Origin of the sequence: Plantimonas leprariae (genome assembly GCF_008802405.1) — a bacterium.
Classification (GTDB): Bacteria; Pseudomonadota; Alphaproteobacteria; order Rhizobiales; family Rhizobiaceae; genus Plantimonas; species Plantimonas leprariae.
The window spans coordinates 57,138-114,808 of record NZ_VZDO01000002.1; the positions used below are offsets into that span (position 1 = coordinate 57,138).

The window sequence follows — 57,671 nt, forward strand, 5'->3', positions numbered from 1 at the left end:
TCGCGCGCTCGCCGCGCTGGAAAAGCTGATTGCCGCATCCAACCAGCCCGGAGGCATGGCCGCGTGACGGACATCCTGAGGAAAATCGAGGCCTACAAACGGGACGAGATCGCCAACGCCAAGCGCGAGCGCTCGCTCGCCGAGGTGGAAGCGGCGGCACGCGACGTTTCTCTCCCGCGCGGATTCGCCAAGGCCATCGGTGCGAAGCATGCCGCCGGCCAATACGCGCTGATCGCAGAGATCAAGAAGGCGAGCCCATCGAAGGGGCTGATCCGCGCCGACTTCGATCCGCCGTCGCTGGCGCAGGCCTACGAGCGCGGCGGTGCGGCCTGCCTCAGCATCCTCACCGACAAGCCGTCGTTCCAGGGCGATCCGGCGTTCCTCGCCGCGGGCCGCGACGCCACCGCCCTCCCCGCCCTGCGTAAGGATTTCATGTTCGACACCTATCAGGTCGCCGAGGCGCGGGCCTGGGGCGCGGACGCGATCCTGATCATCATGGCGGCCGTCGACGACGCGCTCGCCGCCGACCTCGAAGCGGCCGCGCTCGCCTACGGCATGGACGTGCTGATCGAAGTCCACGACGAAGCGGAGACGGAACGCGCGCTGCGACTCCGCTCGCCGCTGCTCGGGATCAACAACCGCAATCTCCGAACGTTCGAGACGGACCTCGCGACGTCCAGCCGGCTGGCGAAGCTGGCGCCGCCGGACCGCATCCTCGTCGGCGAGAGCGGCATCTTTACCGCGACGGACTGCGACCTTCTCGCCCGCGACGGCATCCGCACCTACCTCGTCGGCGAAAGCCTGATGCGGCAAGCCGATGTCGAAGCGGCCACCCGCGCGCTTCTCGCCCTCCCGGCGGCGGCGGAAGCCGCGGCATGAGCGAGGCGCGCCTCACGCATCTCGATCCCGGCGGCGCGGCCTCGATGGTCGATGTCGGCGGGAAGCAGGCGACGCGGCGGGTCGCGGTGGCGGAGGGCCGGGTCGCGATGGCGGCGGAAACGCTGCGCACCATCGAGGCCGGCAACCTGAAGAAAGGCGACGTCTTCGGAGCCGCGCGCATCGCGGGCATCATGGCGGCGAAGCGCACCTCGGAACTCGTACCGCTCTGTCATCCGCTGCTTCTCGAGAAGATCGACGTCTCGATCGAACCGGACCCTGCCCTGCCAGGCCTCCTGGTCACCGCGACCGTGAGCCTCACCGGCAAGACCGGCGTCGAGATGGAAGCGCTCACCGCCGCCTCGGTCGCCTGCCTCACGATCTACGACATGGCGAAGGCGGTCGACCGCGGCATGACGATCACCGGGGTCTGCGTCGTCGAAAAGTCCGGTGGCCGCTCCGGCGACTGGACCGCGCCGAGCGCAGCGGCCGCGACGTGATCTCCGTCGAGGAAGCCTTCGCTCGCATCGTCGGACGCGCCGAACCGCTGGCGGAAACCGAGACGGTGCCGCTGCGACAGGCGTTCGGGCGCGTCCTTGCGCGCGACCTTGTCGCGAACCGCACGCAGCCCGGCTTTCCGGCCTCGGCGATGGATGGCTATGCCGTTCGCGCGGCGGACTGCGCGGCCCCGTTTCGCGACCTTCGCGTGATCGGCGAATCGGCCGCAGGCCGCTCCTTCGATGGCACGATTGCCGCCGGCGAGTGCGTCCGCATCTTCACCGGCGCGCCGGTGCCAAAGGGCGCCGACGCGATCCTGATCCAGGAGAACGCCGAGCGCACGGAAACCGGAACGATCCGGCCGACCTCGGCCGTCGACACCGGCCGCCATATCCGGCGTGCCGGCGCGGATTTCGCGAGCGGCGACGTGCTCGTCTCCGGAGCGTCCCGCTTTTCCGCCGGACGGATCGCGCTCGCTGCGAGCGGCGGCCATCCGAGCGTCGAAGTCGTCCGCCGCCCGCGCGTCGCCATCCTCGCCACCGGGGACGAACTCGTTCTTCCCGGCGAACCGATCGGTCCTTCGCAGATCGTCGCCTCGAACACCTTCGGCATCGCCGCGATTGCGGAGAGGGCCGGAGCCGAGCTCTTCGACTACGGCATCGCCCGCGACGACGAGGGCGCGATAGGCGCGCTCGTCGACCGCGCGGCGGCGGAAGATATCGACATCCTCGTCACCATCGGCGGCGCTTCGGTCGGCGACCACGACCTCGTCGGCGAGGTCTTCGCGTCGCGCGGCGTGGCGCTCGACTTCTGGAAGGTCGCGATGCGGCCGGGCAAGCCGCTGATGGCCGGGCGGCTCGGGGCCATGCACGTGCTCGGGCTGCCCGGCAATCCGGCCTCCAGCATGGTCACGGCGACGCTGTTCCTGAAACCGCTCGTCCAGGCGCTCGGCGGCGTGCCGAATCCCATCGTCTACCGCGAGGGCGTTCTCGGGGCGGAGATGGCCGCGAACGACGAACGCGCCGACTACATCCGCGCGACGCTGGACGAAGCGTCCGCCGTAACCCCGATCGTCAACCCGTTCGGCCGGCAGGATTCCTCGCTCCTGTCGGTCTTTGCCGCGGCCGACGCGCTCCTCCTGCGCCCGCCCCATGCCCCTGCCGCTCAGCGTGGCGACCTCTGTCGGTACATCGCGCTGTCCTAAACGTTGAACGCTTGCGGAACACAACTAGAACATATACTCATTGTTCAGGTTTTGTTTTGGTGAGTCCACCGCCATGTTGACCCGCAAACAGCACGATCTCCTGCTCTTCATCCACCAGCGCCTGCAGGACGCCGGCGTCCCGCCGTCCTTCGACGAGATGAAGGACGCGCTCGACCTCAAGTCGAAGTCGGGCATCCATCGCCTGATCACCGCGCTGGAAGAACGCGGCTTCATCCGAAGGCTGCCGAACCGAGCCCGCGCGCTGGAGGTTCTCCGGCTGCCCGAATCGATCTCGCAGCGGGCGCAGAAATCCCGCACCGGCTTCACGCCGAGCGTCATCGACGGCTCCAAGGGCGTGCGCGCTCCGGCACCCGAGGCGTCCGAGAAGGTGGTTCGCGCTTTCCCATCGGCGAATCAGTCGATCGGCATTCCGGTCATGGGGCGCATCGCCGCCGGTGTGCCGATCGCCGCGATCCAGAACAATACGCACCACATCCAGATGCCGCCGGATATGCTGGGCGCGGGCGAGCACTACGCGCTGGAGGTGAAGGGCGACTCGATGATCGAGGCCGGCATCCTCGACGGCGACACGGTCATCATCCGCAAGTCCGAGGTCGCGACGCAGGGCGAGATCGTCGTGGCCCTCGTCGACGACGAGGAGGCGACCTTGAAGCGCTTCCGCAAGCGCGGCGACACGGTGGCGCTGGAAGCGGCGAACCCGGCCTACGAGACGCGCATCTTCGGCGCGGACCGCGTGAAGGTGCAGGGCAAGCTGGTCGGCCTCATCCGTCGGTACTGAGCCGGTAGCGATCAAGCTGCGGACACCCGCCGCGCTCGCTAGGGTGTCGCCGACGCATCGCCGTCCGTGGGTTTGCGCCATGCCTCCGGCCACGGAGCGGCGCGGTGGCGGTTCCATTCTTCCGAAGGCATGCGGATGGCCGAGGTGACGGCGATCCCGCCTGCTGTCGCTTCACGCGCTATCGAGAGTGAGCCTGTCGTTCGGAGCGTGCGCAGTGTGACGAGCCGCGCGGCGGAGCGGCAGACGGTCAGTCGAACCACTCGGGCGACGATCGCGACGTCGCTTTCGTCGCAGGCCTGGCCGAGCCGGCGGTAGTCGTCCGTCCAGACGACACGTATCCCGGTCCGTGTCGTGGCCCGGCAGTAGCGGCGCGGCGCGGCCCTCTTCACTTTCTCGCCCTTCGCTGGCGCGCCCGCGGCGGAGCTTTCAGGCTCTGCCGAACTGCTTTCTTCGATCGTTTCGCAAGCGAAGGCCGGGTTTTTCGCATCGGTGGCCCGCGTATCTGCCGGCCCGGGATAGGCGCGCTCCCACTGGCCGAAAACAAAGCCGTTCGGCCGGGCCTTCAACGGCGAGAGGCGGCCATCGGCGTCGATGATCGCGACCTCCCTTCCATCCTCGAAGACAAGGAGTTCCGGAGGCGCGGTGCGGTCGGGCACGAGCAGCAGACCGACCAGCGCCGTCGGGATCGCGACCAGACGCAACCGGCTCGCGAGAAAGCAGGCGGTGAGCAGCGCGAGCGTTAGGATAGCCAAGCCGATGTTCGTCAGGAGGCCGGTCGGAGCGTCGGGCAGCCGCTCGGCCAGGTAGCGGGCGATGGCGAAGACGAGCGTCAGCCCCTTCCCCAAGAGCCAGAACGGCGCGGCATCGAGCCCGAACGGCATGGCGACCATCGCGACGAGCGCCAGCGGCATGATCCAGAACGAGAAGATCGGCAGCGTCAGCATGTTCGCGACGAGGCCGAAGGGCGCCATCCGCTGGAAGTGATAGGCGGCATACGGCGCGGTCGCGATGCCAGCGACGGTCGAGGTCACGGCGATGCCGACGAAGAACAGCAGCAGCCGAACGACGAAACGCTCGCTCGTCCCGTCGGATCGCTTCCGGTGCCAGCGGGTCAGCGCTCCGTAGATCCCGACGATGGCCGCCGTCGCCCCGAACGACATCTGGAAGCTGGCCGTCAGGAGGGCATGCGGCGTCGTCAGGAAGATCACGATCGCGGCCAGCGCCACGTTGCGCAGCGTAAGCGCCGCCCGGTCGAACAGCGCCGCCGTCAGCATGATCGCGATCATCAGGAACGAGCGGGTCGTCGCGACGTCGAGGCCGGCCAGCGCAAGGTAGAAGGCCGACACTCCGAGCGCGACGACGGCCGCGAGCTTCTTCGCCGGCAGTCGCAGCGCCACGCTCGGCACGGAGGCGCAGGCGCATCGCACCAGCACCATCGCGAAGCCCGCGACGAGCGCCATGTGGAGGCCGGAGATCGAGAGCACATGCGACAGGCCGGTGACGCGCAGCCATCGCTCCACGTCGTCCGGGATGCCCGAACGCTCGCCGGAAATGATCGCGGCCGCGACCGCGCCTTCCGGGCCGTCGATCACCGACCGGATGCGATCGCTGATCGCGAGGCGCATCCGCACGAAGCGCTCGGTCGCGGTCAGCGTCGGCGCGGCCTCGTCCGGCGGCGTCGGGCCGGGCGCGCCGAGCGCGAAGCCGTAGGCGCCGAGGCCTTCGAAGAACGCGCCGAAGGCGAAGTCGTAGCCGCCGGGAAGCGCCGGCCCTGAAGGTGCGCGCAGCCGCACCAGACCGCGATATCGCTGCCCGACCTCGATCGGCGCGTGCCTCGCCGTGACGAGGATTTCGGCGTGCTGTGGCGGCCGCGACAGCGTCGGCCGCTCGGTCCGCTCGATCGCCACGAGATACCGCATCCGGCCCCGCTCGTCCCGGTCGCGCCAGAGCACGCGTCCGTCGATCCGCACCGTCGCCTCGCCCGAGAAGATGACGGTATCGACGCGTTGAAGCTCATAGGCCGCCGATGCCGCGCCGAGCGCGACGAAGGCGGCGAACATCGGAACCTTCGCGGCCGGGCGCGCCCAGCCGAGGCCGGCCAGCCCTGCAGCCGTGACGAGACAGACCGACAGCGACGGACGCCAGTCCGCGCCGTAGACGGCGAGGATGCCGAGCATCAGGCCGAGCGGCAGCAGGTAGAAGCTGGTCCGGGCCTCCGTTTCGACCGCGATCTGCTCGCCGAGCCACATGCGGAAGCGGGACCAAAAGCGCGCCGACCGAAGACGGACGGAACCGAACTGCGGCTCCGCGCCGAGGGCGTTATCCGCCGTCCGTGATCCCTCCGTCGCGCTCATCTGTCGGCAGCATGCGGCCGATCGGCCGTCGTCTTGAGTCCCGTTCCTCCTATGCTACACACCCCGCCGACCTCGCCGATCGGAAAATGGCGGCGAAACGCGGCTGCGCACGGGATATTCGACATGACGGATCAGGTGGTGACGCGCTTCGCCCCCTCGCCCACCGGTTTCCTGCATATCGGCGGGGCGCGGACCGCGCTCTTCAACTGGCTTTACGCCCGCCACACCGGCGGCAGGATGCTCCTGCGAATCGAGGATACGGACCGCGTCCGCTCCACCGACGCGGCGGTGACCGCGATCATCGACGGGCTATCCTGGCTCGGGCTCGATGCCGACGAGCCGCCGATCTCGCAGTTCGAGCGCGCCGCGCGCCACCGCGAGGTGGCCGAGGAGATGCTGGCGCGCGGCCAGGCCTATCTCTGCTTCGCGACGCCGGCCGAGCTGGAGGAGATGCGCGAGAAGGCGAAGGCCGAGAAGCGCCCGCCCCGCTACGACGGCCGCTGGCGCGACCGCGATCCCGCCGAGGCACCGCCCGGCGTGAAGCCGGTGATCCGCTTACGGGCGCCGCAGGAGGGCGAGACGGTCGTGCACGACCGGGTGCAGGGCGAGGTGCGCTTCCCGAACCGCGACCTCGACGATTTCGTGCTGCTGCGCTCCGACGGCACGCCGACCTACATGCACGCCGTCGTGGTGGACGATCATGACATGGATGTCACCCACATCATCCGGGGCGACGATCATCTGACCAATGCCGGCCGCCAGACCCTCATCTACCGGGCGATGGGCTGGGACGTTCCGGTGATGGCGCACATCCCGCTCATTCACGGCGAGGACGGCGCGAAGCTCTCGAAGCGCCACGGCGCGCTCGGCGTCGAGGCCTATCGCGAGATGGGCTACCTGCCGGAGGCGCTCTTGAACTATCTGGCGCGGCTCGGCTGGAGCCACGGCGACGACGAGATCATGTCGATCGAGGACATGGTCCGCTGGTTCGACGTGGACGACGTCAACAAGGGCGCCGCGCGTTTCGATTTCGCCAAGCTCAACGCGCTGAACGGCGTTTACATGCGCGCCGCCGACGATGCGCAGCTGACGGACGCCGCCATGGCGGTTCGCGAGCACCTGCCCGAGGCGTCGCCGGTGAAGGCCGCTCCCGATACGGAGGCACGAGAGAAGCTCGAGGCCGCGATGCCCGGTCTGAAGGACCGGGCGAAGACGCTGGTCGAGCTTCTCGACGCTTCCGCCTTCCTGTTCGCGCCGCGCCCGCTGGAACTGGACGACAAGGCCGCCGCGATCCTCGCCGATGGCGGTCGGCAGATCGTCGCCGCCCTCCTGCCGCGGTTCGAAGCCGCGCCGGACTGGAGTCACGACGCGCTGGAGGCGCTGGTGCGCGAGCATGCGGAAGCGAACGGTTTGAAGCTCGGCAAGGTGGCGCAGCCGCTCCGCGCCGCTCTCACCGGTCGCTCGACCTCGCCCGGCGTCTTCGACGTTCTGGTCGTGCTCGGCCGGGAGGAATCGCTCGCCAGACTTCACGATCAGGCGCGCGGCTGAAGCGGCGCTTCTCGCCTTCGCCCACCGTGGCGATATCTAGGTCTCAAAGGCGCGCTTGCCGCTGAACGCCGCAGGCGCTACGCAACGCTCGCGACGCTTTCGCACCGCAGCATGCGACGCAGGCGCCCCGTTTGAGGAAGGGACCATCCATGACGAAACCAGCGGCAAAAATCGCGGTGAACGGCAGGAACGCGGAACTGAAAACGCTGACCGGCACGATCGGGCCGGACGTTGTGGATATCAGCGCGCTTTACAAGGATACCGGCGTCTTCACCTACGATCCGGGTTTTTCCTCCACTGCCTCCTGCGAGTCGAAGATCACCTATATCGATGGGGACGAGGGCGTCCTCCTGCATCGCGGATACCCGATCGAGCAACTCGCGGAGAAAGGCGACTTCCTCGAAACCTGCTACCTGCTGCTCTACGGCGAGTTGCCGACCGAGCGCGAGAAGGCGGACTTCAACCACCGCGTCACGCACCACACGATGGTGCACGAGCAAATGTCGCGCTTCCTCTCCGGCTTCCGGCGGGATGCGCACCCGATGGCGATCATGGTCGGCTCGGTCGGCGCGCTTTCGGCCTTCTACCACGACTCGACCGACATCGCGGACCCGCACCAGCGCATGGTGGCCTCGATCCGCATGATCGCGAAGACTCCGACGCTCGGCGCGATGGCCTACAAGTACCATGTCGGCCAGCCGTTCGTTTACCCGCAGAACCACCTCTCCTATTCGGAGAACTTCCTCAACATGTGCTTCTCGGTTCCGTGCGAGAAGTACGAGATCAACCCGGTCCTCGCCCGCGCCATGGACCGGATCTTCATCCTCCACGCCGATCACGAGCAGAACGCCTCGACCTCGACGGTGCGCCTCGCCGGTTCGTCGGGCGCCAATCCGTTCGCCTGCATCGCGGCCGGCATCGCCTGCCTCTGGGGCCCGGCGCACGGCGGCGCCAACGAGGCGGCGCTGAACATGCTCGGCGAGATCGGCACGAAGGACCGCATCCCGGAGTTCATCAACCGGGCGAAGGACAAGAACGATCCGTTCCGCCTGATGGGCTTCGGGCACCGGGTCTACAAGAACTACGATCCGCGCGCGAAGATCATGCAGCAGACCTGCCACGAGGTGCTGGACGAGCTCGGCATCAAGGACGATCCGCTGCTGGAAGTCGCGTTGGAGCTGGAGCAGATCGCGCTGCACGACCCCTACTTCATCGAGAAGAAGCTCTATCCGAACGTCGACTTCTATTCCGGCATCACGCTGAAGGCGCTTGGTTTCCCCACCAACATGTTCACCGTGCTCTTCGCCGTCGCGCGCACCGTCGGCTGGATCGCGCAGTGGAAGGAAATGATCGAGGACCCGCACCAGCGCATCGGCCGCCCGCGCCAACTCTATACGGGCGAGCCGAGGCGGGACTTCCTGCCGATCGACCAGCGCGGCTGAGACCGCGCTGCTATCGCCGGCGCTCGGCGATGGCTTCCAGCACGATCCCGGCGGCGGCGTCCGCCGGGTCGCCTTCGATCCGCATGCGCTCGCGCACGATTCCCAGCCCCTCCGTCTGCGCCCGCCGTTCAGGCGTGTCCGTCAGCAGCCGCTCCAGCTTGCGAGCGAGCAGTTCCGGGCGCACCATCTCATGGAAGTGCTCGGGGACGAGCGGATGGCCGGCGACGTAGTTCGGCAGGGCGGCCGTCCATCCGCTGATCAGATGCCGCAGGCGATAGCTGATCGGATCGAGCCGATAACAGAGCGCCATCGGCACCCCCGCCAGCGCGAGTTCCAGGGCGACGGTGCCCGAGGCCGCCAGCGCCGCATCGGCCTGCGCGAAAGCCGCCCATTTGCGCTCGTTGCCGACGACCACCTCCGGCTTCACCGGAAAGCTTGCGACACGCTCGCGGATCATGCTTTCCAACCTCGGCACGGTCGGCAGGACGGCGCGCAGGTTCGGTATCCGTTCGTTCAGGATCGCGAGGGTTCGGCCGAAATCGTCGATGAGCCGGTTCACTTCCCCGCGGCGCGAACCCGGCAGCAGCAGCAGCGTCGGCGGCTGGCCGGCTGCCGTTGGGCGGTCCTCGGCCATGATGCGTTGGAGGGGCGGATCGCCCAGCAACGGGTGGCCGACATAGGTCGCCTCCGGACCGCCGAGCGCGGCATAGGTCGCCGGCTCGAACGGAAAGACGGAGACGACGCGGTCGACGTAGCGGCGCATCGCGGCGGCGCGCTCGCCGTGATAGGCCCAGACGGCCGGCGGCACGTAGTTGACGATCGGAATGCCGGGCGCGAGCCTGCGCACCCGCCGCGCGACGCGGTGCGAGAAGGCGTAGCTGTCGATCGCGACGAGCGCGTCCGGCTTCGAATCGACGACGAAGCGCACGGTCTGGTTCAGGCGGTGCATCAGCTTCGGCAGCCGTGCCAGCACCGCGCCGACGCCGATGATCGACAGCTCGTCGATGTCGAAGATCGTGTCGACGCCCTCGGCCGCCATCGCGTCGCCGCCGAGCCCGATCGGCTCGATCGCCGTATCCGCCCGCCGCCGCAATGCGCGGATGAGCGCCGCGCCGAGCTGGTCGCTCGAATGCTCGCCGACGACGAAGGCGATCTTCATGGGCGGTCGTCCCGGCGGCCGACGACGAAGATGCCCTTCGCGCGCGCCCCGCGGGCGATGTCGTCGATGCCGAGCAGGAGCGAATGTCCGGCGCTGAGGGCGATGCCGACGAGCCCTGCCCCCGCCGCCTCGTCCAGCGTTGATGCGCCGATGCTCGGCAGGTCGAAGCGGTCGTCCTGCGCGGGCTTGCGGCATTTCACCAGAACGCAGCGCTCGTGCCGGCCGACGCGGCCGCGCGCTCTAAGGTCGGCGACGCGAGCCAGCATCTCGCGCGTGCCCTCGATGCCTTCGAGCGCGATCACCCGGTCCCGCGACGCGACGGCCGCCTGTCCGATGTCGAGCTGCCCGAGCGCCCGCGCCGCCGCGAAGCCGCGCGAGATCGCCGCCTCGTCGTCTTTCTGCAACGGAGGGCCGGCGATAGTGCCCTCCGCTGCGACGAGTTCCGGCGCGATGGCCTGCACCGCGACGACCTGGAAGCCGCGCGCCTCGAAGGTCTTCGTCGCGGCGCGAAGCAGGTTGTCGTCGCCGCCGCGGATCACGGCGAAAATCTGCCGCAGCATCAGAAGCGTGTGGAGCGTCGGCAGGATGGAGCGGAAGTCGGGGCGAACCGACACCGTGCCGCACAGCACCAGCTTGCGGACGCCGGCGGCGCCCAGCCAGCGTAGCCCGTCGCCGAGCTGCCCCCACGCCATCCGCCGGGCCGGATGGCCGCTCCACTCGGCGTCGATGCCATCGGCGATGCTCAGCACATGCGGCGTCCAACCGCCGCGCAGCGCCGCGTCCACGACGATCCGCGGCAGGATGCCGCCGCCGGCGGCGATGCCGATCGGCTCCCCCGGCCTGTCGGGCGCGATGCCGGCTGCCGGCGTCACCGCGTCACGCCGCTAGTCCGGCCGGGCATTGCGCGGGAAGCAGAGCGCCCGGTCGCCGCCGGAGCGGATGAAGCCGAGCAGGTCCTGCACCAGCGGATCGTCCGGGTATTCGGCCTGCACCTCTTCCATGTTCTCCTTGAAGGTCAGGTCGTCGGAGAACAGCATGCGATAGGCGCGGCGGACGTTGCGCACCGCCTCGCGGTTGAAGCCGGCGCGCTTCATACCGATGACGTTGAGGCCGGACAGGTAGGCGCGGTTGCCGAGCACCATGCCGAACGGGATCACGTCGCCCTCCACCGCCGCCAGGCCGCCGATATAGGCGTGATGGCCGATGCGGGTGAACTGGTGGATGCCCGATCCGCCGGCGATGGTGGCGAAGTCGCCGACGACGCAGTGGCCGGCCAGCATGACGTTGTTGATGATCGTCACGTTGTCGCCGACCATGCAATCGTGCGCGACGTGCGCCGCGGTGAAGAACGAGCAGTTGTCGCCGACCGTGGTCTCGCAGCGGCCTTGGCTGGTGCCGGGGTTCATCGTCACATGCTCGCGCACGAGGCAGTTCGCGCCGATGACGAGGCGCGTGTCCTCGCCCTTGTACTTCAGGTGCTGCGGCGCGTGCCCGATCGAAGCGAAGGGGAAGATGTCGGCGTTCGGACCGATCGTCGTGTTGCCGGCGAGGACGACGTGCGAGCGCAGCTTCGAGTTGGCGCCGAGCCGGACCTGCGGGCCGACGACGCAGAACGGCCCGACGACGCTGCCGTCGCCGATTTCCGCCCCGTCCTCGACGATGGCGCTCGGATGGATGTCGATGGGCAAGGTTCGCCTCGACCGTCAGCCGTCGTCGCGCGTGACGAGCATGGCGCTGACCGTCGCCTCGGCGACCTTGCCGTCGTCGACCTTGGCCACGCAGTCGAAGCGCCAGATATTGCCCCGGCGCTTGGTCTGCTCGACATGGTATTCCAGCCGGTCGCCGGGAACGACGGGCTTGCGGAACTTCGCATTGTCGATCGTCATGAAATAGACCAGCGGTGCGGTGGCCGTGCCGATCGACTTGCAGCAGATCGCGCCGGCGGTCTGCGCCATGCCCTCGATGATCAGCACGCCGGGCATCACCGGCTGGCCGGGAAAATGGCCGAGAAAATGCGGTTCGTTCGCGGTGACGTTCTTGATGCCGACGGCTTTGCGGTCGCCCTCGATGTTGACGATGCGGTCCACCATCAGGAACGGGTAGCGGTGCGGCAGCAGTTCCAGGATCTTCAGGATGTCGATGCTTTCAAGCACCGTCGCTGCTTCGCTCATTCTTCCGTCCCCGCCCGGCCTTCGCCATCTCGCTAACCCATGTGATCTCGCGAAACCAGTCCCGAACGGGCTTTGCCGGGGTGCCGCCGAGGGTCGCGCCGGCCGGCACGTCGTCGGCGACGCTGCTGACCGCGGCGATGCGCGCGCCTTCGCCGATCGTCACATGATTGTTCACGACGGTCTGGCCGCCGATCGACACGCCGTCGCGAAGCGTGACGCTGCCGGCCAGCGCCACATGCGCGACGAGGACGCAGTTCCGGCCGATGCGGACGTTGTGGGCGATCTGCACTTGGTTATCGATCTTCGTGTTTTCGCCGATCACCGTGTCGCGGACGCTGCCCCGATCCACGGTCGTGTTCGCGCCGATCTCGACACTGTCCTGGATGATGACGCGACCGACCTGCACCACTTTCGCGATGCCGGCGCGCCCTGCCGAATAGCCGAAGCCGTCCTGACCGATCGCGACGCCGGGATGCAGGATCACGCCGTTTCCGACGAGGGCATATTGCAGCGTGACGCGCGGCCCGATGCGGCAGTCGCGGCCGACGCGGCAGCCGGGCCCGACGGCTGCCCCGGCGCCGATCACCGTGCCGCGCCCGATCGCGGCGCCGGCGGCGATGATCGCGAAGTCGTCGATGACGACGCCATCCTCGAGAACGGCGCTCGGATCGACCGACGCGCGAGGCGAGATGGCGTCCCCGGCGCGCCATGAGGCCGGGCGAAGCGCATGGGGGAACAGCGCCCTGCCCGCTTCCGCGAAGGCGTCGGACGGGCGCGACGAGATCAGCAGCGCCTGGCCGGACGCCGCGAGCGTGGCATTCTTCGCCGCCACTACGACGCAGCCGGCCCGGGTGGCCTTCAATGCCTCCGCATGCCGCAGGTTGTCGAAGAAGCCGAGGTCCTCTGGCCCCGCCTCGTCTAGGGCCGCGACACCGGACAGCAGCAGGTCCGGACTTGCGCCGCCTCCGATCTCGCAGCCGCAGGCGGCCGCCAGATCGGCGAGCCGCATGCCAGGGCCTCGCGGAAAGAAGTCCGTCCGGTTCATCGCATGGCTCCGGCCCTTCGGACCGATGCTGTTAGCCGTTCAGAAGCGCGTCGAGAAGCCGAACGACAGTTGCTGCTTGCGGTCGTAGTCTTCCTTCAGGAACGGCTGGGCGTAGTTGACGCGCAGCGGACCGAAGGGCGAGGCCCAGATGAGGCCGACACCGGCCGAAGCGCGGATCTTCAGGCCGTCGCCGACCACGCCCGCATCGTCGTCGTACTCGGTGCCCCAGAGCGTGCCGGCATCGGCGAAGACCGCGCCGCGGAAGCCGAAGTCGCGCGAGATGCCCGGCAGCGGGAAGGTCGCCTCGGCCGAAGCGTTCAGGTAGTTCTCGCCGCCGATCGCGACACCGCGGCCGACATGGTCGCCGTCCTCGTCGAGCTCGAACTGGCGCGGACCGATACCCTTGGTGTCGAAGCCGCGGACGATATCCTGGCCCTTGAAGAAGTTGTCGAAGACGCGGAGGTTGCCGCTGCCGAGCCCGAAGACGTTGCCGCCGCCAGCGCTGAGCTGGCCGACCACGTCGTACTCTTCCGAGAGCTGGTTGAAGTACGACGCCTTGCCGGTCGTCTTCACGAAGTCGGCGTCGCCGCCGATGCCCGCGATTTCCTGGCCGGCCGTCGCGAGGATGCCGTTGCGCGGATCGGTGCTCGAATCCAGCGTGTTGTAGGTCAGCGCGTAGGAGAACGACGACGTCGTGTACGGGCTGTCGCAGATCGCGGCGTTGATGATGCGCGACCGCGTGTACTTCGGCGCGTTCGAGAAGTCCGTGCTGCCATCCGCCGCATCGTCGGACACCACGCCGAACGGGTCCGGATCGTCGCAGGTCTGGCGGATACGCGTCGTATCGCCGTTGTAGTTCGGAAACGCCGCCGAATTCACCAGGATCGGCGAGTCGACGACGGTGTTCGTGGTCGGATCGATGAATTCGCCGTCGTCGTTGGCGTAGGCACGACCGAAGGTCACGCCATCGTCGTCGCCGAACTTCTCGGACTTGAAGTTGTAGGCGACCTGGGCGGTCAGTTCCGTCGTGATCGGCGCGGCCAGGCGCACGTCGCCGCCGCTGCGGCGAACGTCGTAGGATTCCGAAGTATTCTTGGTCGTGTAGATGTCGAAACCGGCCGCGAGACGACGGCCGAGGAAGTAGGGTTCCGTGAAGGAAAGCTGATAGCTGCGGGTATCGGCGCCGAAACCGGCCGAGAGCTTCACGAACTGGCCGCGGCCGAGGAAGTTGCGCTCGGTGATGCCGATCTCGGCCACCGGGCCGTCGGACTCGCCGCCCGTCGTGTAGCCGCCGCCGACCGAGAACTCGCCGGTCGACTTCTCCGTCACGTCGACGATCACGATCACCCGGTCCGGCTCGCTGCCGGGAGCCGTCGAGATGTTGACCTTGTCGAAGAAGCCAAGGCGCTCGAGGCGCTGCTTGGCGCGCTGCACGAGCACCTGATTGAAGGCGTCGCCTTCCGACACGTCGAACTCGCGCCGGATCACGTAGTCGCGCGTCTTCGTGTTGCCGCGCACTTCCAGCCGCTCGATATAGGCGCGCGGGCCCTGATCGATCACGTAGTTCACCGAGATAGTGCGGTTGTTGAAGTCGCGGTCGCCGCGCGGCGTCACCTGCGCGAAGGCGAAGCCGTTCTGCGCGACGCGGTTCGTCAGCGCGACGAGCGATTCCTCGATCTTCTGCGCGCTGTAGACGTCGCCGGTCTGCGTCTTGAGTTGGCTCTGTAGCGCCGCCCCGTCGACGCCGGGAATGGTCGAATCGACGCTGACATTGCCGAAGGTGTAGCGCTCGCCTTCCTCGACGGTGAAGGTGATGAAGTACTTGTTCTGCGCCTGATCGAGGTCGGCCGTGGCGGAGACCACGCGGAAATCGGCGTAGCCGCGGTTGTAGTAGAAGCGCCGCAGCGTTTCCTCGTCGGCGCGCAGCTTGTCCTCGTCGTAGACGTCGTTGCGCTGCAGGAAGCTGAGGATGCCCGACTCGCGGAGAGCAATCACTTCCTTCAGGCGGCCGTCGCCGAAGGCGTTGTTGCCGACGAAGTTGATCTGGCCGATCTTCGTCCGGTCGCCCTCGTTGATGTCGAAGACGACGTTGACCCGGTTGTTCTCGATCGGAACCGTGCGGACGGAAACGGTGGCGTCGCTGCGGCCGATGCGGACATAGGCGTCCTTGATGGCGTTGACGTCGTTGTCGGCGGTCGCCTGCGAGTAGGCGCCCCGCGACGTCGTCTGGACGGCCGCGGTGAGCTGCTCGTCCTTCAGCTTGGAATTGCCCTGGAACAGGACCTGGTTGACGATCTGGTTCTCGCTGACGTTGACGACGACGGTGCCGCCCTGCTGCTTGATGCGCACGTCGGAGAAGAGGCCGGTGGAGTAGAGCTTGCGCACGCCCTCGTCGAGATCCGCCTCGGTGGCGTTCTGACCGGGCCGGACGGCGAGGAGGTTGCGGATCGTATCGGCTTCGACGCGCTGGTTGCCGCGGACCTCGACGCGGGTGACGGGCGCCGCCTGCGCGGTTTCCACAAGGACGAGCCCGAAGCCGACCGAGGTTGCAAGGACCGACGACGAGAACGCGAACGCCGACGCGGTCCGAAGCAGCTTAGATCCAGCCGTCATAGGCCAACCACCCTGTACTTATGTCTTTGGCGTGACGCCTTGCCGGCATCCTGCACCCTCGCCTTTTACCGGCTTCGGGCATGCGTTCAAGCAAACTGGTCGTAATCCGTTGAGGAAACGGAAAACCGTTGCATCGCCGCCACTGGCGCGAAAACCATGGTTAATATTCGGTTAATTCCGCTTGCGCAGGGCTGGAGTGGTCGTCCGGCGCCCTCCGAAAAGCACTCAGGAGATGTCGTTCCAGAACACGAACACCATCAGCGACAGCACCAGCGCCAGTCCGATGCGGAATCCGGCCTCCTGCACCCGCTCGCTCAAGGGGCGGCCGCGAATCATCTCGGCGGCATAGAAAAGGAGGTGTCCTCCGTCGAGCATGGGAATCGGCAGGAGGTTCAGCAGACCGATTCCGACCGAAAGCTGCGCGGCGAACAGAATCACCGCGACGAAGCCGAGCGTCGCCGCCTGGCTCGACATCTCCGCGATGCGGATCGGGCCGCCGAGCTGGTCGGCCCCCTCGCCGCGCGAGAAGATCCCGGTCACCGCGCCGAAGGTCGCGCGCACCAGGAACCAGGTCTGCTGCGCGCCGTAGCCGAGCGAATCGACGAAGCCGAGCCGCTCGGTCCGGAACGAGGCGCTCTGGCTGTTCGCGACGAGACCCAGCAGCGGCCGCTTCATCTCATTGCCGAAACGATCCGTCTCGGTCTCGATGCGCGGCGTGACCGTCAGGTCGACCTGTTGGCCGCCGCGGTTCACGGTCACGGCGATCGGCACCGCGCCGCGAATGGCGACATGCTCGATGAGGTCGTTGAAATACTCGATCTTCACGCCGTCGAGCGCGACGATCCTGTCGCCGGCGCGGACGCCTGCCACCGCCGCCGGCGAGTCGGCGCGCACTTCGGACACGACCGGGTCGCCGATCTGGCGGCCGGCGAAGAAGGCGACGGCGGCGAAGATCGCGATCGTCAGGACGAAGTTCGCGGCCGGTCCCGCCGCCACGGTCGCCGCCCGCCGCCAGACGCTCTTCGCCGCGAACGCCATCCGGCGCTCGTCCTCGCTCATGTGGCGCAGCGCCTCGCCGTCCGGCACGCTCGCGGCGTTCTCGTCGCCGAGGAACTTCACGTAGCCGCCGAGCGGGATCGCGGCGAGCTTCCAGCGCGTGCCGGCGCGATCCGTGTAGCCGAGGAGCTCCGGGCCGAAGCCGATCGAGAAGGCGACGACCTTGATGCCGCAGAGCCGCCCGACCGCGTAGTGGCCGAGCTCGTGGAAGAACACGATCACCGTCAGGACGAACAGGAACGGCAGCGCCCAGAAGGCGACGGCGTGAAACAGGAACTCGAATCCGCGCGCGATATCCATCTCGTTCGCTTCCGTTGGTGGAAGGGCGCTCCCGCCGCGTTCAGGGAACGCGAACGGGGTGCGCCGCGCAAGGGCGATCGACCCGTATCACTGATCGAACATGAAGATGGCCTGAGCAGGATGCGCGAAGCCGTTGAGGAGGATGCCGACCATCCAGGCGAAGCCGATCGCGATGACCAGCGCGTCCACCCGGTCCATCAGGCCGCCGTGGCCGGGAATGATCCGGCCCGAATCCTTCACGCCGAAGCGGCGCTTGACCCAGGATTCGAAGAAGTCGCCGCCCTGCCCCAGCACCGAAAGCACGGCGGCGAAGAGCACGATCGCGGCGGTCAGCGAGCCGGCGACGATCTCGTAGAAGGCCGCCCCGATGACGATGCCGGCGATCAGCCCGCCGACGGACCCGGATACCGTCTTCTTCGGCGAGATGGCCGGCAGGATCTTCGGCCCGCCGACGAGGCGGCCGGTGAAGTAGGCGAAGATGTCGGTCGGCCAGACGACGCAGACGACGAAGCCCATCGCGGCGAGGCCGGCGAGATCGTCGCTGCGCAGCATCCCCGGCGCCAGCGAGGCGAGCGCCGCGTAGACGAGGCCGCCGCCGAGCCACCAGCCGTCGCGCCACCGCCGGCCGATGCCGAGCGCGATCAGCGCCGCCGCGACGAGGATCGCCACCGACGACAGGTTGAAGCGAAGGAGGAACGCCGCGAGGCTCGCGACGAAGGCGGCGGTCAGCAGGAAGAAACCGGCCCCGGCGCGGCGCACCCGCGTCATCTTCGTCCATTCGTCGAAGACGATGAGCCCGCTCACGCAGCAGAACAGCCGGAACGGCCAGCCGCCGAGGATCAGCAGCCCGAGCGAGACCACGCCGAGGACGAGCGCAGAGATCAGGCGGGAGCGCAGATCCGTCCAGGTGGGCGCGTCGACGATCCGCCCGATGCCGAGGCCCACGCGCTAAAGCCCTACGATGCCGCGATCTCCCGGGACAGGCCGCCGTAGCGTCGGTCGCGGGAAGCGTATTCGCGCAAGGCCTCCTCGAAGGCCTTTCGGTCGAAGTCCGGCCAGAGGCACGGCAGGAAGACGAATTCGGAATAGGCGGCCTGCCACAGGAGGAAGTTGGACAGGCGCATCTCGCCGCTGGTGCGGATGATGAGATCGGGGTCCGGGATGCCGGCGGTGTCCATGTGGCTGTCGAGCAGTTCGGCGTCGATGTCGGCGAGCGCGGCCGCGCCGCTCATCACGCGCTCCGCGATGCGCCGCGCCGCGCGCGCCACTTCCTCGCGCGCGCCGTAGTTGAAGGCGATGACGAGCGTCGTGCTGGTATTGTCGCGCGTCAGGTTCTCTGCTTCCTCCAGCAGCGACAGAATGTCGGGCGCGAGGTTGTGGCGCGCCCCGATGACCTTCACCCGCACGCCCTCCTTGTGAAGGTCCGCGAGGTCGCGCCGGATGAAGAGCTTCAGGAGGCCCATCAGCTCGCCGACCTCCTGCTCGGGCCGCCGCCAGTTCTCGGAGGAGAAGGCGAAGAGCGTCAGGTAGGAGATGCCGAGGTCGCCGGCCGTCCGCACGGCGTCCCGCACGGCTTCCACCCCGCGGCGATGGCCGATCGTCCGCGGCAGGCCGCGCGCCTGCGCCCATCGGCCGTTGCCGTCCATGATGATGGCGACATGCTGGGGGTGGCGCACCGTGCTGCTTCCTCCGGCTTCCAATCGACCGGTTTCCCGTATCGTCAGGCGGCGCGCCGCCCGGCACCCACGCTACACCTGCAGGATTTCGGCTTCCTTGTCGGAGAAGGTGCCGTCGATATGGGCGATGGTCTCGTCCGTCATCTTCTGCACGCGCTCGGAAAGCTGCCGGCTTTCGTCCTGACCGATTTCGCCGTCCTTTTCCAGCTTCTTCAACGTGTCCATGCCGTCGCGGCGCACATGCCGCGCCGCCACCTTGGCGTTCTCGGCATAGCCGCTGGCGACCTTCACGAGTTCCTTGCGCCGCTGCTCGTTCAATTCCGGCAGCGGGATGCGGAGCGTCGTGCCGTCGGTGATCGGGTTCAGGCCGAGGTTGGAGTCGCGGATGGCCCGCTCCACCTTGCCGACCAGCGTCTTGTCCCAGACGGAAACCGACAGCATGCGCGGCTCCGGCACCGAGACGTTGGCGACCTGGTTGAGCGGGGTCTGCGCCCCGTAGGCGTCGACCACGATCGGATCGAGGAGGTTCGCGGAAGCCCGGCCGGTGCGCAGGCCCGCCAGATCGTGCTTCAGCGCGGTCACCGCGCCGTCCATGCGTCGCTTCAGCTCGTTCAAGTCGAAATTCGCCATCGTCTCTCCTTCGGGTCCGCCGTTCCGGCGCCCGTCGACAGCGCCTTCCCCGAGCCCCTATGCCTCCTCGTCAGTCGGATACGATCGTCGCGCGTCCCTCGCCGCGCAGGATCTGCGCGAAGCCGCCCGGCTCGTGGATCGAGAAGACGACGATCGGAATGCGGTTCTCCCGCGCCAGCGCCACGGCCGCGACGTCCATCACCGCCAGCCCCCGTTGCAGCACCTCGTCGTGGCTGAGGCGGTCGAAGCGCTCGGCATTCGGATTCTTCTTCGGGTCCTCGGAATAGATGCCGTCGACCTGCGTGCCCTTCATCAGCGCTTCGGCGCCCATCTCGGCGGCGCGCAGCGCCGCGGCGGAATCGGTCGTGAAGAACGGGTTGCCGGTGCCGCCGGCGAAGATCACCACGCGGCCGGCGTCGGCGTGCTCCTGCGCCACGCGCTGCGAGAAGCTCTGGCAGATTTCCGGCATCGAGATGGCCGAGAGCACGATCGCGTCGATGCCGAGCTTGGCGAGCGAGGTTCGCAGCGCCAGCGCGTTGATGACGGTCGCCAGCATGCCCATGTGGTCGCCGGTCACGCGGTCGCCGCCCTTCGAGGCCACCGCCACGCCGCGGAAGATGTTGCCGCCGCCGATCACCACCGAGACATCGACGCCGAGCTCGCGCGCTTCGGCGATGTCGCCGGCGATGCGATCGGCCACCGCCACGTCGATGCCGAAACCCTGGCGGCCCATCAGCGCTTCGCCCGAGACTTTCAGGAGCACGCGCTTGAAGCGTATGTCGGTCGCCATCGAATTCCCCGCCCGGATGCGGCCTTCCGATACAACAGGGGCGTCCGCTTGAAAAGCGGACGCCCCTCGTCGTTCGGTTGCCGTCGTCGCGTTACTTCTTGCCGGCTGCCGCCGCGACCTCGGCCGCGAAATCGCTCTTCTCGCGCTCGACGCCCTCGCCGAGGGCGAAGCGCACGAAGCCGGTGATCTTCGCTGGGGCGCCGAAATCCTTCTCCGCTTCCTTCAGCGCCTTCTCGACGGTGAGGTCGGGGTTGATCACGAAGGCCTGGCTGAGGAGCACCGACTCCTCAAAGAACTTGCGCATGCGGCCCTCGACCATCTTCTCGATGATCGCGTCCGGCTTGCCGGAAGCGCGGGACTGCTCGACGAAGATCGCCTTCTCGCGCTCGGCGACGGTCGGGTCGACGTCGGCGGCGGTCAGCGCCAGCGGGTTCGTCGCGGCGACGTGCATCGCGACCTGCCGGCCGAAGGCGTTCAGCGCGGCGTGGTCGCCGGCCGACTCCAGCGCGACGAGGACGCCCATCTTGCCCAGCCCGTCGGCGACCTGATTGTGGACGTAGGTCGCCACCACGCCCTCGCCGACCGTCAGCATCGTCGTGCGGCGCAGCGTCAGGTTTTCGCCGATCGTGCCGACGGCTTCCTGGATCGTCTCGGAAACGGTCTTCTCGGAGCTGAGGAACTTCGTCGCGGCGACGGCCTCCACCGTGCCGTCGGTGGTCAGCCCGGTATCGGCGACCTTGCGCACCATCGTCTGGAACGCCTCGTTGCGGGCGACGAAGTCGGTCTCGGAGTTCACCTCGACGACGATCGCCTTCGCGTCGCCGGCGGCGACGCCGATCAGGCCCTCGGCCGCGGTGCGGCCGCTCTTCTTGTCGGCCTTCGAGATGCCCTTGGCGCGCAGCCAGTCGACCGCGGCCTCCATGTCGCCGTTGGTCTCGGCGAGCGCGGTCTTGCAATCCATCATGCCTGCGCCGGACTTCTCGCGCAGCTCCTTCACCATTGCCGCGGTCACGCTCATCGTCGGTCAGCCTCTCGTCGAATGGAAGACGCGCACCCTCCGCGAACAGGCGAAGGGCGCGCTCGAAATCGGAGCGACGCCGTTGGGCGTCGCCATATGTCTAAAGGAGCTTGTTGCTCGAACCGTGACGGCTGCCTCAGGCGGCGGCCGTCTGCGCCTCTGCCGGATCGTCCGCGGCGACCGCGCCCGAAGCCGACGACTGCTCGGGCATGTCGAGCTCCTCGGCCGGGGCCTCGACCGCCGCGCCGACGTCGACGCCCATCGCGCCGGCCTGCCGGCCGATGCCGTCCACCGCCGCCTTGGCGACGAGGTCGCAGTAGAGCGCGATGGCGCGCGCGGCGTCGTCGTTGCCCGGGATCGGGAAGTCGACCAGCGCCGGGTCGCAGTTCGAATCGACCACGGCGACGACCGGGATCTTCAGCCGTTTGGCTTCCTCGATCGCGATCGCTTCCTTGTTGGTGTCGATCACGAAGATCATGTCGGGCGTGCCGCCCATGTCGCGGATGCCGCCGAGGGCGCGGTCGAGCTTGTCGCGCTCGCGCTGCAGCGTCAGGCGCTCCTTCTTGGTGAAGCCCTGCGCTTCGCCGGCCAGCATCTCGTCGAGCTTGCGCAGGCGCTGGATCGAGTTCGAGATGGTCTTCCAGTTGGTCAGCATGCCGCCGAGCCAGCGGGCGTTGACGTAGTATTGGGCCGAGCGCTGCGCGGCGTCGGCGACGATCTCGGACGCCTGACGCTTCGTGCCGACGAAGAGCACGCGACCGCCTTTGGCGACGGTGTTCGACACCGCCTGCAGCGCCTGCTGCAGCATCGGCACGGTCTGGGCGAGGTCGAGGATGTGGATGTTGTTGCGCGTGCCGAAGATGAACGGCGCCATCTTCGGGTTCCAGCGGTGGGTCTGGTGGCCGAAGTGGACGCCCGCTTCGAGGAGCTGGCGCATGGAATAGTCTGGCAGTGCCATGTCGTATTGCCTTTCCGGTTGAGCCTCCACGGAGAAGAAGCGACCGAAGCCGCCACCGGTGGTTTCCTGCCGTTCGATGAACCATCGAGCGACGGAGACCGAACTCCGTGTGTGGAATGCGCGGGGCCTTACACGAAGGAGGCGCCAGGGGCAAGGCCGCCGCGACCTCGCGCAGCGTCCTGCGGCGGGGGAGCGAAGCTGCCCGCGCGCGCTCCGGCCGGGGAGCCGCGCGCGGACACTCGCCTGTCAGTGAATGCCGCCGCTGGCGCTGATCACATCGCCCGTCACCCAGCGCGCGTCGTCGGACGCGAGGAACGCCACGACCCCGCCGATGTCCTCCGGCTGCCCGGCCCGCCCGAGCGGCGTCTGCGCCACCATGCCGGCCTCCATCTCGGAACCGGTGATGCCCGCGGTGCGCGTGCCTTCGGTCACCACGTAGCCTGGGCTGACGACGTTGACCCTGATCTTGCGCGGCGCCAGCTCGTTGGCGAGGACGCTGGAGATCGCGTTCACCGCTCCCTTCGTACCCGTATAGACCGCGCTCGCCGCCGGATAGACGCCGACCGCCATGGACGAAACGTTGACGATGCTTCCGCCTTCCCCGAGATGCTTCGACGCCGCCTTGGTCGCGAACAGGAGGCCGAGCACGTTCACATCGAACTGTCGGCGGTAGTGCTCCTCGGTGATCGCCTCGACCGGGGCGAATTCATAGACGCCGGAGTTGTTGACCAGCACGTCCAGGCGTCCGAACTGCTTCACCGCCGCTTCGATCAGCGCTTCCGCCTGTTCCGTTCGGGAAACGTCGCCCTGAACCGCGACTGCCTTGCCGCCTGCGGCGGCGATGGCCCCGACCACGGCTTCGGCGCCCTCACGGCTCGAAACGTAATTGACCACCACGGCGGCGCCGTCCTTCGCCAGCGCCTTCGCGATGGCGGCGCCGATGCCCTTCGACGCGCCGGTCACGATCGCGACCTTTCCCTCTAGCTTCGACATCTGTGCTAACCTCGACATGGGCCGGCTCCGGAATGGTCGCCTTCGTCCCATAGTTCAGAATTTCGGAACTATGGGCGGGCCGATCAAGACCCCATATGGAAAAACATGCGTCCCTTGCTTCATCCCGCCAAAGAGGACATCCAGCCGGAAGCGATCCTTCACGCGCTGTCCGACCCCGACCGTGCCGCGATCTTCATCCGGATCGTCGGCGCGAGTTGCGCCCCGGCCTGCTCGGCGGTCGCGACGGTCGGCGACCGCGTCATCCCGAAATCGTCGTTGTCCAACCACTTCAAGGTGCTGCGCGAGGCGGGCCTGATCCGCTCCGAGCGTTGCGGCGTCGAGATGCGGAACCATTCGCGTTGCGAGGAGATCGACGAGCGCTTTCCCGGCTTGCTCCAGGCGATCATGACCGCCTACGCATCGAGGACCGCCGGCCGTTGAGGGCTCAGGCACCAGGCGGCCTTCTACGAAACTTATCCCCGCCGCTAGCGCCTCGCGTAACGTCCGCTCACCGCCGCCTCGCTGAGGGAGCGCGAATGATCACCGGGATCGTTCGGTGGGGTGGCGGGCGGGTCCGGGTGTCGCGCTTCTTCCGGAGAAGCGGGGCGCCCGGGCAGCGTGAACCATGGCCGGTCCCATGCAAATGGGTCCGGGAGCAAGCCGAGGAACCCGAACGGCTGTGTAGCCGAGGACAATGTTCGGATCACGCCCTTGAGGCGAGGTAAGCCGCCTCGCCGAAGGTCATGGGGACGCCGGCGGGGCAGCCGGCGACAAGCGCTGCAGACACCCGCGCGGGCGCCGAAGGCAGGCCGCTTTGACGAATGCACCACGTCGGAAGGCTCTGCCTTCGGCGCCCGCCGCTCTCGACCAGCGGCAACGAACCACCCGCAAACCCCGGCCACCACGGCGCGGGAACGCGAAGGCGCGTCCGAACGCGAGGCGCGTTTGCTTCTATCCCGCCTTCACCAGCAGCCAGTTCAGCGTTTCCCGCCAGTCGATCATGCGGATGGGCGTGCCGTGGTTGCCGTCGGTCATCGAGACGAAGCGAACCGGGTAGCCGCTTCCGTGCAGCGTCTCGTAGAGCCTCTCCGTGGCGTCCCAGCGGAACACCTTGTCCCGCGTCCCGTGCGCGAGCAGCAGCGGGATCCGCCGCTTGCCGGCCGCCTGGCGCATCGCCTCCACCTTCGCCGGCACGTTGTTCGCGCTCAGCATCACGATCCCCGCAACGGCGCCGGCGACCTCCCTGCGATCCAGAAGGTCCCAGCAGAACTCGCCCCCCATCGAGGCGCAGGCGAGGATCAGCGGCGGCCGGTTCGGCTTCGCGGCGAGTTGCGCGACGAGGCTCGCGATCCGTGCCTTGTCCGCCTCGGCGAACGCTCCGGCATCGGCGGTCGCATACAGCCCCCCTGCCCGCGCCATCAGGTTCTTCAGCCGGTTGAAGTTGCCGCCGAACGTCCGGTCGTACATGCCGAGCCGGCGGTCGCCGTTCCGCCCGTGGATGAAGAGCACGATTGCGGTCGGCCTCGCACGGTCGCCGACCTGCATGGTCTTCAGGGGACCGGCGTCCGTATCGACGACCGTCTCGACCTGGCTGCGCAACGGCGCGGGATCGACATAGGCGGCCTTCACCCGCCGCTCGGGGATCTCGTCGCGGCCGTTGATGTCGCGCATTTCGGAATACGCGATGTCGGTCCGGTCGCCGCCGTCGCCGGTCGTGCTGCCGGACGGATACGCGAAGAGCGCGTCCTTGAACGGCGGCAGTTGCAGCGGCGCGGCGATAGCCGGAACGCTCGCGATCGAGGCGACCGCGAGTGCGGCGAGGAATGGCGATCTCATCGCGCGGTTTTCGATGCACGATTGCCGCATCGCAACTCATTTCTAAGCGATGCGCGCTTCAATGCCCCAGGCGCCGGTGCGTCCGACCGGGCTTCGGGTTGAAGAACATTTCGTGAAAGTATAGCTTAAACCCATGAGATTTCCGCCCGTTCGCCCCGTGTTGCCGAGTCTCGCGACGGGCTGCCCATGACCGACGATCTTTTTGCCGGAAACGCCGCGCGCAGCCGCGAGGTGCGCGCGCCGAACCGCCGCCGCGCCGATGATCCCATCGCCTCGGCCCTGCGCAACCCCGCGCCGCGCGCCGAGCCGCCGCAGGCGGCGGACTATACGGCCGCGGATATCGAGGTGCTGGAGGGGCTGGAGCCGGTGCGGCGCCGACCGGGCATGTATATCGGCGGCACCGACGAGAAGGCGATGCACCACCTTTTCGCCGAGGTGATCGACAACGCCATGGACGAGGCCGTCGCCGGCCACGCGAACTTCATCGAAGTCTCGCTGGAGGCCGACGGCAGCCTCGCGGTGACCGACAACGGCCGCGGCATCCCGGTCGACCCGCACCCGAAATACAAGAACAAGTCGGCGCTCGAAGTCATCATGACGACGCTGCATGCCGGCGGCAAATTCGATTCGAAGGTCTACGAGACGTCGGGCGGCCTGCACGGCGTCGGCGTGTCTGTGGTGAACGCCTTGTCCGAGCGGCTGGAGGTCGAGGTCGCGCGCAACAAGCGGCTGTACCGGCAGCGGTTCGAGCGCGGCCATGCGGTGACGCCGCTGGAAGAGGTCGGCGAGGTCCACAACCGGCGCGGCACGCGCGTCCGCTTCCTGCCCGATCCGAAGATCTTCGGCGAGAACGCCGCCTTCGACCCGGCGCGCCTCTTCGCGATGGCGCGGTCGAAGGCCTATCTCTTCGGCGGCGTCGAGATCCGCTGGAACTGCGACGCATCGCTCCTGCCGCCGAACGGCAAGACGCCGGCCCGCGCCAGCTTCCACTTCCCCGGCGGCCTGAAGGACTATCTCGACGCCTCGCTCGGCTCCGAGCACCGCGTCACTTCGCAGACCTTTTCCGGCCGTACCGAGAAGACCTCCGGTCACGGCGCCGTCGAGTGGGCGGTGAGCTGGACGGCGGCGGACGGTTTCGTCCGTTCCTACTGCAACACGATCCCGACGCCGGAAGGCGGCACGCACGAATCGGGCCTGCGCGCCGTGCTGCTGCGCGGCCTGAAGGCCTTCGCGGAAGTGTCCGGCAACAAGAAGGCCGCGATCATCACGGCCGACGACGTGATGCTGACCGCCTCCGCGATGCTGTCGGTCTTCATCCGCGAGCCGGAATTCGTCGGACAGACCAAGGACCGGCTGGCGACCGCCGAAGCGCAGCGCATCGTCGAATCGTCGATCCGCGATTCGTTCGATATCTGGCTCGCCGCCTCGCCGCAGGACGCGGCGCGGTTGATCGACTGGGTGGTCGAGCGCGCCGATGAGCGGCTGCGGCGGAAGGCCGAGAAGGAGGTCAGCCGCAAGACCGCGACGCGCAAGCTGCGACTGCCCGGCAAGCTGGCGGACTGCTCGCAGACCGGCGCGGCCGGAGCGGAACTCTTCATCGTCGAAGGCGATTCGGCCGGCGGTTCGGCCAAGCAGGCGCGCGACCGCATGCGTCAGGCGGTCCTGCCGCTTCGTGGCAAAATCCTCAACGTCGCCTCCGCCGGGCGCGACAAGCTCGGCGCGAACCAGCAGATCGCCGACCTGATCCAGGCGCTCGGCTGCGGCACGCGCGGCAAGTACCGCGACGACGAGTTGCGCTACGAGCGCGTGGTCATCATGACCGATGCCGACGTCGACGGCGCCCACATCGCCTCGCTGCTGATCACCTTCTTCTTCCAGGAAATGCCGGAGCTCATCCGCCAGGGCCACCTGTTCCTGGCCGTGCCGCCGCTCTACCGGCTCGCGCAGGGCGGCAAGGTCGTCTACGCCCGCGACGATGCCGACCGGGAGCGGCTGATCGCGCGCGAGTTCAAGGGCAAGGGCAAGATCGAGGTCAGCCGCTTCAAGGGGCTCGGCGAGATGCTGCCGGCGCAGTTGAAGGAGACGACGATGGACGTCAGGCGCCGCACGCTCCTGAAGGTCGAGATCGACGAAGCGCCGGAGGCGGGAACCGCGGGCGCGGTCGACGCGCTGATGGGGAACAAGCCGGAGGCGCGCTTCCGGTTCATCCAGGACCGCGCGGCGTTTGCCACCGATCTCGACGTATGATCGAAAGCGGTCCCAGATCAGAGGACGGCTTTCGATGATTCGACCCATCGCTTTCGCGACGCTTCTTCTTGCCTCAAGCCTGCCGGCGCTCGCGCAGAGCGACCCCGGCGCTGCTTCGCCGCTGGCCCCGGATACAGGCGCGCCGAAGCCCTACACGCCGCCGGCCGGAACCACCGACCAGACCGGGGAAGCGCCTCCCGTCGCCCCGGCGATCACGAACGTCCCGCCGGTCGATCCCGAGATGCAGAAGGCCGCCGAGGGACTCGCGACGCAGATCGAGGACGTGCAGGTCGTCGGTCCCTGGACGGATGGCGATCAGAGCGGCGTCTGGCGCACGGTAATGATGCAGGTCGGCCAGCCGGACAAGGACGTCTACCGCTTCTTCGTACAGAAGCTCGACCGCGTCGGTCCGAATGCGAAGGTCATCTCCACCACCGAGGTGAAGGAAGTGGCCGGCGTCGCCGGCACCGTCGTCGGCTATCGTGCCGACGAGGCGGAAACGGAGGAAGGCGAAAGCGCGCCGGCGAAGGACCTGACGCTCTTCTTCGATGTCGTCCCGTCGAATGGCGAAGTATCGGAAAGCTACGAGCTGCATTTCATGAACGACCTCACCTACACGTTCGGTCCGGCGTCGAACTGAACGACGGGAAAATGCTCCGCGAACGGTGTCGCTGGTGCGACATCGTTCACGATACCCGCTTGTTTGCCGGCAATACGCGCCCCATCTTGCCGTAAAGCGTTGACTTGATTTGGCCTTGCGCTTACTGCCCGCCTTAGATGCGGCCAGTCGGAGGCTCAGCGCCTTTCCCTCCGTCACTCGTGGGATCCACGCAGCGCAATGCTCTTCAGCGAACTCGGCCTCAGCGCCAAGGTTCTGTCGGCCGTAGAAGCGACAGGTTACACCACCCCGACCCCGATTCAGGAACAGGCTATCCCGCATGCGCTGCAGCGGCGGGACGTGCTCGGCATCGCGCAGACCGGCACGGGCAAGACCGCCGGCTTCGTGCTGCCGATGCTGACGCTGCTCGAACAGGGCCGCGCCCGGGCGCGGATGCCGCGCTCGCTCATCCTGGAGCCGACGCGTGAACTGGCGGCGCAGGTCGCCGAAAGCTTCACCAAATACGGTCTCGACCAGAAGCTGAACGTCGCCCTGCTCATCGGCGGCATGTCCTTCGGGGATCAGGACAGGAAGATCGACCGCGGCGCCGACGTGCTGATCGCGACGCCGGGGCGGCTACTCGACCATTTCGAGCGCGGCAAGCTCTTGATGACCGGCGTCGAAATTCTGGTGATCGACGAAGCCGACCGCATGCTCGACATGGGTTTCATTCCGGACATCGAGCGCATCTGCAAGATGCTGCCCTTCACCCGGCAGACGCTGTTCTTCTCGGCGACCATGCCGCCGGAAATCACGCGGCTGACCGAGCAATTCCTGCAGAACCCTGTCCGCGTCGAAGTCGCCCGCGCTTCCTCCGCCGCGCAGACGGTGGAGCAGCGGCTGGTCGCGACGCATAAGGAGGACTGGGAGAAGCGCGAGACGCTCCGCCGGCTCATCCGCGCCGAGAGCGACATCACCAACGCCATCATCTTCTGCAACCGGAAGATCGACGTAGCGTCGCTGTTCCGCTCGCTTTCGCGGCACGGCTTCTCGGTCGGCGCGTTGCACGGTGACATGGACCAGCCGTCGCGGACCGCGATGCTGCACAATTTCCGCGAGAACAAGATCCAGCTTCTCGTGGCGTCCGACGTCGCGGCGCGCGGGCTCGACATCCCGGCCGTCAGCCACGTCTTCAACTTCGACGTTCCGATCCATTCGGAAGACTACGTGCACCGCATCGGCCGCACGGGCCGCGCCGGCCGGTCCGGCAAGGCCTTCACGCTGGTGTCGCGCGCCGACGGCAAGTACCTCGACGCCATCCAGAAGATGCTCGGCAACGATCTCGAATGGCTCGACGGCACGACGGTCGAGCAGCTTCCCACGCCCGATCCGTCGAGCGAGGACCGCTCCGACCGACACGGTCGCCGCAGTGGCGGCGGGTCGCGACGGGGCGGTTCCGGCCGCGGCGGCGAGCGGCGCCATTCGGGGCGCGGTGAAGGTCGCGGCGCAAACCGGCACGAGGCGCGGCCGATCGAGACGGAAGAGGCGGATGCAGTGCCGAGCGCTGCGCCGGCCACCGTTCCGTCGCGGCGGGCGGCACCCTCCGCCCGCAGTCACGACGCGCATGCGCGCTCCGGCCGAGGCCAGCAGCGTCACCACGACGAGCCATCGCCGCTCGGTTTCGGCGACGACGTGCCGGCCTTCATGCTGATCGGGACCGGCCTCTAGCCTTCCGCTTCTTCGGCTTGGTCGCAGCCCGCAACGCGGCCTCCCGCGCTCGCCTCGCCCAAATCGCCATGAGATCGGGATCGTCGAGCGCTTCGGACGGCAGGAAGCAATAGGGCATCGCGACCGAAGCGCGACCCTCACGCTGGTAGGTCCACCGCCGACCTCCGGCAGCTTCGAACAGCGGCAGCGTTTCGGCATCGGCCTTCAGCAGGATGTCCCCGCGCAGATCGACGGCGACTATCATGCCGTCGAGATAGATGCCGTGGCCACCGAACATGCGACGAATGGAAACCGGACCTTCGGACGTGAACAGGTCCCGGATCAGATCCTCGTCCACGCGCCGCACGTCAGGCGGCGGATTGGGCCGCCGTCAGCGCCGCGAGGTCGGCCTTCTTCAACTCGACCGACTCGCCGCAGCCGCAAGCCGACGTCTGGTTCGGGTTGCGGAAGGTGAAGCCGGTGCGCAGCTTCGTCACCTCGAAATCCATCTGAGTGCCGAGCAGGAAAAGCACCGCCTCCGGCGCGACGAAGACCTTGGCGCCGTCGCGCTCCACCACGTCCTCGCCGGCCTTCGCCTCGCTCGCGAGGTCGATCGTATATTCCATGCCGGCGCAGCCGCCCTTCTTGACGCCGACGCGGACGCCGAGCGAGTCCCCGCCGCGCGAGGCGACGATCTCGTTGACGCGGGCAGCAGCCGCATCCGTCAAACTCATCACCGAAAAACGGCCCATCGATCGGTCCTCGAACTCAGCGTCCTAAATTGGTCCTTTGCCGCGCTCAGCGCAAGCGCGACCAGAGCGGCGGCGTCGCGAGCTCCAGCACATGCTCGTCGGGATCGCGGAAGTAGAGGCTTCGACCGCCTTTCGGCCATGCGACCTCGCTCTCGATCCCAACACCCTTCGCTTCGAGATGCGCTCGCCAACCGGCGATGTCGTCTCCATCCACCAGGAACGCCATATGCGTCGGCCCCGACCCGTCATGCGGCGGGATGGAGCCGCCGGGGGTTTCGACCGGCGCCAAGGTACCACCCTGAAGGAATAGGATCAGCACCTGTTCCGGCCGCACCTCGTAGACCGAAATCCGATCGCCGTCCGCATGGATGTGTTCGAGACCGATGACGTCGGCGTAGAAGGCGTGCGCCCGCGCCATGTCGGCGACATAGAGGCAGGTTTCCAGAATGCCGGAAACGCGCGGCATCAGAAGTCAGAACCAGCCGACGGCGACCTGCGCCTCTTCGCTCATCCGGTCCGGCGTCCACGGCGGATCGAACACGAGATCGACGCTGGCATGGCTGACGCCCTGCACGGAGAGAAGCGCGTTCTCCACCCAGCCCGGCATCTCGCCGGCGACCGGACAGCCCGGCGCGGTGAGCGTCATCTCGATATGGACGCTGCGGTCGTCCTCGATGTCGATCTTGTAGATCAGTCCGAGCTCGTAGATATCGGCCGGGATTTCCGGGTCGTAGACGGTCTTCAGCGCCGCGACGATGTCGTCGGTCAGCCGCTGCAGCTCGTCCGCCGGGATCGAGGAGGCTTTGGTGCCGCCCTGCGCCATCGCGACGTTCGCCGCCGCGGTGTCGTCCGCAGCCGCCGGCTCCGCAACGAGCCTCGTATCGACGTCTTCGGTCATCGCACTTCCTTCAGGCGAAGAAACGCCTCGCCTTCTCCAACGCGTCGGCGAGCGCATCGATCTCGCCGGTCGTATTATACATACCGAACGATGCGCGACAGGTGGACGTTGCGCCGAAGCGCTTCAAGAGCGGCTGCGCGCAGTGCGTTCCCGCCCGGATCGCGACGCCCTCGCGGTCGATCACCATCGCCACGTCGTGCGCATGAATACCTTCGAGATCGAAGGAAACGATCGCGCCCTTCCCCGGCGCCTCGCCGTAGATGCGCAGCGAGTTGATCGCCTTGAGGCGCTCGTGCGCGTAGTCGCGCAAGCCTTCCTCGTGGCGGAGGATCGCCTCGCGCCCGACGCCTTGCATGTAGCGCAGCGCCGCGCCGAGCCCGATCGCCTGCACGATCTGCGGTGTGCCTGCCTCGAAGCGGTGCGGCGGCGGGCTGTAGGTGATCGCGTCTTCGCCGACCTCGATGATCATCTCGCCGCCGCCGTTGAACGGGCGCATGCGTTCCAGCATCTCGCGGCGGCCGTAGAGCACGCCGATGCCGGTCGGACCGTAGAGCTTGTGGCCGGTGACGACGTAGAAGTCGACGCCGACGTCCTGCACGTCGACCGGCAGGTGCACTGCGCCCTGGCTGCCGTCGACGAGGATCGGGATGCCGCGAGCCCGCGCCAGCGCCGCGACCTCTTTCACCGGCGTCACCGTGCCGAGCACGTTCGACATGTGGGTAATCGCGATCATCTTCGTGCGCGGCGTGATCGCGCGCTCGAAGGCTTCGAGCGGGATCGAGCCGTCGTCCTCGACCGGCACGAAGACCAGCTTCGCGCCATTGCGCTCGCGGACGAAGTGCCAGGGCACGATGTTGGAATGGTGCTCGGCCTGCGTCAGGACGATCTCGTCGCCCTCGCCGAGTTCGGCCAACCCGTAGGAGTAGGCGACGAGGTTGATCGACTCAGTCGCCGAGGAGGTGAAGACGATCTCCTCGGCGCTCGGTGCGTTCAGGAAGTCGCGCACGGTCTCGCGCGCCGCCTCGTAGGCTTCGGTCGCCTTGTTCGAGAGGTAGTGCAGCCCGCGATGCACGTTGGCGTAGCCGGCGGCGTAGGTCTCTTGGATCGCGTCCAGCACGGCCTGCGGCTTCTGCGCCGACGCGCCGTTGTCGAGATAGACGAGCGGCTTGCCGTAGACATGCATCGACAGGATCGGGAAATCGCGGCGCACGGCCTCGACGTCGTAGGTCCCGGCTTCGCGGATCGGCGTCTGGATGGTCATTGGCAGTCTCCCTTCGGCGCGGACGATGATCGCCGCGCCTCAGCGGTCCCGTTCGAGCCAGGCGTCGATGCGGGCTTCCAGCGCCGCGACGATGGCTTCGTCTTCGAGTTCCTCGACGACCTCGTCGACGAAGGCCCGGACCAGCAGCGCACGCGCCTGCGCCTTCGGGATGCCGCGGGACATCAGGTAGAACAGGTGGTTGCCGTCGATCTCGCTGACCGTCGCGCCGTGGCCGCACAGAACATCGTCGGCGAAGATCTCGAGTTCGGGCTTCGCCGAGAAGTCGCCGTCGTCGGAGAGGAGCAGCGTGTTGCATGCGAGCTTGGCGTCGGTCTTCTGCGCGCCCTTCGCAACACGAATCATGCCTTGGAACACGCCGTGGCCGCCGAGCACGACGTTACGGAAAACCTCCGTCGCGGTCGTGTGCGGGGCGACGTGATTCAGCGTCGTGGTGACGTCGATGTGCTGCCCGTCCTCGATGAGGTTGACGCCGCGGATCGTGATCTCCGCCCCCTCGCCTTCCGTCACCGTATGCACTTCCTGCCGCACCAGCGCGCCACCGGTGTTCAGTACGAACATGCGGAACTTCGCGTCCTTGCCGAGCGAGACGTTGAGTTGGCCGAGATGCGTCTCGCCAGCGCCGCGCGCCTGATCGACAATCCACAGCACCTCGGCACCGTCGCCGAGAACGAGGTTCGAGACGACGGCGGACAGGGCCTGCGCACTGCCCGTCCCGAGACGCTCCACGATCGTCGCGCTCGCGCCGGCCTCAATCTTGCAAATGACGAACGACCGCTCGCCATGCTCCGTCGTCGCCGAGCGGAGTTCGACCGGCCGTTCCAAGGCCGTGCCGGCTTCGACCACGATGCGAGCCGCCGGAGCGCCGAAGGCGGCGGCCAGCAGACGCACCGTGTCCACCTCGCGGTCGAGATGGTTCACCGGCCGGCGCCAATCGGGCGCTTCGCTCGACTTCTCGACGCGCAGGCCCGCGACGCCGGGATTCGACGCCTGCGAGAGTTCGACGACGATGCTGTTCGGCAGGAGCGGCGTCAGCAGGTCATCGACCTGGATATTCGCGCCGCCGCGCGGCTCACGGCCGGCGAGCGCACGCAGGTCGGTATAGTGCCACGCCTCCACGCGACGGTGCGGCAGGCCCTCGCGGCGCAGGACGGCGATGGCGTTCCGTCGCGCATCATCCGCATCGCGAAGACCGATTTCCGCCGCGGCGACCACGGCATCCTCGGCGGGCGTCGCGCGGCGCAGGGGAACGACGCTCATCAGGCGGCCTCGCCGATGACCTGGGCGTAGCCCTCGCTCTCCAGATGGAGGGCGAGTTCCTTGCCGCCGGAGCGGATGATCCGGCCCTTGTAGAGCACGTGCACGCTGTCCGGCACGATGTGCTCCAGAAGCCGCTGGTAGTGAGTGATGACGAGAAAGGCGCGATCCGGCGAGCGGAGCGCGTTGACGCCTTCCGAAACGATTCGGAGCGCGTCGATGTCGAGGCCGGAATCCGTCTCGTCCATCACGCAGAGCTTCGGCTCCAGCAGCGCCATCTGCAGGATTTCGGCGCGTTTCTTCTCGCCGCCGGAGAAGCCGACGTTCAGCGGCCGCTTCAGCATGGCGGCATCGATCTTGAGGTTCGCCGCGCTGTCCTTCACCCGGCGCATGAAGTCCGGCGTCGTCAACTCGCTCTCGCCGCGAGCCTTCCGCTGAGAGTTCAGCGCCGCCTTCAGGAACGTCATCGTCGCGACGCCCGGAATCTCCAGCGGATACTGGAAGGCGAGGAACAAGCCGGCGGCGGCGCGCTCGGCCGGGTCCATCTCGAGGATCGACTCGCCGTTGTAGAGAATGTCGCCCTCCGTCACCTCGTAGTCCTCGCGGCCGGCGAGGATGTACGACAGCGTCGACTTGCCCGACCCGTTCGGCCCCATGATCGCCGCAACCTCCCCGGTTTTCACCGTCAGGTCGACGCCGCGCAGGATTTCGGTGCCGGTCTCGGCGACGCGGGCGTGAAGGTTCTTGATTTCCAGCATTGATTCGATTGTTCCGAGGTGATCGACGGGGCCTGCCGGCCCGTAGTGAAAATGTTAACCGACCGAGCCTTCCAGGCTGATGTTGATCAGCTTCTGCGCTTCGACGGCGAACTCCATTGGGAGCTGCTGGATGACGTCGCGGACGAAGCCGTTGACGATCAGCGCCACCGCCTCTTCTTCGGGAATGCCGCGCTGCATGCAGTAGAAGAGCTGGTCCTCGGAAATCTTCGAGGTGGTCGCCTCGTGCTCGAACTGCGCGGTCGAGTTCTTCGCCTCGATATACGGCACGGTGTGCGCGCCGCATTCCTCGCCGATCAGCAGCGAGTCGCAGTTGGTGAAGTTGCGCGCGTTCGTGGCGCGGCGGTTCGCCGTCACCTGCCCGCGATAGGTGTTGTTCGAATGGCCGGCTGAGATGCCCTTCGAGATGATGCGGCTCGACGTGTTCTTGCCGAGGTGGATCATCTTCGTGCCGGAATCGATCTGCTGGCGGCCGTTCGATACCGCGATCGAGTAGAATTCGCCGCGCGATCCGTCGCCGCGCAGGATGCAGGACGGATACTTCCAGGTGATCGCCGAGCCGGTCTCGACTTGCGTCCACGAAATCTTGGCATTCTTCTCGCGGCAGTCGCCACGCTTCGTCACGAAGTTGTAGATGCCGCCCTTGCCGTCCTTATCGCCGGGATACCAGTTCTGGACCGTCGAGTACTTGATCTCGGCGTCCTCCAGCGCGACGAGTTCGACCACCGCCGCGTGAAGCTGGTTCTCGTCGCGCTGCGGCGCCGTGCAGCCTTCGAGATAGGAGACGTAGGAGCCCTTGTCGGCGATGATCAGCGTGCGCTCGAACTGGCCGGTGTTGCGCTCGTTGATGCGGAAATAGGTCGACAGCTCCATTGGGCAGCGGACGCCCGGCGGCACGTAGACGAACGAGCCGTCGGTGAAGACAGCCGAGTTCAGCGTCGCGAAGAAGTTGTCCGTCACTGGCACGACGGAGCCGAGATACTTCTTCACCAGTTCGGGGTGCTCGCGGATCGCCTCGGAGATCGGCATGAAGATCACGCCGGCCTTCTGCAACTCCTTCTTGAAGGTCGTCGCGACGGACACCGAATCGAACACGGCATCGACCGCGACGCGGCCGCCATAGCTGCCTTCCGAGCCGGGAACGCCGGAATCGTCATCCGAGCCGAACTCGCTCGGCTCGTCGGGCTTGCGCACGCCCGCGAGGATTTCCTGCTCCTTCAGCGGGATACCGAGCTTCTCGTAGGTCGCGAGGATTTCCGGATCGACCTCGGCGAGCGAGGACGGCCCCGACATCGACTTCGGCGCGGCGTAGTAGTGCAGGTCCTGATAGTCGACCGGCGGGTAGTTCAGGCGCGCCCAGTCCGGGCTCTCCATCGTCTGCCAGCGCGCGAACGCCTCCAGCCGCCAGTCGAGCATCCATTGCGGCTCGTTCTTCTTGGCGGAGATGAAGGCGATGATCTCCTCGTTCAGGCCTTTCGGGGCCTTGTCCGACTCGATGATCGTCTCGAACCCGTACTTGTACTGGTCGACGTCGATCCGGCGGACCTGATCGATGGTTTCTTGAACTGCTGGCATGTCGTCACTCCATACGCGCCGAACGATCTGCCCGGCGGTCGGTTCGCTGTCACGCTGTCGGCTGTGCCTCAAGCGTCATATGGTGTTGGAGAGTCAAGTTTTAAGACTCGCCTCCCCCGGATCATGGTGCCGCATCACGCGGCGCGGCGGGCCCGCATGCTCTCCTGCGCGCGGCGGACGATCTTCGCGAAAGACGCCGAGAAGGCATCCGCATCGACCTCCGTCGTGTCGGTCCCGAGGCTCACCCGCACGAGCCCCATCGCCGGGTCGACCGCGAGACCGCCCGCCGCCATCGCTGCCAGCACATGGTTCGTGCCGACCTTGCCCGACGCGCAGGCCGAACCGGCCGACACCGCGAAACCTTCGAGATCGAGCGCGATCTGCGCGGTTTCGGCCTTCACGCCCGGGGCGACGATGGCCAAGGTATTGTCGAGCCGCGCGGCGACCTCTCCGACGACCGTGAAGTTGCACTCTTCCGCCCGTAGGCGCTCCACGATCCGCTCGCGCAAGGCCCGGAAATACGAGCCGCCGGACGAGGCTCGCTCTGCGGCGATTCTTGCGGCCGCGCCGAAACTCACGATCGAGGGCACGGCTTCGGTGCCGGATCGCATGCCGTGCTCCTGCCCGCCACCGGGAAGCAGCCGGAACGGCCGCAGCGATTCCCTGCCGAGAACGAGCGCGCCGACACCCTTCGCCGCGCCGATCTTGTGGCCGGAAAGGACCAGCGCATCCGCGCCAAGTTCGCCGATGGCGAGGGGCATGCGCCCCGCCGCCTGTACCGCATCGAGAACCAGAATGACGTCCCGACCGGCGAACGCGGTTCGGACTTCGTCCAACGGCTGCACTACGCCGGTTTCGCCGTTCGCAAGGCCTAGCGCGAGCATGCCTGTCCGGCCGCCGAGACCGGCCAGCCACTGCTCCAAGGCTCGCATATCGACGATGCCGCTCGCATCCACCGCCAAGCGGGTGACCGCTTCGGGCGGAAACTGCCCGCCCTCGCGCGTCGCGGGATGGTCGGCGTCGCAGACGGCAAGCGCCTCGACCGCGATCTCCCGGCCGTCGCGCACCCAGCGCGGGGTCAGGCAGGTGACGGCGGCTTCGGTGGCGCTGCCGGTGAAGACCACGTCCTCGGGCGAAGCGCCGACGAGTCGTGCGACATCGCGGCGCGCCGCCTCCACCGCGGCACGGGCGCGCCGCCCCTCGTCATGCACGGAAGACGGATTGCCGTAGAGTTCCAGCGAATCGACCAACGCCGCTCGCGCCTCCGCCAAGAGCGGATGCGTCGCGTTGTAATCCAGATAAACGCGCCGTCGGCTCGAGAACATCGGACGCCCGCTATTCCTTCCTCATGCGCGATGCGCAAAATTCTTGAACTGTCGCTGTCCGCTGAACTACATAGCGCCACGTGTGGGCGCCGTAGTTTAAAATCATTCTAAACGAAATCTACGAAGCCGCTCCGTCCCCGTCAAGGCGCGGCCGCCCGTTTCCGCAGGTTCAGTAGGATCGCATATGCCCGAGGTCATTTTCAACGGTCCCGCCGGCCGTCTTGAAGGACGCTATCAGCCAGGCAAGGAAAAGAATGCCCCGATCGCGATGGTGCTGCATCCGCATCCCCGCTTCGGCGGCACGATGAACAACCAGATCGTCTACCAGCTCTTCTACATGTTCGTGGAGCGCGGCTTCACGACGCTGCGCTTCAACTTCCGCGGCATCGGGCGCAGCCAGGGCGAGTTCGACCACGGCGCCGGCGAGCTTTCGGATGCGGCCGCGGCGCTCGACTGGGTACAGAGCCTTCATCCGGATTCGAAGCATTGCTGGGTCGCGGGCTATTCCTTCGGATCGTGGATCGGCATGCAGCTCCTGATGCGCCGACCGGAGATCGAAGGCTTCATGTCGATCTCGCCGCAGCCGAACTCCTACGACTTCTCGTTCCTCGCGCCCTGCCCGTCTTCGGGCCTGATCATCCACGGCGACAAGGACCGCGTCGCGCCGCCGAAGGACGTGCAGACGCTGGTCGACAAGCTGAAGACGCAGAAGGGCATCCTGATCACGCAGAAGACGATCGAGGGTGCCAACCACTTCTACGCCGAACATTCCGAGATCCTGATGGCGGAATGCGCCGACTATCTCGATCGCCGCTTGGCCGGCGAGCTCGTCGACGTCAGGCCTAAGCGGCTGAAGTAGCAGCCTTCGCGAGAATGCCGCCGGCTGTCGGCACACGGCAGCCGGTGGTCGTCGGCCAGGTCAGCGGCAGGCCTCGCAGCGAGCGGACTGCCAGATAGGCCCAGGCCTCGGCTTCAAGGGAATCGCCGTCCAGCGCGGCTTCCTCGGCGGCGACGACCTTCGCACCGCGCTTCGCCGCGCCGCGTCGCAGGTCGGCCATGATGGCGGGATGCTTGCGACCGCCGCCGCCGACAATCCAGAGCTTCGGCGTCTCCGGCAAGTGGTCGGCGGCCCTCAGGATCGCCTCCGCCGCGACGAAACAGAGCGTCCGCGCCACGTCCTCCAGCGAGCCAGCCCCGGGTGGCGGCACCGTGAAGTCGAATCGGTCGAGCGATTTCGGCGCGGGCTTGGTGAAGAAGTCGGCCGACAGGTAGCGATCGGCCAAGGCATCCACGATTCCGCCTTCGGCCGCGACTGCGCCATTCTGGTCGAAGGGGATGCCGGCCTCGCGAGCGACCCACTGGTCGATCAACGCGTTGCCGGGCCCGGTGTCGAAGGCCATTGGCTCGCTTGTTCCGTCGACATAGGTGATGTTCGAAATCCCGCCGATGTTGACGAACACCACCGGCGAGGCGCGAAGCTCGTCCGGCAGGCTCTTCGCCAAGGCGGCGTGATAGGCAGGTATCAACGGCGCGCCCTGCCCGCCTGCCTCCATGTCGGCGGCGCGCATGTCGTAGACCACGTCGATGCCGATAACCTCGGCGAGGCGATGGCCGTCGCCGAGTTGAACGGTCAAAGCCTGCTCCGGGCGGTGCAGCACGGTCTGGCCGTGGAAGCCGACGACGCCGACTGTGGCCGGCTCGATGCCGCGCACCGTCAGGAAGCGGCGAACGGCCTCGGTATGCCGGTCGGTCAGTTCGCGCTCCAGTTCGGCAAGATCGCCGGGCCGCTCGTCGGGCCGGGCGATCGCCTTCGCCGTTTCCAGCCCCTTCGCCAGCCGGTCGCGGAACCGCGCCTCGTAGGCAAAGCCTTCAGCAGCGATCCGGCACACGTGGTCGCCGCCGTCCGTTTCGACGAGCGCAACATCGATGCCGTCCATGGACGTGCCGCTCATCAGGCCGAGCGCGAGAATCGGTCCCGCATCGCCCATCGCCAACCCTTTCATTTCGCCCTCAGGCTGCTAAACGCATGCCCTTGCCCGAGCCTGCGCGATAAGCGTGTCCGCATCTGGATCAGCCCGCATGACCGCCTTCAAGTCCGATTTCCTACGCGCGCTCGACGAGCGCGGCTTCATCCATCAGATTTCCGACGCGGAAGGCCTCGACGCACTGGCCGCCAATGGCCCGATCTGCGGTTATGTCGGATACGACGCCACGGCGACGTCGATCCATATCGGCAATCTCATCTCGCTCGCCATGCTCTACTGGCTGCAGGAAACCGGCCATAAGGCGATCAGCCTGATGGGCGGCGGCACCACGATGGTGGGCGACCCGTCCTTCCGCGACGACCAGCGCAAGCTGCTGACGATCGAGCAGATCGAGACGAACATCGCCGGCATCAAGCGCGTCTTCGGCAACATTCTCGACTACGAGGGTTCGAACCCGGCGCAGATGGTCAACAACGCCGACTGGCTACTGAAGCTGAACTACGTCGAGTTCCTGCGAGACGTCGGCCGGCACTTCTCGGTCAACCGCATGCTGACCTTCGACTCGGTGAAGCTCAGGCTCGACCGCGAGCAGTCGCTGTCGTTCCTCGAATTCAACTACATGATCATGCAGGGCTACGACTTCACCGAGCTGAACCGGCGCTACGGCACGGTGCTGCAGATGGGCGGCTCCGACCAGTGGGGCAACATCATCAACGGCGTCGATCTCAGCCACCGGATGGGCGGGCCGCAGCTCTACGCGCTGACGACGCCGCTCCTCACCAAGTCGAGCGGCGAGAAGATGGGCAAGTCCGCTTCCGGTGCGGTCTGGCTGAACGGCGATCTCTTCAGCCCCTACGACTTCTGGCAGTATTTCCGGAATACCGAGGACGCCGATGTCGGCCGCTTCCTGAAGATCTTCACCCGGCTGCCGCTGGACGAGATCGCCAAGCTCGCGAGCCTCGGCGGCTCGGAGATCAACGAGGCGAAGAAGGTCCTTGCGACCGAGGCGACGGCGATCGTCCACGGCCGCACTGCGGCCGATGCCGCCGCCGAGACGGCGAGGCGGACCTTCGAGGAGGGCGCGCTCGGCGACGCGCTGCCGACCGTCGAGGTGCCCGCAGCCGAGTTCGAGGCCGGCATCGGCATCCTCTCGCTCTTCGTCGCGACCGGCCTTTCCGGCTCGAACGGCGAGGTACGGCGTCATATGAAAGGCGGCGCGATCCGCCTCAACGATCAGCCGGTCGAGGACGAGAAGCGCCTTGTCGGGCCGCGCGACCTCCTCGCCGACGGGGTCGTGAAGCTGTCGATCGGCCGCAAGAAGCACGCGCTGGTCCGGCCGGCCTGACCCCGCCTATCGATAGGCGAAGATGTTGCGGAAGATACCGGGCGCGATGGCGGAGATCGGATTGATCTCCAGCTTCGGCGAGGCATAGTTGCCGCTCAGCTTGTAGGTGATGCCGATGAGGCCGCCTTCGCGCCCGTTGCCGAGGATCTGGCCGACGACGGGGATCGCGCCGAAGACGCGGTTCAGACCGTAGGCCGGCATGAAGGAGCCGCTGATGTCGATGCGGTTCTTCGGGTCGTAGACCGTGCCGGCGAAGCTCGAACCGAAGATCGGCCCGCGGATGATGCCATCGGTCAGGCGCAAGCCGTCCTTGCCGAACGAGATGCCGGCGGATGCGTGATCGAAGGTCGCGCGCTTCGTCTGAAGGTCCTTCCCCACCGCCTGCGACAGGCTCTTCGAGTCCGGCGACGGCGGCGACGCGACGAGGCTCGACAGCCGTGGCTCGTCGACGAGCGTGAAGTTCTTGGCCTCCAGCTTCCCCTGGTAGCCGTCGTCGCTGGTGCCGAGCAGCGACAGCGAAAGCTTGCCGCCTTCCATGTGCGCGTAGGCACCGGTGAAGTCGAGGAGCGATCCGGCATCCTGTGCCGCGATCTCGATCGAGCGCGCCTTGCCGCGCGGCGAGACGTCGATGGAAAACGGCGCGCCCTTCCGGCCCTTGCCGGTGATCGAGAGGGCGGCGACCCGCGAGCCGCTGCCGGCATAGTCCAGCGAGAAGTTCGCGATCGCCTCGTTGCCGAAGCCGATGACCTTGTCGAAGCTGGCGGACACGTCGAACTGCTGGCCCTCGCGCTTCTGCGCCGCGGTCTTGGCGCCGATGTCGTTGCGGATGTCGGCGAGGAGCGGCCGCGCATCGAAGCGGTCGCCGCTGATCGCGATGCTGAAGCCGTTGTCGACACGCGCCAGCTTCATGTTCACGTCGTCGCCGGGATTGAGCGAGACGTCGTGCAACTCCGCCGTCTTCAGTCCCGCCTTGTCGGCTTCCGCATAGCCGGTGGCCGCGAAGCCCTCGCCCTTCAGGACGAGATCGTCGACGGCCGTCCTACCCTCGTCGGAGCGAACGGTGAAGGCGAGCTTCGCGCCGACGCCCTTCCCCTTCCGCCAGCCGAGCCAGGGCAGGTTCAGGCTGCTTCCCGAAAGGTTCACATCGGCGCGATAGCGCGCGTCCGCGTCTTGAACGATGTCGGCCTCGATCGGGCCCGTGACGACGTCGTTCAGGATCGGCGCGAGCTTCACCGCATCGGAGGCATCGACGTGCAGCTTCGCCTCCATGCGGCGGCCCTCCGGTGGTTCCGCGCCGAGCGCGCGGCGGAACGTCAGCGCGCCTCCGGCGCCGTCGACGTCGCCATGCACATCGCCGGTGACCGCTCCCGGCTCGATCGTCACCGTCCCCGTCACGTCGCCGATCTTGTGTCCGCCGAGCGGCACACGCGAGCCGGCGTCGGCGAGATCGAGCGCGACCTTCCAGTTCTTCAGCGCCCGCCCGTCCGGCAGGTCGTTGCCGAGCGCCATATCGACGTCCGCGACGGTCTTCACGCTACCGACGGCGTCCTTCGCCTCGAACGGCAGGCTGACCACGGAGCGCAGCGGCGGCCGATCCGCGATCGCAGCGAGGTCCTTCAGGCCGCTGCGGATGTTACCGGTGATCTTCAGGTCCGTCCGCGGCGGAGCGGCATCGGGCACGCGCGAGAACGTCACCAGCCCGCCCTCCACCGCCGCGTCGGGCAGGCCGTCGACGTCGGCGGTCGCCACCGCCACCAGCGTGTCGCCGCCATGCGTCTCGACGTTTCCTTGAGCGTTCCGCAGGCTCGGCAGCTCGCTGAAGCTGCGGACGTCCAGTCCTTCCAGCGCGAAGTTCATCTCGAGTTCGCCCGGCTCGTAGCCGTTGCCGGGACGCGAGGCCTCGTCCATTCGCTGGCGCGTCACGTTCAGGGCGATCGTGCCCGCTGTCAGCCGCCCGGCATCGCCGACGTTCTCGTGCACCCATTTTCGCGGCGCGACCGCGATGTCGAACGGCCACAGCGCCTTGACCGCAGCGGCCGACAGGTCGCGCAGGTCGAGCGAAAGCTGTACCTTCGCGTCCGGGCTGCCGTAGCCGAAGCTGGCCGTGCCCGTGAGGGAGCCGTCACCGGCACGGAGATCGAGTTCGGTCACTTTCGCCTGCCGTGCGGCGATGTCGGTTCGAGCTTTCAGGCTGAACGTGCCGTCCGTCGGGCTTTGCGACTGCGACCCGACGGTCGAGCGCAGCTTCGTGCTGGCGACTTCGAGACCGAAACCGTTGAAGCCTCCATCCGGCCGGTCGTAGATCGGCGTCAGCCCGCCGGCGAAGCTCGCCTCGAAGCCGCTGCCGCGGAACCGGTTCGGGCCGAGCGTGACGCGATCGTCGCCTTCGACATAGTCGAGCGACAGGTCGGCGGATTCGAGATCGATGTGACCCCTGCCCTGATGCAGATGGCCGGCATCGAGCGCGAGCCCGAGACGCGCCGATCGCCGCTCGCTGCCGAAAGGCGACGCGACGTCGAGGGTCAGAGTCGCGGCCGAATCGCTGCCGAACGGCCGGACGTCGTTCGGGTCGCCGCGTATGCCGGGCGGCAGCAGCCGTTCCAGCTCGATCGGCCCGACGGTCGAGCGTCCGGCGATCAGCCGCTTCGCGTTCGGATCGAAATCGAGCCGCGCGTGGATCGGCATCCGCAGCCGGTCGACGCGCACGGTTCCGTCGAGCCGCATGTCGCGCGGGTCGCCGAGATCGAGGTCGAGCTGCTCGACATAGCTGACGAAGGGCCCGCCCCCCGGCGCGACGGGCGCGATGAGGCGAAGGTTCGAGATCGCGACGGCGTCGATGCCGATCCGGTCGAGGGCGCCGAGCTGCCGCTCGGTCTGGCCCAGCAGCCGCTCCGCCAGAGCGGGGAGCAGCGCCTTCGCGACTTCGGGCGGAAGCGTCGCGGGTGCCGGGTCGGACGGTGCGAGGCCCTTCGCCGTTGCCGCCACCTCGGCGGCCTCCGGCGCGCCGGTCAGGTCGATCTCGACGCCGGAGACCGCGAGCGAGCGCACCAGCAGACGGCCGGCGAACAGCGGCATGACATCGAAGCCAAGCGCGATGGACTGCGCCTTCGCCTGCGGTTCCGCCACGCCCGCACGCCTGATCTCGACGGCATCCCAGCGGATGCCGAGCCGGCCATCCTTCAGCGTCACGGATTGGCGGCCGAGATCCGCGCTGTAGTCGGGGCCGAGCACGCGGCCGACCACCGCTTCCGTCTGCTGCCGGAGGAAGTTACGGCCGCCTTCGCTGTCGACCAGCACCACCGTCGCGGCGCAGACGACCGCGAGCCCGGTGACTCCGGTGCTGGCGAGTCCGATAAGTCCATGGAGGAAACGATGCATTCAGCGGGCCAAGATCCGACACAAGCCTTGCCTTCGGTCCATAACAGCCTCTAGCTCGCGGTTCGGACGGTGTTGGTTCAAAGGAAGGCACAATCATGATTACCGCAGGCGGAGCTTGCCCGGACTTCGCGCTTGCCGACGACCGTGGCGATATGGTCACGTCGGCGAGCCTCGCCGGCAAGCCGTTCGTGCTGTTCTTCTACCCGAAGGACGATACGTCCGGCTGCACGCAGGAGGCCGTCGCCTTCTCCGGGCTCGCCGCCGAATTCGAAGCGATCGACGTCCGCGTGCTCGGCGTATCGCCGGACTCGGTCAAGAGCCACGCGAAGTTCCGCGACAAGCATTCGCTGACGGTGCCGCTGCTTGCGGACGAGGAGCGGACCCTGCTCGATGCGGCCGGCGTCTGGGTCGAGAAGAGCATGTACGGCCGAAAGTACATGGGCGTCGAGCGCACCACCGTCCTCGTCGGCGCGGACGGACGGCGGGTCCAGGCGTGGCCGAAGGTCAAGGTGCCGGGCCATGCGCAGGAGGTGCTCGAAGCGGCGAAGGCTCTTTCCGCGAACGCCTGAACGCTGGGCGGCGCGACCGTCCTGCGACGCGGAAACGAATGCTTAACCTTAACGAGGTGTAATCGCTGAACTGACCGACAGCAGTCGATGCGTTCTCCGTCGAACGGTTTGGCGAATGACATCAGCGTCTCAACAGATCTTCGGGCGAAGGAAGGCGCCTCACACGATCATCTTCGCGCGCGGCGAGACGGTACGCCACTTCACCGTCCAGCCGTGGCTCGCGCGGACGATCGGGCTGCTTTCCGCGGGCGCGGCCATCGCCGTCGTCGGATCGACGGCGCTGCTCGTGTCCGGCGGGAACTGGAACTCCTTCGCCGAGGACGGCGAACCCGACCTCGCGACGCGCTACGAACTGCGCATCGCCACCTTGCGCTCGGAGGTCGACCGGCTGACGACTCGCGGCTTCCTCGACCGCGAACGGGTCTCCAGCAAGGTCGACGTCCTCCTCGACCAGCAGGCCCAGCTTTCGCAGCGCTACGCCAAGCTCCAGCCGCTGCTCGACCGGGCGCGGGCCGCGGGCCTGATCGACACCCCGGTGCCCGTGCCCGTGCCGAAGCCCAATCCACAGCAGGCCGCGACGCCCACCGAAAGCGCGCCGCTCGCCTACACGGACAGCGAAGGGCCGGAAGCGCTGCGGCGTTTCCGTCTGGTGGACCCTACCGGGGGGCGCAAGCCGGCATCGGCTGCCGCAGCACCCGGCATGGAAGCGGTTCCGCTCGACCTCCTGCGTCAGGTGGGCGAATCGATCGACGACGCCGAGAACGGGCAGATCGAGGGCCTCAACCTTCTCGCCTCGCGGGCGAAAGCCAAATCGGACGCCATCGGCGACGTGCTGCGCGCGGAAGGCGTCGGCCGCCTGAAGTTGCCTGTCCACGCAGCGGGCGGCGAAGGCGGCCCCTTCGTCCCGGTGCCCCCCGGACAGCGTTTCGACGCGGGTCTCCTCGATCTTGCGGCGGCGCTCGACTCATTGCAGGCCGTGCGCGACGCGTCGGCGGCGCTGCCGCTGGCCGCACCGGTACCGTCGACCGCGATCAGCTCGACCTTCGGCGTCCGCGAGGACCCGTTCTTCGGCCGTGCCGCCATGCACACCGGCATCGATTTCGTCGAGCAGACGGGCACCGCCGTGAAGGCGACCGCTCCCGGCAAGGTCGTCTTCGCGGGCGAGAACGCCGGCTACGGGCAGATGGTCGAGATCGACCACGGCAACGGCCTCTCGACGCGCTACGCGCACATGTCGAGCATCGCCGTCGAAGTTGGGCAGGCCGTCGTGGCCGGCACTGCCGTCGGCCGCGTCGGCTCCACCGGGCGCAGCACCGGCCCGCACCTGCACTACGAGGTGCGCCGCGCCGGCGAAGCGATCGACCCGTCCCGCTTCCTGAAGGCGGGTCGCCGGATCAGCGCGCTCGGCTGATCCGGCCTTAGAGGCGGCGACAGAACCCTTGAGGGTCGGTCTGGCGGGTCTTTTCGCCATTCGCTACGTTGCTGAGCCTCGCCGATGCCGCCGGCATCGACTGCGTTCAGCGCCTCGCAAACGACGAAAATCCCTCGCCAGCCCTCCGCCGCAGAGTTCTGTCGCCGCCTCTCAGTCGATGTCGCCGACCTGCGTGTCGCCGCCGTGGACACGGTGCGCCAGCGCCGCCTCCATGAACTCGTCGAGGTCCCCGTCGAGCACGCTCTGCGGCGACGTGCTCTGCACGCCGGTCCGAAGGTCCTTCACCATCTGGTACGGCTGCAGCACGTAGGAGCGGATCTGGTGACCCCAGCCGATGTCGGTCTTCGACGCGGCCTCGGCGTTCGCCGCCTCCTCGCGCTTCTGCAGTTCCGCCTCGTAGAGACGGGCGCGCAGCATGCCCCAGGCGGTAGCGCGGTTCTTGTGCTGCGAGCGTTCCTGCTGGCAGGCGACGACGATGCCGGTCGGGATATGCGTGATGCGCACCGCCGAGTCGGTGGTGTTGACGTGCTGGCCGCCGGCACCCGACGCGCGATAGGTATCGATGCGGCAATCGGATTCGTTGACCTGGATGTCGATCGAATCGTCCACCACCGGATAGACCCAGACCGAAGCGAAGGAAGTGTGCCGCTTCGCCTGGCTGTCGAAGGGCGAGATGCGCACCAGCCGGTGCACCCCCGACTCGGTCTTCGCCAGCCCGTAGGCGTTGTGCCCCTTGATGAGCAGCGTCGCCGACTTGATCCCGGCTTCCTCACCGGAATGGCTTTCGAGCAGTTCCACCTTCATCGCCGCGCGTTCCGCCCAGCGCATGTACATGCGCAGCAGCATCGACGCCCAGTCCTGGCTCTCGGTGCCACCGGCGCCGGAATGAACTTCGAGATAGGTGTCGTTCGAGTCGGCCTCGCCGGAAAGCAGCGTCTCGATCTGGCGCTTGTCGACGTCCGCCTTGATCGCGCGGATCGCCTCCTCGGCTTCCGTCACGACGGAGGCATCGCCCTCCTCCTCGCCCATCCCGATGAGATCGACGTTATCGCGGAGCCCCTGCTCCAGCGCCTGGATGCCGGTGATCGAGGTTTCCAGCCGCTGACGCTCGCGCATCAGCTTCTGCGCCTCTTCGGCGTCGTTCCAGAAGGACGGATTCTCGACCTGCGCGTTCAGGACGCTCAGGCGTTTCTGCGCGGCATCCCAGTCAAAGATGCCTCCTCAGCAGGCTTATGGCCTGCTTGATTTCGTCGACCATGGTTTCGATTTCGGCGCGCATGCCGAGAATGCTCCGGATTCGTTCGCGGGAGGCCGTCTAATAGGCACGCGCGGCGGCTAGAACAAGCCGCCCCCGGCGGCCCCTTGCGTGATCGCGTCCTGCGTTTCCTGGCTGATGACGGCGGGCGGCGCGCCGGGGCCACCGCCGCTGTCGTTGCCGATGATCTGATAGCTGTCGGCCGGTCCGGTGCCGGGCTTGAAGGCCTCGGTGATCGTCCCCTCGCCTTCCGCCGCCATGCCGGTCTTGCGGTTGATCGAGACGAGTGTCATCCCCTCCGGCACCTTGAAGTCGACCGGCGGCCTGCCGGCGAGCGCGACCTTCATGAAGTCGGTGAAGATCGGCGCGGCCAGACCGCCGCCCGTCTGCCCATGGCCGAGCGGCGTCGGATTGTCGTAGCCGAGGTAGAGGCCGGTCACGAGGTCCGGCGTGTATCCGATGAACCAGGCGTCCTTCTCGTCGTTCGTGGTGCCGGTCTTGCCGGCGATCGGGACACCGAGCTGCTTCACCACAGTCGCGGTGCCGCGCTGGACGACGCCCTCCATCATCGCGGTGATCTGGTAGGCGGTCATCGGATCGAGCACCTGCTCGCGCTCGTCGACGAGTTCCGGCTCGGCCTGATCGCTCCACGTGTCGGCGTTGCAGGCGGCGCACTGGCGATTGTCGTGCTTGTAGATCGTGCGGCCGTAGCGGTCCTGCACGCGGTCGATGAGCGAAGGCTCGATGGAACGGCCGCCGTTCGCCATCACCGAATAGGCCGAGACCATCCGCATCACGGTGGTCTCGCCGGCGCCGAGCGCCATCGGCAGGTACTGCGCCAGCTTGTCGTAGACGCCGAAGCGCTCGGCATATTCGGCGACGAGCTTCATGCCCATGTCGCGGGCGAGGCGCACGGTCATCAGATTGCGGCTCTGCTCGATGCCGCGACGGAGCGTCGAGGGACCGCCGGCGCCTTCGTCGCCGTAGTTCTTCGGGCTCCACCAGCCGCCGTTGCCGTCGGGGATCGAGATCGGCGCGTCCATGATCACGGAAGCCGGCGTGTAGCCGCTGTCGAGCGCCGCCGCGTAGACGATCGGCTTGAAGGACGAGCCCGGCTGGCGCATCGCCTGCGTCGCGCGGTTGAACTCCGACTGCGAGTAGGAGAAGCCGCCGACCATCGCGAGGACGCGGCCGGTATGCGGGTCCATCGTCACCAGCGCGCCCTGCACCTTCGGCGGCTGGCGGAGGCGATAGCCGAAACCGTCCTCCTTCTTCTCGACGAACACGACGTCGCCGCGCGACAAGACGCCGTCCGCGCCGCGCGCCGAGCGCCCTTTACCGTCGATCACCATGCGCTGCGCCCACTTCATGTCGGCGAGCGCGATCGTGCCGACCTCGCGGTCGGGCCCGAGCGCCCCTGACACGAGCCGCGGCGGCTGGATGCCGACCCGCGCGCTGTTCGCATCGGAATCGAGCACCACCGCCAGCTTCCATTCCGGCACGTCGGCGAAGGCCGGGACCTCGCCGAGCGACTTGCCCCAGTCGGCGCCGATGTCGATCGTCTTCCAGGACCCCCGCCAGCCGCGCGCCTGATCGTATTCGACGAGGCCGTCGTGCAGGGCCTTGTGCGCCTCGATCTGCAGCTTCGGGTCGATCGTCGTGCGGACGGTCAGGCCGCCCTCGTAGAGCTGCTTCATGCCATAGCGGGCGATGACGTCGCGGCGCACCTCCTCGGTGAAGTACTCGGCGTCGGCGATGGTCGTGCCGGAGCGGTTCGGATTGATGCCGAGCGGCTTCGCCCGCGCCTCGTTCGCTTGGCTCACCGTGATGTAGCCGTTGGTCTGCATCTGGTCGATCACCCAGTTGCGGCGCTCCAGCGCGCGCTCCGGGTTGCGGAACGGATTGTAGTTCTCCGGAGCCTTCGGCAGCGCGGCGAGATAGGCGGCCTCCTGCACTTCGAGGTCGTTCACCGACTTGTCGAAATAGGCGAGCGAGGCGGCGGCGACGCCGTAGGAGCCGAAGCCGAGGTAGATCTCGTTCAGGTAGAGTTCGAGGATCTTGTCCTTCGAGTAGGTCTTCTCCATCCGCATGGAGAGGATCGCCTCCTTCACCTTGCGCTCCAGCGAGCGCTCGTTGGTAAGGAGGAAGTTCTTCGCCACCTGCTGGGTGATCGTCGAGCCACCCTGCATCGGGCCGCCCTTCAACTGCACCATCACGGCGCGGCCGAGGCCCTGCACGTCGACGCCGGGGTGGTTGTAGAAGTTCTTGTCCTCGGCCGAGAGGTAGGCTTCCTTCACGAGGTCCGGGATCGCCTGGATCGGCAGGAACAGCCGGCGCTCCTTGGCGTATTCGGCCATCAACGAGCCGTCGCCCGCATGAAAACGCGTCGTCACTTCAGGCTGGTAGTCGGCAAGAACCTGATAGTCCGGCAGGTCCTTCGACATCACCTGCAGGAGGGTCAGCACGCCGCCGGCGACGAGGATGAAGCCGACGCAGGCGATGCTGAACAGGTAACCGAGCAGTCGAAACATCAAGGACCCCCAACGCCCGCACCGGGCGGCCGGCTGGACAGGCGGACGAGCGTTCGGCGCGAGCGTGCCCGATCCTGGTGCGTGAGCCGCGCAGATGCCCCGAAAATACGGCGCACGCATGTCCCGCGGCGACGGCAACGGTCTGATATTGCGGCGCTTGTTGCGCGGCGGCCACAGCCGCGCGCGGTCACTTCTCCGGCTCGGCGCTCGCGACCGGCTCGACGCCGAGGAAGCGGGAGATGGCCGAGGCGATCGCGGCGGCGGAGTCGCGCCGCCAGCTTTCGTCGAGGAGAAGCTGCTCGTCGTCGACGTTGGAGAGGTAGCCGAGTTCGAGGAGCACCGACGGCACGTCCGGCGCGGTCAGCACGCGGAAGCCGGCCGAGCGCTTCGGGTTGCCGATCAGGCGGATGTCGTGACGCCCGAGTTCCTGCACCAGACCGGCCGCGAAGTGCTCCGACAGATCGCCCGTCTCGCGCCGGGTCAGCTCGACGAGGATGTCGAACACCTCCGGCGCGCCCTCGCGCCATTGCGGATCGACGAAGCGGTCGGCCGAGTTCTCGCTGTCGGCGATCTCGCGGGCGAGCGAGTCGGACGCCTTCTCCGACAGCGTGTAGACTGTCGCGCCGCGTAAGGCCGCGTAGCGGATCGAGTCGGAATGCATGGAGACGAAGAGGTTCGCCTTGGCGCGCTGCGCGATGGCGGAGCGCTCCCCCAGAGGTATGTAGGTGTCGTCGTCGCGCGTCAGGACCACGTGGATGCGCGGGTCGGCGGCGAGCCGGTCGCGGAGCGCCAGCGCGAACTTGAGGTTCACCTCCTTCTCCTGCGTGCCGTGCTTGCCGATCGCGCCCGTGTCGATGCCCCCGTGGCCGGCATCGATCACGACGGTGTAGCTCTTCGGCTCCGCTGCGGGTGCGGCGATCGAGCCCGTTTCGACCGGCGTCTCCGATCCGATGCTCAACGCGCTGGTGCGGAACGTCCTGGCGTCGGTCTCGACGATGCGCAGCGTCGTGGTCGACTTGTCTCCATCGGTCTTCGTCACCAATTCGGGGATGCCGGGACGGGCGAGTTCGATGACGAGCCGGAACCGGTCGTTCGAGATGAGCCCCTGCCGCAGACCGGCCACCATCCGGTTCGCGTCGATCCGCAGGTCCTTCACCGCCGAGACCGTGTCGTAGAAGTCGATGGCGACCCGGTTCGGCCCGGTCAGCACCATCATGCGCGAACGCGGCGTGCCGGCGAACCGGAAATCCGCCTCGAATCCGTTCGGCACGAGGCGCGTTTCGAAGCCGGTCAGCACGGGGTCGCCCGCGGCCTCCGCTCGCGAAAGAACTCCGGCCAGCAGCAGCGCGACGGCAGCGAGCGCCGCCAGCATTCGCAGACAGGCGCGCATGGCTGATTTCGGCATGGATCTCCCGCGAGAGGACAGTCGGCGCGTTCGCCGCTGCGAACCGGTATGCGAGCGCGAACTGGCTTCAGGCTTTTCGCTTGTTTCCCTGCCTGCGTCGCCTTAAAAGCGAAATTGAGGCCGGGAAGACTTCCGAGTCGAGCGGAAACGATCCTTCCGCGAAGGGTGGGCGGCGCATGCCAGAGATGCGCCAAGCCCGCCGGACCGATCCGGGCGCGTCCGAACGCGCTCGCGAGCGGCGTCGCGAAGTGATCCATCCGTCGTTGCCGTCCTTGCTGTTATTCTCGCCCGTCGATCTGTCGCGGGCGGTTTGCTTGCGGCGTGTCGCCCGTATCGGGCTTTGCCGCGTCGTTTCGTCGGTCACTTTCATAAGTGGCCTTTTAAGAGTGTTGCAGGTCGCAGTCTTTTGTCGTCAGCCTTCTTCCGATCGCAAGCGAGCTTGACCGTCCCCTTCCCCGGGGCCGTCGTCGCGTCGTTCGGCAGACCGGATCCACGACATGCCGACGCGGCCGATGCGGACACGCCTTCCCCGATCCTGATCCCGGCCGCATCGGCCGGACGCTCGGCCGAGGCGATGGTCCCGGAGCTGGAATTTCATGGCCAACAAAATGCTGATCGACGCGTCTCATCCGGAAGAGACGCGCGTTGTCGTACTGAAAGGTAACCGGATCGAGGAATTCGACTTCGAGTCGGAACACAAGAAGCAGATCAAGGGCAACATCTACCTCGCCAAGGTGACGCGCGTGGAGCCGTCGCTGCAGGCGGCCTTCGTGGAATACGGCGGCAACCGCCATGGCTTCCTCGCTTTCAGCGAGATCCATCCGGACTACTACCAGATCCCGATCGCCGACCGTCAGGCGCTGGTCGAGGAAGACCTTCTCCGCGCGAAGGAGGAAGAGGAAGCCGAGGAGCGCAAGCTTTCCCGCGAACGGGAGCCGGCTGCACGGCGCGAGCCGGCGGCATTGTCGGCAGCCAGCGAGGGCGGCGAGAGCGTTTCCGAAGCCTTCGCGGAAGAGTCTGCGGACGAGCATTCCGAATCGTCGTCGGACTTCGAGTCCGAGGACGAAGGATCGGTGGAGACGGTCGGCGGGGAGGAGCGCGCGCAGGTCGGCGACGAGCCGGCCGCGTCGGAGGCCGCCGACGAACGGAACGACGCCCCCGAAGCGCCGATCGTCGCGCTCGAGACCAATGGGGATGCCGCGACGGGCGAGATGTTCGGCGCGGAAGAGGCCGTCTCGGAACAGGGCGATCCCGCCGCGGAAGGCGAGGATCGTCCGCGTGCGCGTTCGGGCCGCCCGAGCGGCGGCGATCGCTCGCGCCGCGGCCGGCATCGCCGCCGCGGCAACGGCGCCGAGGACGATGTTCCGGGCAGCGAGGAAGAGGAAGTCGTCGAGGAGATCGGCTCCGAGGACGCGATGGAGGAAGTGCCCTCCCGCGCTGCCCGGCCGCCGCGCAAGCACTACAAGATCCAGGAAGTCATCAAGCGCCGCCAGATCCTGCTCGTGCAGGTCGTGAAGGAGGAGCGCGGCAACAAGGGCGCCGCGCTCACCACCTACCTGTCGCTCGCCGGCCGCTACTCCGTCCTGATGCCGAACACCGCGCGCGGCGGCGGCATCTCGCGCAAGATCACCAACGTCGCCGACCGCAAGCGGCTGAAGGAGGTCGTGCGGGACCTCGAAGTGCCGCGCGGCATGGGCATCATCCTGCGCACCGCCGGCGCGATGCGCACGAAGGCGGAGGTGAAACGCGACTACGAGTACCTGATGCGGCTGTGGGAGACGGTGCGCAACCTGACGCTCGCTTCCTCCGCGCCCGCCCTCGTCTACGAGGAGGGCAGCCTGATCAAGCGCTCGATCCGCGACCTCTACAACAAGGACATCGACCAGATCCTCGTCTCCGGCGACAACGGCTACCGCGAAGCCAAGGACTTCATGCGGATGCTGCTGCCGAGCCAGGCGAAGGTCGTGCAGCCCTATCGCGAGCCGAGCCCGATCTTCGGGAAGGGCGGCATCGAGGCGCAACTCGACCGGATGCTGCAGCCGCACGTCACGCTGAAGTCCGGCGGCTACATCATCATCAACCAGACGGAAGCGCTGGTTTCGATCGACGTGAACTCCGGCCGCTCGACCCGCGAGCATTCGGTCGAGGACACGGCGCTGCAGACCAACCTCGAAGCCGCCGAGGAGATCGCCCGCCAGCTTCGCCTGCGCGATCTCGCCGGCCTCATCGTGGTCGACTTCATCGACATGGACGAGGGCCGGAACAACCGCGCCGTCGAGAAGAAGATGAAGGACTGCCTGAAAGACGACCGGGCGCGCATCCAGGTCGGCCGCATCTCGCATTTCGGCCTTCTGGAAATGAGTCGGCAGCGCATCCGCGCCAGCGTGCTGGAATCGACGACGCAGGTCTGCCCGACATGTTCCGGCATGGGTTTCGTCCGTTCGAACTCCTCGCTCGGGCTGCACGTCATCCGCACGATCGAGGAATACGTCCAGAAACAGTCGACGCACGACATCACGGTCCGGGTGCCGACCAGCACCGCCCTCTACGTCCTGAACGAGAAGCGCAAATCGATCGACGAGATCGAGCGGACCTACGGCCTGCGCGTCGCCTTCCTCGGCGACGATTCGCATGGGCACCAGCACGTCGCGATCGAGCAGGGTGCCGAGGCCGCTCCTCGCCCCGTCCGTGCCGAAGCCGTCAGCCCGCTGACGGTGATGCCGGAAGAGCTGGAAGCCGAGCCGCTCGTGGCTGAGCCGGCCGACGACGAGGTCGAGGCGGAAGCCGGCGAGGAGGCGCGTTCCGAGGAAGGCGGCCGGCGTCGCCGCCGCCGTCGCCGCGGCGGGCGTCGCGCGGACGGCTCGGAGCAGGACGCTTCGTCGGAAGGCACGGAAGCCGCCGAAACGGATGACGACGCGGTCGCCGCCACTGCGGAACCGGGCGAGGCGGCCGCCGAGGAGACGGCCGAGACGTCCGAGGACGATCAGGGCGACGGACGCAAGCGCCGGCGTCGCGGGCGTCGCGGCGGCGGGCGTCGCTCGCGCGCCGAAGGCGATGCGGAAGCGACTGAGGGCGACGAGCCGGCGGTTGCCGCCGAGACGTCCGACGACGGCTTGGCGGTGATCGAAGCCCTGCCCGAGATCGAGCCGGAGATCGCGTCCTCGATCCACACCCCGGCCGAGGAAGTGGACGACGAACCTGCCGCCACTGACGATCTTGCGGCGGAGGCCATCGCGCCCGTCGTCGCGGAAGCGGAGGTGTCCGCGACGGCCGAAGAGTTCGTCCCGGAGAGCGCCACGGATGCGAACGAGGTCGAGGAGCCGGTTGAGGAAGAGCCGAAGCGCCCGGAGTTGCTCGAACCGCTCGTCACGACGAACGGCGGCACCGAGGACGCCGGCGACGACGCGAAGCCGAAGCGCACCGGCTGGTGGGCGCGCCGCAGCTTCTTCTGAACCGAAACGAGCGGCGGGCATAGCCCGCCGCTCCGCGTTTCAGCGGTTCGGTCGCGCTTCCATCCGCCGGACGGCCTCCACCAGCGAGGCGTGGTCGCAGGCGTAGGACAGCCGCACCGTCCGGTGTCCGCGCCTGAGATCGAAGTCGATGCCGGGCGTGATCGCCACGCCGCAATCGTCGAGGATCGACGCCGCGAAGACGGCGGAATCCCCCGCATCGTCCGGCACGGTCGCATAGGCGTAGAAACCGCCGTCGATCGGCGCGATGTCGCGGAAGCCGAGCTTCGGCAGGTGCTCGATCAGGAAGGCGCGGTTGCGGACATAGCCCTCGCGCACGGCGACAAGATCGTCCGCCGCGTCGAGAGCGGCCATCGCCGCGATCTGGCTGAGCTCCGGAGCGGAGATGTAGAGGCTCTGCCCGATCCGTTCGGCGGGACGGACGAGTTCCGGCGGCAGCACCATCCAGCCGATCCGCCATCCGGTCATGCAGTAGAACTTCGAGAACGAGTTCACGACGATCGGCGCGTGCGAGAAGCTGAGCGCCGTCACCTCGGACTTGGCGTAGGTCAGGTTGTGGTAGATCTCGTCGGAGATGAAGCGGATGCCGGCGTCCTCGGCGAACGCGATGAGCCGTTCGAGTTCGGCTTCCGGCGTCACCGTGCCGGTCGGGTTGGCGGGGCTGGCGACCAGCACGCCTTGCAGCGGCGTCTTCGCGTGGCTCGCCGCCAGATGATCGGCATGCAGCACGTAGCCTTCCGAGGCGTCGACCTCGATCTCGACGGGGATGAGGCCGAGCGCGCGAATGATGTTGCGATAGGCCGGATAACCCGGCGCGGCGATCGCGATCCGGTCGCCGACGTCGAAGGCGGCGAGGAAGGCGAGGTTGAAGCCCGCCGAGGAACCGGTCGTGACGGCGATGCGCTCCACCGGCACTTCGCAGCCGTAGTGCTCGGCATAGTGCCGCGATAGGCGTTGGCGCAAGTCGGTGCGGCCGAGCGCATCAGTATAGGCGACGCGGCCGTGTTCCAGGAAACGCCGCGTCGCTTTCACCGCGGCCTTCGGGGCCGGCGCGAACGGCTGCCCGACCGCGAGCGAGATGACGTCGACGCCGGCCGCCCGCATGCGATTCGCCCGCGCCAGCACGTCCATCGCGTGGAACGGTTCGACGGCCGAGCGTTGCGAAGGAGCCGCAGTCGGGCGATCGGTTTTCGGCATATGCTTCTCGCGCCTAAACTTCGCCGGAAAGGCTATGCCCAACGGCGTTCGTCATGGCGGCCGCGCCTCGTGCGCCTCCGCGGGAGGGTCTCATAAAGACGATGATGCTCGGCATCCAGACACGATGGATTTCGGTGCTCGCCGCAGCAGCCGTGGCGCTGACTTCATTGCCCGTTCAGGCGGCGGTGTCGAAGCGGCCGAACCTGCCGATCGTCCGCGATGCCGAGATCGAGGGGCTGATCGCCGACTACACCGCACCGATCTTCAAGGCCGCGAACCTGCGGCGACCGGCCGAGATCGTTCTGGTCAACAGCCCGGAATACAACGCATTCGTTTCGGGCCGCCGCATCTTCGTCAACACCGGCACGATCGTGGGTTCGGAAGCGCCGAACGAGCTCGTCGGGGTCCTGGCGCACGAGACCGGCCATCTCGCCGGCGGCCATCAGGAGCGCCTGCGCGAGCAGATCGACCGGGCGCAGAAGGTGGCGCTCGTCGCCGGGCTGCTTGGCATGGGCATCGCGGCGGCGGGTGCCGCCGCCGGCTCCGGCGACATCGCCCGGGCCGGCACCGGCATCTTCGCCGGCGGCGGCACGACCGCGATGCGCGGCATCATCAGCTACCAGCGCTCGGAAGAAGTCACGGCCGACCGTTCGGCGCTCGTCTTCCTGCAGAAGGCCGGCCAGTCGCCGAAGGGCCTCCTGACGAGCTTCGAGCGACTGGAACGCAACAACATCCTCGCCGGCGTCCAGCCGAGCCGGTACATCTCCTCGCATCCCGCCCCGCGCGACCGCATCGCCTTCCTGGATGCAGCGGCGCACGAGAGCCCGTATTTCGACAAGGTGGACGATCCGGCGCTGCAGCTTCGCCACGACCTCGCACGGGCGAAGATCATCGCCTACAACGACGGCGCCGGCGCGGTGCAGCGCGTCTTCCGAAAGGACCCACGTGGCCTCCCCGCCATGTACGGCGACGCGATCTCGACGCATCTGAACGGCTCGCCGGCCCTCGCCCTCGAGAAGATCGACGCCCTGATCGCGAAGGCGCCGAAGAACCCCTACTTCCACGAGATGCGCGGCGAGATCCTGATGGAAGCCGGCCGCGGCAAGGAGGCGGCGGAGGCGTTCGAAACGGCGGCGAAGCTCGATCCAAAGAAGTCCGGCCTGATTGAGGCCTCGATCGGCCAGGCGCTCGTGACCGGCGGCGACAGGAGCCGCATGAAGGAGGCGGTCGCCCAGATCCGCAAGGGCCTCGAATCCGATCCGACCAACTCCAACGCCTACCGGTTCCTCGCGATGGCCTACGGCGCGATGGGCGACGACGCCGCAGCCGAGCTTGCCACCGCCGAAGGCTACTGGCACGGTGGCGCCATCAAGGATGCCAAGCTCTTCGCCGCGCGCGCCCAGCTCAAGCTGAAAGCGGGCACGCCGCAGTGGATGCAGGCGCAGGACATTCTGCAAGCCAAGTGAGCGCGCTGCGCCGACGGGAGCCGAACCGGTGATCCACAGACGAGTCCTGCCGGCGGCGGCGGCGCTGACGATTCTCTTCGCGCAAGGCGCCTCGCCCGTGCTGGCGATGAGCGACGCGGAAAAGGCCGATATCCAGAAGGTCGTGCGCGAGTACCTGATCGAGAACCCGGAAGTGCTGGTCGAGGCGATGAGCGCGCTGGAAACGAAGCGCGCGGCCGAGGAGGCTAGATCGCAGAGCGCCGCCCTCGCCGCGGTCGC

49 protein-coding genes (2 of these 49 cut by a window edge) are annotated in these 57,671 nt (G+C 67.7%); 18 read left to right on the top strand and 31 right to left on the bottom strand.

Annotated elements, in window-relative coordinates:
* From trpD to lexA, 5 genes are all read left to right on the top strand, one after another.
* Positions 1-67, top strand: partial view of an anthranilate phosphoribosyltransferase gene (gene trpD / locus F6X38_RS02835; RefSeq protein WP_150968038.1) — the end only. 965 nt of this gene lie to the left of the window's left edge; the window shows 67 of its 1,032 coding nt (coding positions 966-1,032); the start codon falls outside the window, past its left edge; the stop codon is at positions 65-67.
* Positions 64-879 carry an indole-3-glycerol phosphate synthase TrpC gene (gene trpC, locus F6X38_RS02840; protein WP_150968039.1) on the top strand — a complete coding sequence of 272 codons (816 nt, stop codon included), beginning with the start codon at positions 64-66 and terminating at the stop codon, positions 877-879. The genes trpD and trpC overlap by 4 nt, the downstream gene beginning before the upstream one ends.
* A complete protein-coding gene (moaC, locus tag F6X38_RS02845) occupies positions 876-1,376 on the top strand; it encodes a cyclic pyranopterin monophosphate synthase MoaC (protein WP_150968040.1) in 501 nt (166 codons plus the stop codon). The genes trpC and moaC overlap by 4 nt, the downstream gene beginning before the upstream one ends.
* Entirely contained in the window at positions 1,373-2,578 is a 1,206-nt protein-coding gene (locus tag F6X38_RS02850) for a molybdopterin molybdotransferase MoeA (RefSeq protein ID WP_246191167.1), read from the top strand. The genes moaC and F6X38_RS02850 overlap by 4 nt, the downstream gene beginning before the upstream one ends.
* A gap of 73 nt (positions 2,579-2,651) precedes the next feature.
* Positions 2,652-3,377 carry a transcriptional repressor LexA gene (gene lexA / locus F6X38_RS02855; RefSeq protein WP_150968041.1) on the top strand — a complete coding sequence of 242 codons (726 nt, stop codon included), beginning with the start codon at positions 2,652-2,654 and terminating at the stop codon, positions 3,375-3,377.
* Between the two features lie 38 nt (positions 3,378-3,415).
* On the opposite strand, the gene F6X38_RS02860 is transcribed toward lexA, so the two are convergent.
* Positions 3,416-5,626: a ComEC/Rec2 family competence protein gene (locus F6X38_RS02860; protein WP_161992596.1), complete on the bottom strand. Its 2,211-nt coding sequence runs from the start codon at positions 5,624-5,626 to the stop codon at positions 3,416-3,418.
* A 228-nt stretch (positions 5,627-5,854) separates the two neighbouring features.
* On the opposite strand from F6X38_RS02860, the gene gltX reads away from it, so the two are divergent.
* Together gltX and gltA are read left to right on the top strand one after the other, a co-directional pair.
* Entirely contained in the window at positions 5,855-7,279 is a 1,425-nt protein-coding gene (gene gltX / locus F6X38_RS02865) for a glutamate--tRNA ligase (protein ID WP_150968043.1), read from the top strand.
* A gap of 149 nt (positions 7,280-7,428) precedes the next feature.
* A complete protein-coding gene (gltA, locus tag F6X38_RS02870) occupies positions 7,429-8,721 on the top strand; it encodes a citrate synthase (RefSeq protein WP_150968044.1) in 1,293 nt (430 codons plus the stop codon).
* A gap of 10 nt (positions 8,722-8,731) precedes the next feature.
* On the opposite strand, the gene lpxB is transcribed toward gltA, so the two are convergent.
* The 14 genes from lpxB to F6X38_RS02940 all read right to left on the bottom strand — a co-directional run bounded on the left by lpxB (position 8,732) and on the right by F6X38_RS02940 (position 23,130).
* On the bottom strand, positions 8,732-9,880 hold the full coding sequence (gene lpxB, locus F6X38_RS02875; RefSeq protein WP_150968045.1) for a lipid-A-disaccharide synthase: 1,149 nt from the start codon (positions 9,878-9,880) through the stop codon (positions 8,732-8,734).
* Positions 9,877-10,752, bottom strand: coding sequence for an LpxI family protein (locus F6X38_RS02880; RefSeq protein ID WP_150968046.1), 876 nt, complete (start codon positions 10,750-10,752; stop codon positions 9,877-9,879). Before F6X38_RS02880 ends, lpxB begins: the two co-directional genes overlap by 4 nt.
* A gap of 12 nt (positions 10,753-10,764) precedes the next feature.
* Positions 10,765-11,568 (bottom strand): acyl-ACP--UDP-N-acetylglucosamine O-acyltransferase, encoded by an 804-nt coding sequence (gene lpxA, locus F6X38_RS02885; protein ID WP_150968047.1) that lies wholly within the window; start codon positions 11,566-11,568, stop codon positions 10,765-10,767.
* Between the two features lie 15 nt (positions 11,569-11,583).
* Positions 11,584-12,051 (bottom strand): 3-hydroxyacyl-ACP dehydratase FabZ, encoded by a 468-nt coding sequence (fabZ, locus tag F6X38_RS02890; protein WP_150968048.1) that lies wholly within the window; start codon positions 12,049-12,051, stop codon positions 11,584-11,586.
* On the bottom strand, positions 12,026-13,096 hold the full coding sequence (lpxD, locus tag F6X38_RS02895) for a UDP-3-O-(3-hydroxymyristoyl)glucosamine N-acyltransferase (RefSeq protein ID WP_150968049.1): 1,071 nt from the start codon (positions 13,094-13,096) through the stop codon (positions 12,026-12,028). The genes fabZ and lpxD overlap by 26 nt, the downstream gene beginning before the upstream one ends.
* 39 nt (positions 13,097-13,135) lie before the next feature.
* Positions 13,136-15,709, bottom strand: coding sequence for an outer membrane protein assembly factor BamA (gene bamA, locus F6X38_RS02900; RefSeq protein ID WP_150968050.1), 2,574 nt, complete (start codon positions 15,707-15,709; stop codon positions 13,136-13,138).
* A 225-nt stretch (positions 15,710-15,934) separates the two neighbouring features.
* The gene (gene rseP, locus F6X38_RS02905; protein ID WP_150968051.1) at positions 15,935-17,065 is read right to left on the bottom strand and encodes an RIP metalloprotease RseP; all 1,131 of its coding nucleotides are present in this window, start codon (positions 17,063-17,065) and stop codon (positions 15,935-15,937) included.
* Between the two features lie 87 nt (positions 17,066-17,152).
* The gene (locus F6X38_RS02910) at positions 17,153-18,010 is read right to left on the bottom strand and encodes a phosphatidate cytidylyltransferase (protein ID WP_150968052.1); all 858 of its coding nucleotides are present in this window, start codon (positions 18,008-18,010) and stop codon (positions 17,153-17,155) included.
* A gap of 11 nt (positions 18,011-18,021) precedes the next feature.
* A complete protein-coding gene (locus F6X38_RS02915) occupies positions 18,022-18,711 on the bottom strand; it encodes an isoprenyl transferase (protein ID WP_246191194.1) in 690 nt (229 codons plus the stop codon).
* Positions 18,712-18,813: 102 nt separating this feature from the next.
* Entirely contained in the window at positions 18,814-19,371 is a 558-nt protein-coding gene (frr, locus tag F6X38_RS02920) for a ribosome recycling factor (protein ID WP_150968054.1), read from the bottom strand.
* Positions 19,372-19,441: 70 nt separating this feature from the next.
* Positions 19,442-20,161, bottom strand: a complete 720-nt coding sequence (pyrH, locus tag F6X38_RS02925; RefSeq protein ID WP_150968055.1) for a UMP kinase — start codon at positions 20,159-20,161, stop codon at positions 19,442-19,444.
* A 91-nt stretch (positions 20,162-20,252) separates the two neighbouring features.
* A complete protein-coding gene (tsf, locus tag F6X38_RS02930) occupies positions 20,253-21,179 on the bottom strand; it encodes a translation elongation factor Ts (RefSeq protein WP_150968056.1) in 927 nt (308 codons plus the stop codon).
* Between the two features lie 136 nt (positions 21,180-21,315).
* Entirely contained in the window at positions 21,316-22,137 is an 822-nt protein-coding gene (gene rpsB / locus F6X38_RS02935; protein ID WP_150968057.1) for a 30S ribosomal protein S2, read from the bottom strand.
* A gap of 246 nt (positions 22,138-22,383) precedes the next feature.
* Positions 22,384-23,130, bottom strand: coding sequence for a glucose 1-dehydrogenase (locus F6X38_RS02940; protein WP_150968058.1), 747 nt, complete (start codon positions 23,128-23,130; stop codon positions 22,384-22,386).
* Positions 23,131-23,235: 105 nt separating this feature from the next.
* On the opposite strand from F6X38_RS02940, the gene F6X38_RS02945 reads away from it, so the two are divergent.
* A complete protein-coding gene (locus F6X38_RS02945) occupies positions 23,236-23,571 on the top strand; it encodes an ArsR/SmtB family transcription factor (RefSeq protein WP_150968059.1) in 336 nt (111 codons plus the stop codon).
* A 510-nt stretch (positions 23,572-24,081) separates the two neighbouring features.
* Here the strand turns inward: F6X38_RS02945 and F6X38_RS02950 are convergent.
* Entirely contained in the window at positions 24,082-24,966 is an 885-nt protein-coding gene (locus tag F6X38_RS02950) for an alpha/beta hydrolase family protein (protein ID WP_150968060.1), read from the bottom strand.
* A gap of 186 nt (positions 24,967-25,152) precedes the next feature.
* Here F6X38_RS02950 and parE point away from each other — a divergent pair, with 186 nt between their 5' ends.
* The 3 genes from parE (at position 25,153) to F6X38_RS02965 (ending at position 29,539) form a co-directional block, all read left to right on the top strand.
* Positions 25,153-27,213 carry a DNA topoisomerase IV subunit B gene (parE, locus tag F6X38_RS02955; RefSeq protein WP_150968061.1) on the top strand — a complete coding sequence of 687 codons (2,061 nt, stop codon included), beginning with the start codon at positions 25,153-25,155 and terminating at the stop codon, positions 27,211-27,213.
* Between the two features lie 34 nt (positions 27,214-27,247).
* Positions 27,248-27,853, top strand: a complete 606-nt coding sequence (locus F6X38_RS02960; protein ID WP_150968062.1) for a hypothetical protein — start codon at positions 27,248-27,250, stop codon at positions 27,851-27,853.
* Positions 27,854-28,051: 198 nt separating this feature from the next.
* The gene (locus F6X38_RS02965; protein WP_150968063.1) at positions 28,052-29,539 is read left to right on the top strand and encodes a DEAD/DEAH box helicase; all 1,488 of its coding nucleotides are present in this window, start codon (positions 28,052-28,054) and stop codon (positions 29,537-29,539) included.
* Here the strand turns inward: F6X38_RS02965 and F6X38_RS02970 are convergent.
* The 9 genes from F6X38_RS02970 to F6X38_RS03010 all read right to left on the bottom strand — a co-directional run bounded on the left by F6X38_RS02970 (position 29,514) and on the right by F6X38_RS03010 (position 37,380).
* A complete protein-coding gene (locus F6X38_RS02970) occupies positions 29,514-29,876 on the bottom strand; it encodes a TfoX/Sxy family protein (RefSeq protein WP_150968064.1) in 363 nt (120 codons plus the stop codon). The two genes, F6X38_RS02965 and F6X38_RS02970, sit on opposite strands and share 26 nt — an antisense overlap.
* 10 nt (positions 29,877-29,886) lie before the next feature.
* The gene (gene sufA / locus F6X38_RS02975; protein ID WP_150968065.1) at positions 29,887-30,270 is read right to left on the bottom strand and encodes a Fe-S cluster assembly scaffold SufA; all 384 of its coding nucleotides are present in this window, start codon (positions 30,268-30,270) and stop codon (positions 29,887-29,889) included.
* 46 nt (positions 30,271-30,316) lie between these two features.
* Entirely contained in the window at positions 30,317-30,736 is a 420-nt protein-coding gene (locus tag F6X38_RS02980; protein ID WP_150968066.1) for a VOC family protein, read from the bottom strand.
* Between the two features lie 6 nt (positions 30,737-30,742).
* Positions 30,743-31,093: an SUF system Fe-S cluster assembly protein gene (locus F6X38_RS02985; protein WP_150968349.1), complete on the bottom strand. Its 351-nt coding sequence runs from the start codon at positions 31,091-31,093 to the stop codon at positions 30,743-30,745.
* 85 nt (positions 31,094-31,178) lie between these two features.
* Positions 31,179-32,429 (bottom strand): cysteine desulfurase, encoded by a 1,251-nt coding sequence (locus F6X38_RS02990; RefSeq protein WP_150968067.1) that lies wholly within the window; start codon positions 32,427-32,429, stop codon positions 31,179-31,181.
* Positions 32,430-32,468: 39 nt separating this feature from the next.
* On the bottom strand, positions 32,469-33,707 hold the full coding sequence (sufD, locus tag F6X38_RS02995) for a Fe-S cluster assembly protein SufD (RefSeq protein ID WP_150968068.1): 1,239 nt from the start codon (positions 33,705-33,707) through the stop codon (positions 32,469-32,471).
* Positions 33,707-34,462, bottom strand: a complete 756-nt coding sequence (gene sufC, locus F6X38_RS03000; protein WP_150968069.1) for a Fe-S cluster assembly ATPase SufC — start codon at positions 34,460-34,462, stop codon at positions 33,707-33,709. Before sufC ends, sufD begins: the two co-directional genes overlap by 1 nt.
* A 54-nt stretch (positions 34,463-34,516) precedes the next feature.
* Positions 34,517-36,055, bottom strand: coding sequence for a Fe-S cluster assembly protein SufB (gene sufB, locus F6X38_RS03005; protein ID WP_150968070.1), 1,539 nt, complete (start codon positions 36,053-36,055; stop codon positions 34,517-34,519).
* Positions 36,056-36,189: 134 nt separating this feature from the next.
* Positions 36,190-37,380, bottom strand: a complete 1,191-nt coding sequence (locus F6X38_RS03010) for a cysteine desulfurase family protein (protein ID WP_150968071.1) — start codon at positions 37,378-37,380, stop codon at positions 36,190-36,192.
* Between the two features lie 184 nt (positions 37,381-37,564).
* Between F6X38_RS03010 and F6X38_RS03015 the strand changes: the two genes are divergently transcribed.
* Entirely contained in the window at positions 37,565-38,239 is a 675-nt protein-coding gene (locus tag F6X38_RS03015) for an alpha/beta hydrolase (RefSeq protein ID WP_150968072.1), read from the top strand.
* On the opposite strand, the gene F6X38_RS03020 is transcribed toward F6X38_RS03015, so the two are convergent.
* The gene (locus F6X38_RS03020; RefSeq protein WP_150968073.1) at positions 38,223-39,368 is read right to left on the bottom strand and encodes an anhydro-N-acetylmuramic acid kinase; all 1,146 of its coding nucleotides are present in this window, start codon (positions 39,366-39,368) and stop codon (positions 38,223-38,225) included. The genes F6X38_RS03015 and F6X38_RS03020 overlap by 17 nt on opposite strands.
* A gap of 91 nt (positions 39,369-39,459) precedes the next feature.
* Between F6X38_RS03020 and tyrS the strand changes: the two genes are divergently transcribed.
* Positions 39,460-40,710: a tyrosine--tRNA ligase gene (gene tyrS / locus F6X38_RS03025; RefSeq protein WP_150968074.1), complete on the top strand. Its 1,251-nt coding sequence runs from the start codon at positions 39,460-39,462 to the stop codon at positions 40,708-40,710.
* Between the two features lie 6 nt (positions 40,711-40,716).
* Here tyrS and F6X38_RS03030 read toward each other — a convergent pair whose 3' ends face one another.
* On the bottom strand, positions 40,717-44,088 hold the full coding sequence (locus F6X38_RS03030; protein WP_150968075.1) for an AsmA-like C-terminal region-containing protein: 3,372 nt from the start codon (positions 44,086-44,088) through the stop codon (positions 40,717-40,719).
* Between the two features lie 95 nt (positions 44,089-44,183).
* Here F6X38_RS03030 and F6X38_RS03035 point away from each other — a divergent pair, with 95 nt between their 5' ends.
* Together F6X38_RS03035 and F6X38_RS03040 are read left to right on the top strand one after the other, a co-directional pair.
* A complete protein-coding gene (locus F6X38_RS03035) occupies positions 44,184-44,657 on the top strand; it encodes a peroxiredoxin (protein ID WP_150968076.1) in 474 nt (157 codons plus the stop codon).
* 115 nt (positions 44,658-44,772) lie between these two features.
* On the top strand, positions 44,773-46,068 hold the full coding sequence (locus F6X38_RS03040) for a M23 family metallopeptidase (protein WP_150968077.1): 1,296 nt from the start codon (positions 44,773-44,775) through the stop codon (positions 46,066-46,068).
* A 171-nt stretch (positions 46,069-46,239) separates the two neighbouring features.
* Here the strand turns inward: F6X38_RS03040 and prfB are convergent.
* The 3 genes from prfB to F6X38_RS03055 form a co-directional block, all read right to left on the bottom strand.
* Positions 46,240-47,368, bottom strand: a protein-coding gene (gene prfB / locus F6X38_RS03045; protein WP_150968078.1) for a peptide chain release factor 2 whose coding sequence is annotated in 2 segments (ribosomal slippage) — positions 46,240-47,298 and positions 47,300-47,368 — 1,128 coding nt in all. Because the reading frame shifts where the segments join, the coding sequence is not laid out codon by codon here.
* Between the two features lie 56 nt (positions 47,369-47,424).
* Positions 47,425-49,875 carry a penicillin-binding protein 1A gene (locus F6X38_RS03050; protein WP_150968079.1) on the bottom strand — a complete coding sequence of 817 codons (2,451 nt, stop codon included), beginning with the start codon at positions 49,873-49,875 and terminating at the stop codon, positions 47,425-47,427.
* Positions 49,876-50,062: 187 nt separating this feature from the next.
* Positions 50,063-51,280: an N-acetylmuramoyl-L-alanine amidase gene (locus F6X38_RS03055; RefSeq protein WP_246191168.1), complete on the bottom strand. Its 1,218-nt coding sequence runs from the start codon at positions 51,278-51,280 to the stop codon at positions 50,063-50,065.
* 596 nt (positions 51,281-51,876) lie between these two features.
* Between F6X38_RS03055 and F6X38_RS03060 the strand changes: the two genes are divergently transcribed.
* Positions 51,877-54,732, top strand: coding sequence for an Rne/Rng family ribonuclease (locus F6X38_RS03060; RefSeq protein WP_150968080.1), 2,856 nt, complete (start codon positions 51,877-51,879; stop codon positions 54,730-54,732).
* A 39-nt stretch (positions 54,733-54,771) separates the two neighbouring features.
* On the opposite strand, the gene F6X38_RS03065 is transcribed toward F6X38_RS03060, so the two are convergent.
* The gene (locus F6X38_RS03065) at positions 54,772-55,947 is read right to left on the bottom strand and encodes a pyridoxal phosphate-dependent aminotransferase (protein WP_150968081.1); all 1,176 of its coding nucleotides are present in this window, start codon (positions 55,945-55,947) and stop codon (positions 54,772-54,774) included.
* Between the two features lie 101 nt (positions 55,948-56,048).
* On the opposite strand from F6X38_RS03065, the gene F6X38_RS03070 reads away from it, so the two are divergent.
* Together F6X38_RS03070 and F6X38_RS03075 are read left to right on the top strand one after the other, a co-directional pair.
* Positions 56,049-57,413 (top strand): M48 family metalloprotease, encoded by a 1,365-nt coding sequence (locus tag F6X38_RS03070; protein ID WP_150968082.1) that lies wholly within the window; start codon positions 56,049-56,051, stop codon positions 57,411-57,413.
* A 28-nt stretch (positions 57,414-57,441) separates the two neighbouring features.
* Positions 57,442-57,671, top strand: partial view of a DsbA family protein gene (locus F6X38_RS03075; protein ID WP_150968083.1) — the start only. It continues 532 nt past the right edge of the window; only the first 230 of its 762 coding nucleotides appear in the window; its start codon is at positions 57,442-57,444; its stop codon lies off the right edge, out of view.

Bases quoted from the DNA above. Each gene is read 5' to 3' on its own strand.
- sufC (WP_150968069.1), bottom strand. From the start codon at position 34,462: ATGCTGGAAATCAAGAACCTTCACGCCCGCGTCGCCGAGACCGGCACC.
- F6X38_RS03040 (WP_150968077.1), top strand. From the start codon at position 44,773: ATGACATCAGCGTCTCAACAGATCTTCGGGCGAAGGAAGGCGCCTCAC.
- F6X38_RS02915 (WP_246191194.1), bottom strand. From the start codon at position 18,711: ATGGACGGCAACGGCCGATGGGCGCAGGCGCGCGGCCTGCCGCGGACG.
- pyrH (WP_150968055.1), bottom strand. From the start codon at position 20,161: ATGGCGACCGACATACGCTTCAAGCGCGTGCTCCTGAAAGTCTCGGGC.
- F6X38_RS03030 (WP_150968075.1), bottom strand. From the start codon at position 44,088: ATGCATCGTTTCCTCCATGGACTTATCGGACTCGCCAGCACCGGAGTC.
- F6X38_RS03010 (WP_150968071.1), bottom strand. From the start codon at position 37,380: ATGTTCTCGAGCCGACGGCGCGTTTATCTGGATTACAACGCGACGCAT.
- F6X38_RS03015 (WP_150968072.1), top strand. From the start codon at position 37,565: ATGCCCGAGGTCATTTTCAACGGTCCCGCCGGCCGTCTTGAAGGACGC.
- F6X38_RS03060 (WP_150968080.1), top strand. From the start codon at position 51,877: ATGGCCAACAAAATGCTGATCGACGCGTCTCATCCGGAAGAGACGCGC.
- gltX (WP_150968043.1), top strand. From the start codon at position 5,855: ATGACGGATCAGGTGGTGACGCGCTTCGCCCCCTCGCCCACCGGTTTC.
- sufA (WP_150968065.1), bottom strand. From the start codon at position 30,270: ATGGGCCGTTTTTCGGTGATGAGTTTGACGGATGCGGCTGCTGCCCGC.
- rseP (WP_150968051.1), bottom strand. From the start codon at position 17,065: ATGGATATCGCGCGCGGATTCGAGTTCCTGTTTCACGCCGTCGCCTTC.
- moaC (WP_150968040.1), top strand. From the start codon at position 876: ATGAGCGAGGCGCGCCTCACGCATCTCGATCCCGGCGGCGCGGCCTCG.
- F6X38_RS03070 (WP_150968082.1), top strand. From the start codon at position 56,049: ATGATGCTCGGCATCCAGACACGATGGATTTCGGTGCTCGCCGCAGCA.
- F6X38_RS02980 (WP_150968066.1), bottom strand. From the start codon at position 30,736: ATGCCGCGCGTTTCCGGCATTCTGGAAACCTGCCTCTATGTCGCCGAC.
- lpxB (WP_150968045.1), bottom strand. From the start codon at position 9,880: ATGAAGATCGCCTTCGTCGTCGGCGAGCATTCGAGCGACCAGCTCGGC.
- tyrS (WP_150968074.1), top strand. From the start codon at position 39,460: ATGACCGCCTTCAAGTCCGATTTCCTACGCGCGCTCGACGAGCGCGGC.
- F6X38_RS03065 (WP_150968081.1), bottom strand. From the start codon at position 55,947: ATGCCGAAAACCGATCGCCCGACTGCGGCTCCTTCGCAACGCTCGGCC.
- lexA (WP_150968041.1), top strand. From the start codon at position 2,652: ATGTTGACCCGCAAACAGCACGATCTCCTGCTCTTCATCCACCAGCGC.
- gltA (WP_150968044.1), top strand. From the start codon at position 7,429: ATGACGAAACCAGCGGCAAAAATCGCGGTGAACGGCAGGAACGCGGAA.
- F6X38_RS02965 (WP_150968063.1), top strand. From the start codon at position 28,052: ATGCTCTTCAGCGAACTCGGCCTCAGCGCCAAGGTTCTGTCGGCCGTA.
- F6X38_RS02860 (WP_161992596.1), bottom strand. From the start codon at position 5,626: ATGTGGCTCGGCGAGCAGATCGCGGTCGAAACGGAGGCCCGGACCAGC.
- rpsB (WP_150968057.1), bottom strand. From the start codon at position 22,137: ATGGCACTGCCAGACTATTCCATGCGCCAGCTCCTCGAAGCGGGCGTC.
- F6X38_RS03020 (WP_150968073.1), bottom strand. From the start codon at position 39,368: ATGGGCGATGCGGGACCGATTCTCGCGCTCGGCCTGATGAGCGGCACG.
- tsf (WP_150968056.1), bottom strand. From the start codon at position 21,179: ATGAGCGTGACCGCGGCAATGGTGAAGGAGCTGCGCGAGAAGTCCGGC.
- lpxD (WP_150968049.1), bottom strand. From the start codon at position 13,096: ATGAACCGGACGGACTTCTTTCCGCGAGGCCCTGGCATGCGGCTCGCC.
- F6X38_RS02950 (WP_150968060.1), bottom strand. From the start codon at position 24,966: ATGAGATCGCCATTCCTCGCCGCACTCGCGGTCGCCTCGATCGCGAGC.
- F6X38_RS03050 (WP_150968079.1), bottom strand. From the start codon at position 49,875: ATGTTTCGACTGCTCGGTTACCTGTTCAGCATCGCCTGCGTCGGCTTC.
- sufD (WP_150968068.1), bottom strand. From the start codon at position 33,707: ATGAGCGTCGTTCCCCTGCGCCGCGCGACGCCCGCCGAGGATGCCGTG.
- fabZ (WP_150968048.1), bottom strand. From the start codon at position 12,051: ATGAGCGAAGCAGCGACGGTGCTTGAAAGCATCGACATCCTGAAGATC.
- parE (WP_150968061.1), top strand. From the start codon at position 25,153: ATGACCGACGATCTTTTTGCCGGAAACGCCGCGCGCAGCCGCGAGGTG.
- frr (WP_150968054.1), bottom strand. From the start codon at position 19,371: ATGGCGAATTTCGACTTGAACGAGCTGAAGCGACGCATGGACGGCGCG.
- bamA (WP_150968050.1), bottom strand. From the start codon at position 15,709: ATGACGGCTGGATCTAAGCTGCTTCGGACCGCGTCGGCGTTCGCGTTC.
- F6X38_RS02945 (WP_150968059.1), top strand. From the start codon at position 23,236: ATGCGTCCCTTGCTTCATCCCGCCAAAGAGGACATCCAGCCGGAAGCG.
- sufB (WP_150968070.1), bottom strand. From the start codon at position 36,055: ATGCCAGCAGTTCAAGAAACCATCGATCAGGTCCGCCGGATCGACGTC.
- F6X38_RS02985 (WP_150968349.1), bottom strand. From the start codon at position 31,093: ATGGCGCAGGGCGGCACCAAAGCCTCCTCGATCCCGGCGGACGAGCTG.
- F6X38_RS02940 (WP_150968058.1), bottom strand. From the start codon at position 23,130: ATGTCGAAGCTAGAGGGAAAGGTCGCGATCGTGACCGGCGCGTCGAAG.
- F6X38_RS03035 (WP_150968076.1), top strand. From the start codon at position 44,184: ATGATTACCGCAGGCGGAGCTTGCCCGGACTTCGCGCTTGCCGACGAC.
- F6X38_RS03055 (WP_246191168.1), bottom strand. From the start codon at position 51,280: ATGCCGAAATCAGCCATGCGCGCCTGTCTGCGAATGCTGGCGGCGCTC.
- F6X38_RS02960 (WP_150968062.1), top strand. From the start codon at position 27,248: ATGATTCGACCCATCGCTTTCGCGACGCTTCTTCTTGCCTCAAGCCTG.
- F6X38_RS02990 (WP_150968067.1), bottom strand. From the start codon at position 32,429: ATGACCATCCAGACGCCGATCCGCGAAGCCGGGACCTACGACGTCGAG.